Below are 45092 nucleotides of genomic sequence, written 5' to 3' on the forward strand. Positions count from 1 at the left end.
GCCCCGGGCGGGCTTGTTGGGGTTGTCCTCCCCCTTGTCGCCACTCTTGTGGGGGCGCGGCGGGGGCCCGCGCGCCACCCGGGGGGCCCACGGCGCAGCCACCGCGACCCGGCTAGGACAGCGACCGCCACGCCGCGACCAGGGCTACCCGGAGCACGCCGATCTCCTCGGCGCTCAGGTCGGCGACCATGCGCTCCTCCAGCGCGCGGGCCGGCCCGGCGTACTCGGCGAGCAGTCGCCGCCCCGGGGCGTCGAGCAGGATGAGGCGTTCGCGGCGGTTGGCGGGATTGGGCTCGCGGCGGATCAGACCCCGGCCCTCCAGCGCGCGGACCATGTCGGCCATGGTCTGGGCGGTGACGAAGGAGTCGCGGGCGAGCTGCGCGGCGGAGATGCCGTCGTGCCGCTCCAGCACCGTCAGAGCGGTGTACTGCAACGCGGTGATCCCGGCGGGCTTGAGCAGCTCCTCCAGGCGGGCGCGCACCGCCAGCTCCGTCCTCTTGAGCAGGTAGAGCAGCGAGGTGCTCACGTTCGTCCTCCCGTGGTGATCGTCCGCGCGGGGCGGGTCATGCCGCTGCCGCCGGACGGCGGCGCCTCTCACCCTAAAACATTGACAGGAATCCTGTTGATGCACAGACTGATGTTCATCAGGATTCCTGTCGATCCCGGCTTGTGCCGGCGCTTTCGGCATCCCTCTTCCCCCTTCTACGAGAGGCACCTCTCATGGATCTTCAGGGCAAGGTCGCCCTCGTCACCGGCAGTGGACGCGGTCTCGGACTGGCCTACGCGCAGGCCCTCGCCGCGGCGGGAGCCGCCGTCGTCGTCAATGACGTCGACCAGGTCGTCGTCGACGCCGCCGTCGCCTCGATCACGTCAGAGGGCGGCAGGGCGACCGGTGTCGTCGCGGCGGTGGGTGACAGCGAGTCGGCGCAGCGGCTGGTCGACGCGGCGGTCGAGGAGTTCGGCCGTCTGGACGTGCTCGTCACCAACGCCGGCATTCTGCGCGACCGCGTCCTGTGGAAGATGACCGACGAGGACTTCGACGACGTGGTCCGCGTCCACCTGCGCGGCACGTTCACCTGCGCCAGGGCCGCCGCCGTCCGCATGCGCGAGCAGGGCACCGGCGGCCGACTGATCCTCATCTCCTCCCCGGCCGGCCAGCGCGGCAACTTCGGCCAGACCAACTACGCCGCCGCCAAGGCGGGCATCGTCGCCATGGCCCGCACCTGGGCCATGGAACTGGGCCGCGCCGGCATCACCGTCAACGCCGTCGTTCCCGTCGCCGCCACCGAGATGACCAAGACCATCCCGGCGTTCGCCCCGGTCATCGAGGAGTCCGAGCGCACCGGAAAGCCGCTGCCGGACTGGCTGCGCAAGGACGAGGGCCTCGGCACCGTCGAGGACGTCGCCTCCGTGATCACCTTCCTGGCCTCGGACGACTCCGACGGAGTCACCGGTCAGGCCATCGGCATCGGCGGGGACCGGCTCGCCCTGTGGGCGCACCCGAAGGAGAAGGCGGTCGTCTTCGCCGACGGCGGCTGGAGCGCCGACGCCATCGCCGCCGGGTGGGCGGACGGCGTCGGCGCCGAGCCCGAGACCTACGGCATCCCCGCGTCCCAGGCCCCGGAGGCGTGAGCATGGGCGACCTCGCGCTCGGCCTCGACCGGCTCACCGCCATCGACGTGCACACGCACGCCGAGATCTCCAAGGACGGCCACGGGGCCCTGAGCCCGGAGCTGTTCGGCGCCTCCGAGGCGTACTTCAAGGCTCACGGCCACCGGCAGCCGACCATCGACGAGATGGCCGCGCACTACCGCGAGCGCCGCATGGCCGCGGTGGTGTTCACCGTCGACGCCGAACACGCCACCGGCCACCCGCGGATCGCCAACGAGGAGATCGCCGAGAGCTGTGCCGCCCACGCCGACGTGCTCATCCCCTTCGCCAGCGTCGACCCGCACAAGGGCCGCGCGGGCGTGCGCGAGGCACGGCGGCTGGTCGAGGAGTACGGCGTGCGCGGGTTCAAGTTCCATCCGAGCATCCAGGCCTTCTCCCCGAACGACCCGCTCGCCCGCCCGCTGTACGAGGCGATCGAGGAGCTGGGCGTGCCCGCCCTGTTCCACACCGGCCAGACCGGCATCGGCGCCGGCGTCCCGGGCGGCGGCGGCATCCGGCTGAAGTACTCGAACCCGATGCTGGTCGACGACGTGGCCGTCGACTTCCCCGAACTTCGGATCATCCTGGCCCACCCGTCCTTCCCCTGGCAGGACGAGGCCCTGGCGGTCGCCACCCACAAGCCGCACGTGTACATCGACCTGTCCGGCTGGTCCCCGAAGTACTTTCCGCCGCAGCTCGTCCGCTACGCGAACACGCTGCTCCAGGACAAGGTGCTCTTCGGCTCCGACTACCCCGTCATCACCCCCGACCGCTGGCTCGCCGACTTCGGGAAGCTCGACATCAAGCCCGAGGTCCGACCGAAGATCCTCAAGGAGAACGCCGCCCGCCTGCTCGGTCTGACCACGGGCTGAAGGAGACGTCGTGTTGAACCAAGGCATCGGTTCCTGGCCGGCGCGCCGGGCCCGCAAGACCCCCGACCGGGTGGCCGTCGTCCACGAGGACCGCGCCCTGACCTACCGCGAGCTGCACCAGCGCGTCCTGCGCCTCGCCCACGCCCTGCGCGCCCTTGGCGTGGCGCGGGGCGACCGGATCGCCTACCTCGGCCCCAACCACCCGGCTTTCCTGGAGACCCTGTTCGCCGCCGGAACGCTGGGGGCGGTCTTCGTCCCCCTCAACACCCGGCTCGCGGCACCGGAACTCGCGTACAACCTCGGCGACTCGGGCAGCACCGTCCTCGTCCACGGGCCCGAGCAGGACGGGACGGCCAGGGCCGCGGCGGCCGCGGCGGACGTACGGCACCGGATCGCGCCGGCCGGTCCCGACCAGGACGGCGTCCTCGGTTACGAGGAGCTGCTCGCCGGCGCCGGGACCGGTCCGCTGGACGAGGCCGTGGCGCCCGAGGACCCGTGCATGATCATGTACACCTCCGGAACCACGGGCCGCCCCAAGGGCGCCGTCCTCTCCCACGCCAACATCACCTGGAACAGCGTCAACGTCCTCGTCGACACCGACCTGACCGGCGACGAGGTCACCCTCGTCGTGGCCCCGCTGTTCCACACCGCCGGCCTCAACATGACCTGCCTGCCGACCCTCCTCAAGGGCGGCCGGGTGATCCTCCTCGGCACCTTCGACGCCGAGCGCGTCCTGGAGCTCATCGAGGACCTGCGGGTGACGTACATGTTCGGCGTCCCCACCATGTACGACGCCATGGCGGCCCGGCCGCGCTGGGAGACCACGGATCTGTCCAGCCTGCGCACCCTCAACTGCGGCGGCGCCCCCGTGCCCGCCCGCACCATCGCCGCGTACCTCGACCGCGGTCTGGCCTTCAGCCAGGGCTACGGCATGACAGAGGCGTCCCCGGGCGTCCTCTTCCTGGACCGGGAGCAGACCTCGGCCAGGGCGGGCTCCGCCGGCGTGCCGCACTTCTTCACCGACACCCGCGTGGTCCTGCCGGACGGCAGCGACGCCGAACCCGGCGAGCGCGGCGAGATCCTCGTCCACGGCCCCAACGTCATGGCCGGCTACTGGGGACGGCCCGAGGACACCGGGGCCGCCTTCGCCGACGGCCGTTGGCTGCGCACCGGCGACGTCGCCCGAACCGACGCCGACGGCTATACCTACATCGTCGACCGGGTGAAGGACATGTTCGTCTCGGGCGGGGAGAACGTCTACCCGGCCGAGGTGGAGGACGTGCTCCTCTCCCATCCCGCCGTCGCCGAATGCGCGGTCATCGGTGTGCCGGACCCGGTCTGGGGCGAGGTCGGCCGAGCCGTCGTCGTCCTCGGACCCGGCGCCCGGGCCGACGAGGACGACATCCTCGGCCACCTCCACGGCCGGCTCGCCAAGTACAAGGTCCCCAAGTCCCTCGTCGTGACCGAAGCGCTGCCCCGCACGGCCTCCGGGAAGGTCATCAAGCCCGCCGTGCGTGACACCTACGCGACCGGTCCCGCCGATCGTCCCCACCCGTGAGAGACGTCCGGTCAGAGTCGGTTCACGGGTCGCGCTCACCGTTGCTCACACCATCGAAAGGAACCTCCATGCCCACCACCGCCAACGGCCTCGACGGTCTCAAGGCCCTCAGCGGAGCCGACCTCGGCCGCACCGAATGGCTCGACATCACCCAGCAGCGGGTGAACACCTTCGCCGACGCCACCGACGACCACCAGTGGATTCACACCGACCCGGAGAAGGCAGAGGACGGCCCCTTCGGCGGCCCCATAGCCCACGGCTACCTGACCCTCTCCCTCATCATTCCGCTCTTCGGAGAGCTGCTCGGCATCACCGGCACCAGGATGAGCGTCAACTACGGCCTGGACAAGGTCCGTTTCCCCAGTCCCGTCCCCGTCGGCGCGAAGATCCGCCTCCATGGTGCCGTCGGCACGGTGGAGGAGGTCAAGGGCAACGGCGTTCAGATGCCGCTGACGTTCACGGTCGAGGTCGACGGCAGCGACAAGCCGGCTTGCGTCGCCCAGGCCGTCTACCGCCACTACGCCTGACCGGTCCCGTGCCGTGAGGCGAGACACCGTCACCTGCCGCACCCGGCGACACACCAGCAGTTCGTCCTCCTGGTGAGTCGGAGCGGCAGGCGACCACGCACGCTCGCGGCCGCCTCCCCGCCTGGACGGCCGGCTTTCGCCTCGCCCGGGAGTACGTCCATCACACGGCGGGATCTGTTCCCGTCAGCAGCGTGTCAATTCTGCGGACGGCGGCGTAAACACCGCGTAGCCGCGCCCTCGCCGGGTGGGCGGAGAGCTTTAGCGTCGCCTCCATGCAGCCACTCCCCTCTCCGTGTCCCCCGTCGGGGGCTCCCCACGACACCCTGTACGACGTGGGATGGCGTGACGAGGCTCGGTACGCGATCGGGTGCGCGGCCCTCCTGCCCGGAACGTCACTGATCGTCGACGCCGGCGCCCACGGTCTGCCCCTGCTCCGGACGACGGGCTGGATCATCCCGGCGTCCACCCTGCTGGTGGTTCTGCTGCCCGCGCGTGTCAGCGCCGGGCCGGGCCGGCTGTCGGTCCAGGAACTGTGGGTCACCAGGACGGTCCGGACCGATCGGCTCTCGGCGGCCGAGTGGCCTGTCGGCATCGCGCAGCGCCTGGTCCTGACGGACACGGACGGCGTACGGGCCGAGGTGGACCTGCGCGTGCTCATCACCAACCCTGCCCTGTGGCTGCGGCTCGAAGCCGACAGGCGGACCGCCCGGGAACGCGGCGTCCTCGATCACGGCGGGGCGAGTCTCGCCAAGCTGTCCTCGCGCGTCGACGCGGAGACCACCCGCTCCGTCTTCAACGTTTCGGGCCCGAGCTAGTGCCGTCCTGGAAGGGCGAGCGGCACCGCATCGGCGTTAAGAACGCGCCAGGAATCAAAGCGCGGTTACTCATGGCCGCTTTCGCGATCGAAGTGTTCCGTCGGCCGTAGCCCGCTCTGTCCCTGGGCGCCCCCCCCACGCCTCTCCACTCCTCGGGTTCGGTGAAGCCGTGAGCGTGGCCATCCCGCTGGTCGCGATCCTCCTGGTGCTGAACGCGGTCGTCATCGGTGTCGGCCTGGTCCATGTCTTCACCACCCCCGGGGCATTCTCGGCCTGGACGGACGCGCTCGTCGAAGGCGGCGCCGGCTTCGGCGACCTGATGACGCCCGCGCTCCTCGCGTTCCCGCTGCTCGTGCTGGGTCTGTCCGGCTTCGAGACCGGAGCGAGCGTGATGCCCCTGGTGGCCGCAGACGGCGCCGACGACAAGGAACGGCTGCGGTCGCGGATCCGCAACACCCGCAAGCTGCTGACCGTCGCGGCCCTCATCATGAACGTCTACCTGCTGGCCTCCAGCTTCGTCACCACCGTCCTCATTCCGCGGACGCGTTCGAGCCCGGCGGTGCGGCCAACGGGCGCGCCCTGACCTGGCTGGCCCACGAGCACGTCGGCGAGGCGTTCGGCACGGTGCGCGTGTCATCGCTCTCCGGCAGCCCTCGCATCCCGACCTGGACGACACCCAACAGACACCACTGGGCACGACGAGCGCCCTTGCCGCACCGTCGCCCTCCAGCGCCTCACCCCAACCCGGCCGGCGCTTCCGCCGGTTCGTCCTGGATGCCTTCGTGCCCGGCCTGCACCCCTGGGACGGCAACGGACGGGCGATGTGCCAGTCCCCTCGGAGATAGTCCGCGGGGACTGGCACGTCGCAGGCAGGCTGAAGGCGCGGTGCACGGTGATCGATGCGCTGCTCACCTTCCCAGACCGTCCGACCGGGACCGGATGGTCGCGGCCCCGGTTCGGCGTCAGTCGTCGATCGCCTGGTAGACCGTCGTCCAGAAGTCGTGGAAGAGCCGCGCCGGGTCCGGGACGGACGTCCCGACCTGGGTGAGGAGGATTCCGGTGACCTGATGTTCCGGGTCGGCGTAGGTCGAGGTGCCGCTTCCGCCGTCCCAGCCGAACTGGCCGATGGGCGCGTAGTCGCCGCGGTAGGTGCGTACCGCCATCCCGAAGCCCCAGCCTCCGTGCTGCCCTTGGCCGAAGGAGACATGGACGTTGTCGACGGCCATGGCATGCCGTGCGGCTTGCTGCTCGGGCGCGAGGCGGTTGGTGGTCATCAGCTCGACGGCGGCCCGGGAGAGAATCCGTTCGCTCCCGTGCCTCCCGCCGTTGAGCAGCATCTGGAAATAGGCGTGGTAGTCGTCTGCGGTGGAGGTCAGTCCGCCGCCTCCGCCCTGGAACGCCGGCGGCGTGCTGTGTCGTCCCCCCTTGGCCTCGTCCCACACGTGGAACTGGCCGGTCTGCGGGTCGGGGGCGTACAGCGGCGGCAGCCGGTCGATCTTGTCGGCGGGCACGTGGAAGCCGGTGTCCTTCATGCCGAGGGGGTCGAGGACGCGTTCACGCAGGAACGTTTCGTACGACTGGCCCGTGACCCTGGCGACGAGCACGCCGAGCAGGTCGTGGCTGATGTGGTACTGCCAGCGCTCTCCGGGCTGGTGCATCAGCGGAAGCTCGCCGAGGCGGCGCATCCACTCGTCCGCCTCGGGCATGGGCGTCGGCAGGTTGGGCGTGAGCCCCTGCTCGAAGATCGTGTTCATGATCGGGGTGCCCAGGGCCGTCATATCCATGCCGAGCCCGAACGTGGAGGTCAGCACATCTCGTACGGTGATCGGCCGCCGCGCCGGCACGGTGTCGTCCAGCGGGCCGTCGGTCCGCCTCAGCACCTGCCGGTCGGCGAGTTCGGGCAGCCAGGGATCCACGGGGTCGTCGAGGCGCAGCCTGCATTCGTCGAGCAGGATCATCGCCGCAGAGACCGCGACCGGCTTGGACGTCGAGGCCATCCGGAAGATCGTGTCCCGGCGCATCGACGGACCGCCGTCGTGACGCATCGTCCCGATCGTTTCGACGTGCGTCTCACCGCCGCGGCTGAACAGCGCCACGAGCCCGGGAATCCTCCCGGTCTCGACATGCCGTGCGAGCACGTCGCGGACTCTTCGCAGCCCTGTCCTGGAGAAGCGGTTGTGCTGGTCGGCGGGGGTGATGGTCACGGTTGTGCGCTCCTTCGGTGAACGGGCGGGTGGCTTTGAGTTGCCGGGTGCTGCGAGGCCCCGCTCCCATGACGGCCGATTCGGGTCGGGGTCGTGCTTCGGCGTCGGTCTGTCGCAGCGGCTGGGCGGGGGACGTGGTCGTCCACGTCGGCGGGTGTCGGCCAGGGCGGGACGAGTCGGCCGGGTGCGTGTGGTGAACGCCGCTCGGCGCTGTCTAGTGAGCCGGCTCGGCCGCCGCGTCGGCCGAGCCGGCCTGCCCGCCGCCGAACACCACGTCGACGAGCTTCTGCGTCGCCCGCTGGAACACCGTCGCCATGGACGGTGCGGCGTCGTCCACGTAGTTCACCGCGGCGGTCAGGGTCCTGCTGCCGTCGGGCGTGCTGTACATCAGCGCCGCGTGGCCCGCCATGCCGCCGTTGTGGGTGATGACGGTGCCGCCGCCCTCCCCGACGTCCTGCACCATCACCCCCAGGCCGTAACCGGCCTTGGGGTGCGTCGCGCGCATCTCGGCGAGCAGCGGCGCGGGCAGGAGCTTGCCGCTCACCAGGGCGGAGATGAAGGTGTGGAGGTCCTGGGTGGTCGAGATCATGTCACCACCGGTGGCGATCCAGGAGGGGTTCTGGCGGGTGACGTCGACCGTCTCCTGCCGGTCGCCGTCCTCGTACCGGTAGTAGGCGTGGGCGTGCGGTTCGGGGATCTCCGGGCTGGTGTCCGGCACCAGGGTGCCCGACAGCCCGAGCGGCCCCAGGATCAGCCGCTGCACCTCCTCGGCGAGCGGGTGACCGGTGACCTTCTCGATCAGCAGCCGGGCCAGCACGTAGTTGGTGTTGGAGTAGCTCCAGTCGCTCCCCGGCTCGAACCGCGCCGGCTTGGACAGCGCCAGGCGGACCAGCTCCTCCGGCCGGTAGGTCCTGAACCGGTTGTCCACCCACTCCCGGCCCGCGGTGGTGGCGGGGATGCCGGGCGCGAACGTCCCGTCGTCGTAGTACTCGCCGGTGAAGTTGAACACCCCGCTGGTGTGCTGGAGCAGCATCCGGACCGTGATCCGCCGGTCCGGCGCGAACTCGGGCAGGTGGTCGGCCACCGGGACGTCGAGCCCGACCTTGCCCTCGGCCACCAGTCGCAGCATCACGGCCGCGGTGAAGGTCTTGGTGACGCTGCCTATCCGGACGTGCCCGTCCGTCGGCGGCTTCGCGCTCTCGCCCAGCCTGCGCGCTCCGGCGCTGCCGACCCACTCGCCCCGCTCGTCGTTCACGCGCAACGTCACGCCGATGAACCCGGCCTCGACCATCTCCTCGATGGCCTTCCGCAGCTCCGGGCGGTCCTGCCCCGCAGCGGCCTTCGGCACGCTCGCACTGGCAGAGGTGTCCACCCTGGCCTCGTCACGGCTTTCGGTGATCCTGCCGGCCGTGTTCGTCATGGGTGTGCTCCTTCGGGGCTACGGGGTTCAGAGGCTGCGGGCGGTGATGTCGCCGTAGGAGGTGGTCGCGTGGATACGCAGGCCGGCGGCGGAACCGGCGGTGCTGTTGAGCGAGTTGTGAATCCGGCCGTAGGAGGTGCCGGCGTCCAGGGAGGCGGAGACTCCACGGGCGGCACCGACGGAGATCTCGCCGTGCTCGGTGCTCAGGGTGACCGTGCCGGTCGTGGCCTCGGTGATGCGGAGGTCGCCCTTCTGAGTGCTGATGCGGGCGGGGCCGCCCAGGCGGCCGACCGAGACGTCGCCGGACTGGACGGTCAGGTGGGCGCTCGCGGTCTCGTCGAGCTCGACGGTTGCCTGCGCGCCCTCGAAGGCGACGTCGCCGAGCCGTCCGACGCTCTGGAACTCCGCGCTCGCCGTCTTCACCTCGATGCGTGAACCGGTCGGCAGCTGGACGGTCACCGCAACGGATCCGGAGGCTCCCAAGACCTGGTTCTTCGCCTCCGGAGCCTTGATCCGCAGCACACCAGCGTCGTATGCGACGGTGGTCTGCTCCGCGGCCCGCGCGTCGCGGCCCTTGGAGGCGTCCGCGGGCAGGACCTCCACCGCGGTGTCGGCCCGGTCGGCGGCGACGAGCCGGATGCGTCCCGCGGGGATGTCCACGACGGCGGAGATGGTGCCGGGGGTGTCGAACTTCTGCATGACGCTCTCCTTGGGCTCGTTGTTTCTCGCAATGGAAAGCTACGTTGCATTTCCCACCTTCGCAACATCCCGGTTGCGCCAAATCGCTATAAACGCAGGCCAGAACCATCGAATCGTTGCAGTGACCTTGCCGCTTAATGCAATAACGGACACCTGATCGTTGCAATGACTTGAAGGTGAATGGCCGAGCCGTGGTACCGGGGAGCGTTGAGGGATCGCGATGCCAGGAGACCGGCTCACCGATCACGCGGTGCGCGGCGTCGACCCCGCCCACTGCGCCGACCCGGCTCATGTGCCACCGAACGCCGCGTCCGCCGACGGGAGCGGGTCGCGCCGGAGCACGAAAGCTGAACCTTTCGACTCATCGCGTCTCGGGGGCGCCGGCGGGCGGCACCCATTGGGTGAGCTGGACCACGACGCCATTGGGGTCGGTGAGCTCGAACAGTTGCTCACCCCACGGTTCCTGGCGGATCCGGCCGAGTACGACCGCTCCCTCTTGGCACAGCCGGTCGTACTCGGCCTCGACATCCATGACGGTCAGGGTCACGGCGAGATCGGCCAGCCCCTGACCCCGCCAGACCCGCGGCGGCAGCTCGGGGTCGCGCTCGGACAGGGCGATCTCGGCGGAGGTGTCGTCCCGGCGGAGGCAGACGTATCCCTCCGCCGACTCGACCTCCCGAAAGCCCAGATGGGTGGCGAAGAACCGGCTGGAAGCGCCCACGTCCTCCACTGTCAGCGACACCTTCGTAGCGACGACGTTCATGCACTGAGCATCCGGGTTGGACAAGATGATGATCAACGACTGATCATGCAACGCCGGTTAAGCCAGGGGTTAACGAACATGCGGGGGCGTGGGGGCGCGTGGAGCTGCGCGACATCGAGATCTTCCTGACGTTGTCGGAGGAGCTGCACTTCGGACGGACGGCGGAGCGGCTGCACGTGTCGGCGGCGCGAGTCAGTCAGGCGATCAAGAAGCAGGAACGCTCGATCGGGGCGGAGCTCTTCGAGCGGACCAGCCGCCAGGTGCGGCTCACACCGGTCGGCGAGCAGCTGCTCAGTGATCTGCGACCGGTGTTTCAGAGCCTGAAGGCGAGCGTCGAGCGGGCACGGCTCACCGCCCGAGGCAAGACAGACATCCTGCGGGTCGGCCTGATGGTCACCAACGGCCATGAACTACGGCCCTTCTGGGACGCCTTCCGTTCGCGGCATCCGGACTGGGGCCTGCGGCTGAGCCACAACGGCTACATCGACCCGTTCGCCCCGCTGCGAGCCGGCGAGATCGACCTGCTGTTGACCTGGCTTCCGGTGGAAGAACCCGATCTCACCGTGGGGCCGGTGCTCTTCACCGAACCCAGGGTCGCGCTGGTGGCCACCGACCACCGCCTGGCCGGCCGCTCGTCAGTGACCCTGGAAGCGTTCGCCGACCACGGCGTCGTGGGGCCGGACGGCCCTCAGCCCGACTACTTCGAAAACGCCTTCGTCCCGTTCTCCGCGCCCAGCGGCCGAGCCATCGAACGGAGATTCCCCGTCACCACGCTGGACCAGCTGTACACGCTCGTGGCCGCGGGCGAAGTCATCCACCTCCTGGGCGATCAGGTCACCCGCTTCTACGCCCGCCCCGACATCACCTACCTCCCCGTTCGCGACACACCTTTCTTGCGATGGGGCCTGGTATGGCGGTCGGACAACGACAGCCCGCTCGTCCGGGCCTTCGTCCGCACCGCCCACGAACTCGGCACGATGGCGCTGTGAGCTGGTCGGTCAACGACTCAGCTCGGTCATCAAGCCCACGAGTTGAAGAGCACTCCGCCCAGTGTGGTGATGCCGTAGGAGCGAATCTGGCGCCACTCGCCCCGCGTAAGCGCTGAAGTGTCCACGGCGGAGAGAGGCATGGCAAGCTGCTCGCTAATCAGCGCTGTTGACCATGTCGCTCATCTTGCTCGGTGCAAGACTGCACCTGCACGGCGCGCCCTTGCGCGGTGCCGGTGTGGCGGGCCGAGTCGGACAACGAGCCTGTTCGCGGGCATGAGGCGCATCGTCCACGGAGCCGTCCGTATCGGCCGCGAGTCCCGGACTGTGCGGCCGGGGGGTCAAGGGCGGGATCCGAGCCGACGCAGGGTGTACCCGCCCGCTGCGGGATCGAGGTGCTTGGTGGTCTCTTTGAAGAGGTATTCGGCCCGCTCGTAGGAGAGGCGGCGGCGGCCCGTGTCCGGGCACAGATCGGTCGGTGCGGGTGTCCGGGCGGGGCCGGGGCGCCGGTCGGAGAGGAACACCGGACCCCGGGTCCGGCCGGCCAGCAGCTGGGGCAGGAGCCGAGCGGTCCCGGAGCGCCAGGTCACCCAGGTGCCGCCCGTACGGGCCCTGCGCTCTTCCAGGTCCAGGTCCTCGACGTTCAGGGACAGGACGGCTTTCACTCCGGCCGCCGATTCGTGCAGGAGCCGCCACAGCGTGTGTTCACGCATCGGCAGGTGCGGGCGGCTCCAGAGCGCGTCGAGCTGTGCGGAGCTGAGCGCCGGCGTCCGGGGGCGGGTCACGGCGCGACGGTCCAGGCCGGCCGCGAGGTCGCCCAGGGACGCCCACGCACTGAAGGACCTGACGGCCGAGCGGTGCCGGTTCCACGTCGCGGCCGCGGTTTCGCCCCACGCTGTCGCGAACACCCGCGCCACCTCCTCGGCCGTCAGGGAGGCCAGCGGCAACTGGTCGCCGAGAGCCAGGCACAGGCGCCTCAGGGTCTGTCCGTAGGAGTGGATCGTGGCCGCGTCCAGATCGTCGCGGCTCAGGAAGTCGTGGGCGGCCCGCCCGAGTGTGGGTCCGGGCGGGCCGACGGCCTCGATCGCTTCCGCCCGTCGGTGCAGAAAAGCACGCTCGGCGGCGTTCCTGGTGAGGGAGGCCGCCCGGTAGAACTCCAGCCGCGCTTCCCGGTGCCGGCCCAGCCGGGCCAGTAGGTCGCCCCTGACGCTGGGCAGGAGGTGGTAGTCGCGCAAGCTGGGATCGTCGGCCAGCGCATCGGCCAGGTCGAGGCCTTCCTGTGGCCCGTACGCCATCCCGAGCGCCACCGCCCGGTTGAGATGGACGATCGGTGTCGGTACGAGCTGCGCCAACGCCCCGTACAGGGATCCGATCTGGGCCCAGTCGGTGTCCTCCGCGTCATGTGCCCGCGCATGGCACACGGCGATGGCGGCCTGCAGCAGATACGGTCCGGGCGGTCCGCCTGCTTCCCGTGCCCGCAGCATCGCGGTGAAGCCGCGCCGGATGAGCAGTTGGTCCCAGCGTCCCCGGTTCTGCTCGTGCAGCTGGACCGGCTCGCCCGACGGGCCGGTGCGCGCGGCCGAGCGGGAGGCCTGGATCTCCATCAGCGCCACCAGTGCGTGCACCTCGGCCTCCTGAGGTGCCAGCTCGGCCAGCAGCCGCCCCAGTCGCAGTGCTTCGAGACAGAGCCCGGGCCGCATCAGGTCGTCGCCGGAAGTGGCCGAGTAGCCCTCGTTGAAGATCAGGTAGATGACCTCCAGCACGGACGAGAGACGTTCGCTCAGTTCCGCGCCGTCCGGCAGGTCGAACGGCACCTGCTCCTCGGCCAGCGTCCGCTTGGCCTTTGCGATGCGCTGGGTGATCACCGTCCCGGTCACGAGGAAGGCCCGCGCGATCTCCTCGGCCGTCAGACCGCCCAGTAACCGGAGAGTCAGAGCGGCTCGGGTCTCGGTCGCCAGGACGGGGTGGCAGGAGATGAGCATCAGTCGCAGGACGTCGTCCTGTCCGGGCTCCGACTCGGCCGGTTGCTGTTCCAGCTGGTGGGCGAGTTGTTCCTGCTTGCGCGTCAGGCGCTGGGAGCGCCGGATGTGGTCGACGGCCCGCCGCTTGGCGGTGGTCGTCAGCCAGGCGCCGGGGTTGTCCGGGACGCCTGTGCTCGGCCACTGCTCGAGCGCGGCGACGAGCGCGTCCTGGGCGAGCTCCTCGGCGAGGCCGACGTCGTGCACCATTCGCGTGAGCGCTGCCACGATCATGGCCGACTCGAGCTTCCAGACCGCGGCCACCGTGCGACGGATATCCAGCACGGGCACGATGACAGCACCTGCCCCGACTCGTACGCAAGCCTGGGCAGGTGCACGTCGCCGTTCACGGTGTGTCCCGCCGAAGGCTCAGGGGCCGAAGACCTGCTGGACCACGCTCTCTCCGTCACCGACGATCCTTCGGAAGCGGCGGGCCAGCTCGACCGCCTCCTCCTTCGAGCGGACCTCGATGAGCGCGAAGCCGGCCACGGCCTCCTTGGCCTCGGTGAACGGCCCGTCCGTCACCGTGATCTCCTCGCCGGCAGACCTCACAAGGACGCCGCCCGGCTCCAGGCCCCCCGTGGCCAGCAGCACACCGGCCGCCGTCAACTCCTCGACGAACCTGCTCATCTCGGCGTACAGCTTCTCGTCGGGGGCGGTGTCGGAAGGCCTGGTCGTCATCAGGTAGCGCATGGGTTCCCTCATCTCGTCGTGCGGTTCTCGACCGCTTCTGCCCATACGACGAACAAAAGCATGTGACAGGGAACGCGTGCATTCCCTGTCACATCGCCGGATCGACGTGTCAGCACAAGCACCGCACTTCGAACCCGAGAGGCAGACATCATGACCACCCGGCCCGCCACCACCACCGCCGCCGCCGCGACCGGAACCCCCGCCCGTGCCACCACCCGCTCCCTGCTCACCTGCGTGGTCGTGGCCTCTCCGCTGTGGGCGGCCCTCTCGCTGGCCCAGGCCGCCGGCCGCGACGGCTTCGACATCACCCGCCACCCGTTGAGCGCCCTGAGCAACGGCTCGCTCGGCTGGCTCCAGATCGCCAACTTCCTCATCGCCGGAGTCCTGCTCGCCATCGGCGCGACCGGACTGCGCAGGGCCCTGCACGGCACCCCCGGCAGCACCTGGGCCCCTCGGCTGGTCCGGATCGGCGGCATCGGCATGATCGCCGCAGGACTGTTCGTGATGGACCCGGTCGACGGCTTCCCCACAGGCGCCCCCGACGCGGAGGCCGCCGCGCTCACCTGGCACAGCTACGCCCACTTCGCCGCAGGGTCGGTCACCTTCACCTCGCTGATCGCCGCCTGCTACGTACTGGGCCGTCACTTCGGCCGCATCGGTCACCGCGGCTACGCCATCGCCTCCCGCATCGCCGGCACCACCCTCCTGATCGGCAACGGCTGGGCCATGGGCGGCGGCAAGGCCGGCACCCTGACGCTGGCCGTCGGTGCCATCACCGCGATGCTCACGATCTCCGTGATCGCCGACCGGTACCGCCGCAGCCACTGAGCCGCACCCCTTCCTCCCCAGGACGGCGCCCCTGGGGCGCCTGATGTCGGCCCGGCACACCCTCGAGACCGAACCACGCGGTTGAGCCATGGCAGCAGGACCCCTCGGACAACTGCTGCAGCTCGGCGAACTCCGACCTGTCCTACGGCGAGGACGTCGATCTGACGGGTACGGACACGGCGTTGTCGGCCGGGCCCGAGGGCGCCGAACCCCACCTCGCGCTGCCGGACGGGTCCCCCCTTCCGGCTGGTGGATGCGTCCGCTCCCACGAACTCCCGCACGGCAGGGTCTTCCGGGCCAGCCCTCCGCAGCGGCTGATCAGAGCGGGAGCACGGCGAACGCTCCTGGTGCTCGGCGACAGTGCGACAGCGAGGCGCGCCCCTGACGGCGACGTGCACGCGATCCCGTTCGACGAGGTCGTCGGCGTCGAGGCCCACGGAGCGGGCCGAGTGCTCGTCGGCCGCGGCGGCTGCGTGATCCCGGTCCTTCCCGACCTCTTCTCCAAGATCACTCCCCTGGTCCGGCAGTTCGACGAGTCCATACCCGGAGGACCGCGCTACCCGGAGGACCGCGCTACCCGGAGGACCGCGCTACCCGGTGTCGGCCTACTGGACCGACGATGAATGACCTGCGGTGAGGACTCGTGTCCTCACGAGGGCGTTGTGGAGGGCATCGGCGCTGCCGCGCCGGTACTCCAGGAGGTTCTCCGTCTCCTCTTCGTCGGCGAGGTCGATCAGGGTGCGGAGCGGCCGGACGGGGCGGCCATCGACGATGGCTGCTAACCAGGCGCTCTTGGTGGTCCCGTGCAGGCCGGAGACTCCTTGCGGGGGCCGTCGGGCAGGACCAGGTAGTCGAAGGTCCGGGCGTATGGTGACCGGGCCGCGCGAAGCACGCGTCGCAGTGTCCGGGAGGTCGTGGCCGTGCGGCAGCAAGTTCGCCCGGGATCCGCACCGCGGACGGCGGGCCGGCGGCGTACTCGATGCCCAGAGTGTCGCCTGCGGTCGGAGCCGGATCGGAGACGGAGATGTCCGTGACGGCTTCGAGGCCGTCGGCGGTGGTGAAGCTGATCCCGGCCGCGGCGGGAGCAGCCAGGGCTCCAGCGGCAGTTCGCCGTACACCTGCTCGATCTACCCGGACGCCGGACTCGCGCATCCCTCCTACGGGCGGGCCCGGACGCGATCGCCGAAGTCACCAGCCTGCTCGTGCCGGTCCAGGTGAAAGATTGGTACGGCGGCCGTCACTGATTCGGAACGGCGATGCCGGCTGCGCGCAGGTTCGCCTCGATCAGCGTGTTCAACCGGGCGATGGACGGTGACTGGTCCTCCCGGTGGTGGTTGACCATTCCGTACCGGGAGGCGGCGTCGGACCGGTTCCGAAACCCGGCCGGGATCGCCAGCAGCGCGCGGTGGGAGAGCAGCTTGTCGGTCAGCGTGGACGCCAGCTCCTCGACCCGCGGGTCGTCCGGATCCCAGGTCCTCGCATCCCAACCGCGCTTGGTCAGCTCGACGGACTCGGGATCGTCAAGCGATTGTTCGAGCCGGTCAGGAAGCTGTCGAAGATCTCTGGGACCAGCGCCTGGGACAGCACCAGAGCCTCCCGTCGACCAGCCACGTAGTCGGGGCTGAAGCCGAGTTCGGCGAGTCGGCCCAAGACCGCGCAGGCCCGGTCGGGCAGCAGGGCCCGGTCGCCGTGGTCGAGACGGTGCAACCTGTCGCGGCGCGCGATCAGGTCGTCGATCCGTTCGGTGAGCCGGTGGTGGACGTTGTCCAGGGTGGCGGCGAACGTCTTGGGATCGGCGTCGAGCAGGTCACCGATCTCGGCCAGCGGCACGCCGGCCGCGGCCAGGGTCCGGACCCGGACCAGCCGGAACAGCTCGCCCGATCGGTAACGGCGGTAGCCGGAACCGTCACGATCCGGCTCGGCGACCAGGCCGAGCCGGTGATAGTGCCGCACGGTCTTGATCGTGACACCGACGAACGCCGCCGCCTGACCGATCGTGAGCCCGTCTGCCATCGACTCGGCGCACCTCCAGATCGTGGACGGCTACGGTCTCGCGAACCGCGTCGGCGACGGCCGGGAAGTCCGGACGATCACAGGAGCGAGGATAGCGCGCACCAGTTCCGGCCCCTGCCGCCAAAGGGCCGGGACACCCGCGATCGGTGCCGGTCACTCCTTGATCACTGTGGAGGGTTGACCTTGACCTTGGGGCAAGGATGCAGGCTCTCCCTACGGCCGGTCGAAGGGCCAGGCAGCCACCAGGGCGCCGTGGGAACTCACACCGCGCACAGGAGATTCATCATGGGGACACGCGACAGCGGCTTCTCCGAGGCAGGGCTGCGCCGACTGCGCGAGGTGCTGGCACGGCACGTCGAGTCCAAGAAGGTTCCCGGCCTTGTCGCCCTGGTCAGCGTCGGCGGCCAGACGCACGTCGAAGCGATGGGGACGATGCGTCATGACGGTGGCTCGCCGATGCGCCGGGACACGATCTCCACGTCAAGCTCTTCCTGATCGGCTTCTGCGCCACCTTCCCCCACCCCCTGGTCGTGGCCCGCGTACGGGCAGGGCAAGAGGTGACCGGCGCCGGGGTCGCCTCCGGTGCGCGCGGTGAAGCAGATCGGGGATCCGGAGCGGGGCACGTTCTTCCGAGCAGACGAGCAGCCCCCGAAGGCCGGTGCCTTCGGGGGCTGCTCACACAGGCTGACGTCTACCGTGCCGAGTAGCCGAAGGCCACGCCGTTGGCCGGGAGCCCGCCGGAACCGGGCCTGTACGTGGTGGCGGGAGCGACCGTGCCGCCCTGTGTCACGTTGGACATCGGCAGCGTGTAGAGCGCGCCGGTGGCCAAGGGCCCGGAGGGCATGCCCACGTACAGCTTGGTCGCCGTGAAGTGGATGCTCCTGCCCATGTACTGGTTGGCGCCGGGGGGGCCGGGAATGCCGTCGCCGTCGCCGGCCTCGATCCAGCGGTCGTTCGGACCGGCCGATCCGGCCAGCGAGAACGTGTGGACCGCGCCCGCGTTGGCCACGGTGCCGATGTCCTCACCGGGCGTTCCCACGGCGAGCCGCATGGACGCCACGGTGCTCACCGAACCGGGAGCGGTGTTGACTGCGGAGAGGTACTCGCCCATGCGGTCACTGGTCTCGGAGGTGCCGGACACATCGTCCTCCGCCGTGCCCTGCTTGAGCTCGCGCAGATAGCTCCAGGTGCCGTCGGGCTTGATGCGGATCTGCACCACCCGACCCGCGTTGGCGCGGTCCTCGGTGCCGACCGTCACGCTCTCACCGGGCGAACCGATCGCCAGGATCGACTCGGTGGCGGCTGCGGTGCCGCTGGCCCGGAACGGGGCCATGGCCACCGCGTACCCGAACTGGTCACCCGCCTCGGAGCCGCCGGAGATCGCCGCGTTGTCCTGGTCGAGTCCGGCAAGCGGCAAGGGGCGGCCGGAGGAGTCGAAGCGGTTGGCGTCGAGGATCACGACGCCGCCGGCCTTCGCCGTGGTGCCGATGGCCTCGTTGGGGGCGCCGATGGCGATGTAGTTCTGGTCGGCGGCCACGGACCAGCCGAAGAGGTCTCCCGACTCGGGGTCACCGGGAACACCGGCAGAGGACTGGTTCACCGCCAGGCTGGTGGTGCCGTACACGTAGAAGAAGCCGCCCGCCTGCGTGGCCGTGCCGATGGTTTCGCCAGGCAGGCTGATGATCAGGTACGGTCGCCCGGCGTCGTTCACCGCGGCCGCGATCCGGTGGCCCATGCGGTCGCCCGCCTCGGACGTCGAAGCCGCGATCCCGCTGGTACCGGCGCCCTGTTCGAGGTGCGTGGCCTTCAGGGTGCCGGCGCCGAGGCCGCCGGCCGCGCCGTACAGGATGTCGACGAAGCCCGCGTCGGTGGCGGTGCCGACGGTCTCGCTCGGGGTTCCGGCGACCAGGTCGGTGAAGCCGTCCTTGTTCCAGTCGACGGTGGCCAAGGTCTCGCCGAAGTAGTCGTCCGCCTCGGAACCGCCGGGCACCCAGTCCAGGTCCTGGCTGATCTCCGCGGTGCCCTTGCCGCTGCCGTACACGACGCGGATCAGGCCGGCCTTCGCGTCCGTGCCGACCGTGGCCTGGGGGTCGGAGATCGCGATGTCCTCCGCGCCGTCACCGTTGAAGTCGGTCATCCCGGCCGGCTTCGGGGTGGTGCCCCCGCCGCCGAGAGCGGTACCGAGGTCGATCCGCGGAGTGGTGGCACCGGTGTAGATGATGCCCCGGCCGCCGCTCTTCAGCAGGGCCGTCAGGTCGGCGATGCTCTTGGTGGGGAAGGCCTGCTTGAGCACCGCGTACGCACCGGCCACATGCGGCGCGGCCATCGAGGTGCCGTTCTTGGAGGCGTAGGTGCCGCCGGGCACGGCGGAGACGATGCCCGTGCCGGGGGCGAACAGGTCGAGCAGCGGGCCCCTGTTGGTGAAGGCGGACAGCTCGTCGTCGTCGGTGGTCGAGCCGACCGTGACGGCGGAGGAGATGCAGCCGGGCATGCTCACCGCGTCGGTGTGGCCGTTGTTGCCGGCCGCGATCACGGTGGCCACGCCGGCACTCAGCAGGCCGTCCACGACCGGCTTGCGCAGATCACTGTCGCAGGCGGTGGCGTAACGGCCGTTGCCGAGGCTCAGGTTGGCCGCGACGATCGGCGTACCGGCCTGCTTGAGCTTCAGCACGTGCTCAAGGCCCTTGAGCTGGGCGCTCTGGTAGCTGCCCACGCAGGGGACGGCGCCACCGCAGAACTCCTCGGTGGTGAACTGGCTGAAGACCTGGATGGCGACGATGTTGGCGCCGGGCGCCACACCGTTCTTGGGAGCGCCCGTGATGCCGGTGCCGTTGCCCGCGGCGATGCCGGCCACGTGGGTGCCGTGGTCGCAGGCGGTCATGGTCGCGCAGGCGCCGGCCGCGGTGTTGGCGGCACCGGTGCCCTCCTGCGTGTCGGCGCCGTTCGGGCACAGACTGACGATGCCGCTCTCGGCATCGCTCGGCGAGAAGCAGGCCTCGGCCACGACCCGGTTCTTCAGGAACGGGTGGCCGACCTCGACACCGGTGTCCAGGACGGCGATCGTCTGTCCCGTACCGGTCTTGCCGGCCGCGACGGCGTCGTCACCGCCGATGAGCGGGATGCTCTGGTCCAGGGTCGGCGGCTCCACCTTGTCCTCGGTGACGCTGACCACGCCCGGCTTCGCGGCGAGTCGGTCGAGGCCGGTCCGGTCCACCTTGAGGGTGACCACCGGCACGGTCTCGAATTCCTGCTTCGTCTCGCCGGCGGTCGCCGCGTCGGCGACGTCCGCGAGAGTCTCCGTGACGACGTTGACGCGGACCTTGCCGCCGCCCGCGGTCTGGTCGTAGAGCGGCGGGTCGACCGGGTCGGTCGCGGCTTCGGCCGCTGTCGCGGTGCTCGGCGGTGTGACGGCGTGGGCCGGTATCGCGGCGCCTAGGGTCACGGCCGTCATCGCGGTGACGACCGTCGCCCAGATCGTTCTCTTCACTATTGCCTCGGTGAGCAGGGGGCGCGTCATGACTAGGCCTGTGGGGAAGCAGACATGGCACAGCCCGGGGAGATGTGGGGAGCGATGGGGTGAAAGGTCCTGGCGGAACGGGCCGGGGGGCGAGAGGTCTCCGCCACCCGGCCCGTTCACGCCCGAGGAGCGTGCTCCGTCAGGAGGTCGTGCTGCGTGTCGTCAGAAGGTGCGCGGACCCGTGATCAGGTCTTGTTGGCACCGTTCTTCGGGTGGCCCTTCCAGGCCACGGCCTTGAGGTAGACGTACGCGTAGGAGTTGCACTTCCAGCGGACGAAGATGTTGTACGCCTTGCAGCTGTGCGTCTTCATCGTGGAGTAGAAGGCGTTGTCGACGTTCGACTTCTTGCTGCGGTCCAGGTAGTACTTGTAGCCCTTGTACGTGTTGCCGATCAGGCCGTAGCCGTAGTCGTGGGTGTCACACGCGGCCCGGAAGTTGAAGCCGCCCGGGCGGCTGACGTTCGGGCCGGGGGTGCTGCAGCCGTCGTAGAGGATGCCCGCCACGCGGAAGCCGGTCGGCGTGTACCGGAACTTCGGCCAGTGCCAGCCGTAGTGCGCGGCCCACGCGACGCAGCCGCGGTTGAGGTACCACATCCACTCGGTGGCGCGGTTGCAGTAGCGCGGGTAGGCCTGCGGGTCGTTGACCTCACCGGTGGTGAAGTCCCCGGCCGGAGGCGTGGTCGCGGTTCCGTCGCCGGCCGGACCCTGCAGGGGCTCGGTGGCGGACGGCAGGTCGGTGCCGACGGGCGCGGCGTTCGGGGCGGCCGAGTCGGCCGAGCCGGCCGGGAACGTCAGGTCCCACTCACCGTTGGTCGGCGAGGCGACGTCGGAGACGCGCCCCGTCGAGTCGTAGGCGTACGACGAGACCGGGGCGGTGCCCTCGACCGGGTTGGCCACGTTGCGCAGCAGACCCGAGGCGTCGTAGGAGTAGCGCGCCAGCGTCTGCGTGGTGGCACCCGACGTGAGGGTGATCTCCTTCGCGCGGCCCGTGTACTCACCGAGCGCCGTGCCGGTGGCAGTCGTGGCGGTCGAGTACTTGACCGCCAGCGACTGCGCCGGAGCGTCGGCGGTGGCGGGCTCGCTGACCGTGGCGACCCGGCCCTTGGTGTCGTAGGAGACCGTGGCGGTGGGGCCGTCGGCCAGGTTGCCCAGGCTGGTCACACGCCACTTGTCGGTGCCCGGAGCGACCTGCTTCCAGTTGTAGGTCGCCGTGAGGTTGGCGACCCCGATGGCCGCGCCGGCGTCCTCGTCGCCGGTCACGTCGGTGTCCGGGGTGCCGGTGGCCGGAGCGAGGGTCTCGACCGCGGTGGTCACCAGCGTGCCGGTCGCCTCGTTGTACGTGGTGGTCTCGGTGAGCTTGTCGCCGGTGGCGGTCTCGTACTTCTTGACGCCGCCGCCGCTCGGGTAGTCGACGCTGCTCTTCAGGGCGTACGAGACGGAGACCTTCGCGTCGAGGTCGGTGACCACGACGGAGTCGGCCTTCTGCTCCAGCTTGCGGTTGAGCTGGCCCCCCAGGAACCCGGCTTCCCAGCCGGGGCCGAAGACGCCCTGGTCCGGACGGGTCGCGGGCGCCGACTCCGGCCTGGCGACTCCGTCCGCGCCTTCGGTCACCGTGTGGGTACGGCCCATGAGGCCCTCGGCCACATCGGTCTCGTACAGCTCGAAGGACTTCTCCGCGGTGGAGTACAGGCCGGGACCGACCTGCTGGATCTCCCCGTCGGCCAGTGGCGGTTCGACAGTGGCGGCCGCGGCCTGCGGCTGCTCGATGACAGCGGCTCCGGCGGGCTGCTGCGGGAGCATCAGCGCCATGGAGAGTGCGGCCATGACAGGCAGAGCTGTCTTGCGCACGAGTTCCCCCCTCGTGTCGTAGGTGTGCTGCTTGATCGCTGCGGACGGTAGACCGACGCCGATCACGACCACAAGTGGCTTACAAAAAGGGGTAGTTGATTCCGCTTCCTTGCAGCAGTGAAGATCGCCCGGCCGCCGCCCGAGGTTGAGTACGCGTACTCATGTGGTGCGTGCGGCCCGGTCCAAGACTGGGTACATGAAGCGAACCCAAGCCCCGATCAGGGCAGTTGGCACCGAAAAGCGCCGCTGTCGGCGCACCCTCGCGGTGACGGCTCTCACCGCTCTGACCCTGGCCGCCTGCGGCTCCGAGCAGCCGGGTCCCCAGGGGGAGCGGGGCAAGTCCGCCGATGCCGTCTCGGCCAGGAACGACGCGGCCTTCATCAAGACGCTGGACGAGGTGGCACGGGAGTGCCCCCCGCCAGGCACGAAGAGGGAGTCGCCGGCCTCCCCGGAGGGCGAGGCGCCGACCGCTCCGGTGGAGGCGCCGCCCGGCACCACGGTGGAGCCGCCGCCGGGCGGTGCGATCGAGCCCGTCGCCCCCACGGCAGGCCCGGAAGTGGAGCTGGACGCCCGCGACTGGTGCGCCGGCGTCCAGCACGAACAGCGCGTGGCCGAGGCGCTCCTGCAGCTCAAGCGGCCCGATCCCGCCCAGGTCAGGAAGGCGCTGAACGACCTCGGCTACATCGACGAGCGCATCCACGGCCTGAAGCAGTCCGCCGCCGTCACGAAGTTCGCCATCGACCTCCGCGACAAAGGAGGGCGGCTGTGCCTGGACGGCACCGCCAACGGCGAACTGACGGAGGTCGAAGCTTGTGTCGCACCCGAGGACGGAGCGTTCGATATTGCAAATCTTCATCGTCGATCGTGAGTTCGATGTGAGCGAGGTCACACGTTTTACCTCATCTTGAGTGACCGGTCGACAGCATCACGTTACCCATGAATGGGAGATAGTGTCCTAAATCGGCTCTATAGCGGCGAGTTAGGGGGCGCCGGGCCATTGGGGACAGTTGTCCACGGGATGCGCTATCAAGGTTGCGTCAGCAACCAGTCATGCTCGCGGACGGCTGGGTCCACGCCGCTCGATCGCGCCCCAGGAGCTCGCCGACCGGGCGGACACGGCTCCGGTCGCGGTCCCCCTACGGGGCGACCGGGGATCGCAACGACGCCGCACCCCCGCAGACGCCCGGTAAGCGACTCGACCGCTCTCCGCGACACCTGCGAGGCGCCTGCCGAGTCGAGCGGGCCTTACCGGATCCCCGGTCGCGGTCTCTCGCTGGGGAGCGCCCGGGGAGTACGAGCGGCTCCGGGGAGCGTCCGGGGAGAATCGACCGCGTAGATCGGTGCCATCGTGAAAGCCCCGGAGCGGCCGTTCCTCCGCCTCGCCCCCTGGCCTGGCATGGCCAAACGCAAGGCGACACCGGCTGCTCCTCCGGGCGAACCCTTCACACAGCACCCGCCCGTCATGCCGGCCATAAGTCGAGGGCAGACCAATGGAACGGCCGGTCAATGAACGTCGGCTTGCGGTACTCGAGTGGGTGGCAGCCGGGTCCCCTGCCGGCCTCCGGGAGACCAGTTCCTCCAGGCCCCCCGCCAGGCACTGCAGAGCCGGGGTTTGGTTGCGGTCTCCCGGAAGGGCGGGCAGTGGAGTGTCGTCCTGACGAGCACCGGCCGACACCACCTGGCGCACCGCACGTACCCTCCCCGCGGATCGCGCCCGCGGAAGAGCCGGACGGGCGCGCCGCAGCTCCCTTCCATCGGAGCACAGGAAACTCCGGACACCGCGCGAAAGCCAAGCCCTCCTTTCGCCGCTGTGCGCAGGTCGGGAAAGACCCGGAGGCGAAGGAGCCGTACGGGGGCTTGTGTCGGGGCGGGTACGGGATCAAGCTCGTCGACGCCCCCTCCGTCGCCCCCACCAGTACCCGTCCGAGGAATGCCGCAAGGCCGGCGGGTCGCCGACGCCTTCACCGACGCCGGCCTCCAGCACGTCCACCTCGCCGAGACCCCCGACGGCAGCCGGGCCGCCTTCGGCCACCGCCCGCCCCGGACGCCCTCGCCGCCCTCACCCTGGCCCTATCCGCCCTGTGGGCCTATCCGCCCTGTGGGCCCCAAGGCCCTGCCGGGCCGGCGGTGCGGCGCCGAGGACTTCCCCCAGCAGGTGGCCGAGCTGCTGCACTTCCTCGGCGACGACTTCCCGGCCGGCCACCCCTGCGCCGACCGCGTGTACGCCGTGCCGGGGCCCGCCCAGGACCGGCTCAACGGCGTCACCCCCCCCCGGCCGCCTGCCGCCGGTGTGGCTGCTCGGCTCGTCCGGCTACTCCGCGCAGCTCGCCGCCCGGCTCGGCCTGCCGTTCGCCTTCGCCGCGCACTTCAACCCGCGCGATGTCGTGTCAGCCCTGCGCCTGTACCGCGAGCGGTTCACCCCGTCCGAGGCCCTGGCCGAGCCGTACGCGCTGGTCAGTTTCACCGTCGCGGCATCCGACGACGAGCGTGAGGCCCGCCGCCAGGCCGGCACTCTCGCGCACGCCATGCTCCGCATGTTCCAGCGCAAGTCCCACCTGATGCCGTCCCCCGAGGAAGGGGACGCCTGCACCTACGACGCCCAGGAACGCCAGGCCGTCGACAGCTGGCTCACCCACGTCCCGTACGGCACCCCCGAGCAGGTCACCGCCCACCTGGACCAGGTCCAACGCGCCTCCGGCGCCGACGAACTCATGATCGGCAGCGTCGGCCACTCCATCCAGGCCCGGCTGCGCTCCACCGAGCTGATCGCCGACGCCTACGGCATGCCCGGCAGCCCGCACTGACGCGGGACGGGCCCCCGCCCACTGCGAACGCCAGGGCATCCCCATCCTCTCCGACCGCGCGCCTACCAGGGCGCCGGCCCCTGGGGCGCCACCAGACTCGAACGCCCGCCAAGCGGCGAGCTCACCCTCACCCAGCGCACCGTCAACCGGGACCTGGCCGCGGCCGGGTCGGACAGGCCGCGGCCCGACCCTGCCCCGCGTGCACGGCCTATGCGTGTGCGTCCGCCCAGAGGTCCATCGGCACGCACCCCTGGCTGCGGCCGTCGGGGCCCATCATGCGGCCCATGCGCTTGACCCAGCGAAGGGTGACGGCCCGGTTGAGGACGCGCAGGCCCGGGACGGTCTCGGCGAGGCGGGCCTCATAGCGAGCGATGTCGTTGGTTCCGTGGGCCCACACCGCGGCGAGCAGATTGGCCTCGGTGGCCGTGGACGCGGACAGGCGGGTGTCGCGCAGGGCCGCCAGTTCCTCAGCGGCTCTGGCGAGTTCGGCGGGAGGAACACTCATCCACACGGTGAAGCTGGTGTGCCAGCCGGTGTGCGGCTGAGCGGCCTCGCAGCGCAGTACCGCCTTGCCGCTGCCCAGGACCCCGGCCAGCATGCGCCGCACCGTCGCCTCGGGCCGGCCGAGCTCGGCGGCGAGCGAGACGAGGGAGCGGCGCCCGTCGGGAGCGAGCGCGAGGATCAGACGGCGTTCCTCCGGGGTGATGGGACCGGGGTCGGGTCGAGGCCAGGCCCCGGAGCCGGGCAGGCCACGCTGCTGGTCTCGGGAGAGCGAGTCGAACCGCCACCGACTGGCCTCGCGGTACAGGTGCTGCACGAGGTGGGTGCGGGTGCCGGTCACCCCAAGGATCTTGCCGAGGGCGAGGACGTAGTCGGCCATCGCGGCCCTGTGACGGGTGGCGACGGTCAGCAGCAGGTCGCTGGAGCCGGCCACCATCTCCACGCTGAGCGCCTGTGGATGCCGGGCGCACTCGGCGGCGAGGGCCTCGCGGTCCTGCGGCAGGCAGCTGACTTCGATCAACGCCAGAGCGCCGTACGCCACCTGGGACGCGCCGGTGTAGCAGGTGACCCACGCCGTCCCGGAATCCCGCAGTCTGGCCCAGCGTCGCGAGAGGGTCGCCGCGTCCACGCCGAGAGGGCCGGCGAGCTGGGACCAGGGAGCGCGGGGCGCCACCTGAAGGGCGGTGATGAGTTCCAGGTCGAGTTCATCCAGTGTTGAACCGAGGGCGGTCGCGGTCGTCGCCCAAGGCACGCTTGTTGCGCATTCCCGCATCAGATCCACCTCCGGAGACGGATTCTTGCAATTCCGGGGTGTCGCCGGAAGGGGGCTGATCCTGTAGCCCACCTCACACCGCCTCCTCCTCCCCGGAGTCTCGTCATGCACCGTCCCCCGTTCCTGAGTGGCGCCATCGCGGTCGCCACCGCCTCGCTGTTGACCTCCGCCTGTACGACCGGATCCAGTCCCTCCGCGGAAGGCGGCAGCGCGGTCGGCGCCCAGGGCGGGGGGACCGTCAGGCTCGCTCTCACGTCGGACGTGACGACGTTCGATCCGATCAGGCAGCAGGCGGCGAGCGACTTCGTCGTGGGTCGCCTGATGTACGAGACTCTGGTCGGCCAGGACGACGGCGGTGCCATCGTGCCCCGGCTCGCCCGGACGTGGGAGCAGTCCCCGACCGGCGTGACCTTCACCCTGAAGAAGGGTGTGACCTGCTCGGACGGCAAGCCGCTGACCGCGTCGCAGGTCGCCGCCTCGCTCACCCGGTACCGGACGACCTCGGCCGGCGCCGCGATGACCTTCGGTCCGGGCAACACCGGCGAGGGGACCACGATCACCGGCGACGACAAGGCCGGCACCGTCGGCATCGAACTGGCCGTTCCGTGGGGCGAGCTCCTCCCGGGCCTGGCGAACAGCACCACTGGTGTCGTCTGCTCCCCGGGTCTCACCGCCGGGGACCGGCTCGGCACAGGTGCCGTGGCGGGTGCGGGCACCGGTCCGTACGAGCTGGTGGGGGCCGAGCGCGGATCGGCGTACGAGCTGAAGCTGCGAAAGGGTTACGACGCCTGGCCTCAGTACGCGGCGATGCCCCCGGGCAGGCCGGCGGGCACCTTGAAGGTGTCGGTCGTGAGGAACGAGTCGACGCTCGCCAACCAGCTCCAGACGGGGGCCGTCGACTTCGGGGCGTTCACCGGACCCGACGCGGCCCGCTTCGGCAAGGACGGCTTCACGATCGAGGCGGCTCCCCTCATCCGCAACTTCGTCGCCTTCAACCAGCGCGAGGGCCATCCGGGCGCTGACCCGGAGCTCCGCAGGGCGGTGGCGCAGGCGATCGACGCGAACGCGTTCAACAAGGTCTTCGGCGGCACGGGCCAGGTCATGACCTCGTACGTGGACGCCAAGGCGCCCTGTGTCTCCACCGACCCGTCCCTCCTCACGAAGACGGACCCGGCCGCCGCGAAGAAGGCCCTCAGCGGCGTGAAGATCAAGCTGGTCGGCTCCAACGCCGTCGGCCAGGGCGCCGGCAACACCTACGTCCAGGAGGCGCTGCGCGCCGCCGGTGCCGACGTGAAGCTCATGAACGCCGACAACGGCACCTGGTCCACACAGGTCACCGGCAACCAGGGCGACTGGGACCTCACGGTCTTCCCGATGATCTATGGACAGCTGGCGCGCGGCGGCGTCCACTTCATCGGCGCCGAACCGGCCGAGGGCCGCAACTTCGGTGCCGTCGACAACAAGGCGTTTCTCGCCGGGTACGGGGCGGCGACCACCACCGTCGACCAGAAGGCCAAGTGCGCCGCATGGCAGAAGGCACAGAAGGCCCTCCTTCAGGCGAACGACGTGGTGCCGCTCGCCACCGTCAACGTCCACTACGTCTTCCGCGCGGGCGTCTCTGCCGCCACCCCGGCAGGCGCCTTCGACCCCGTCACGCTGCGGATCGCCGAGTGACGGCGGCACCGGCGCACGCCCCTGCACCAGCGGCCGGAAAGGGCGCGGGGCCGCAGCGGTCCGCGCCTCGCCGTGGCCTCGCTCCCGGCCCGTGGGGCACCTTCCTGCTGCGGAGGCTGGCCGGTCTCGTCGCCGTCGCGGCCACCCTGGTCGTCGTCACGTTCCTGATCGTCCAGCTCATTCCCGGCGACCCGGCCCGCGTGCTGGCCGGCGCCGACGCCTCGCCCGCGGACATCGAGCGGCTGCGCGGCCGACTGGGACTCGATCAGACTCTGTCCACCCGGTTCGCGGACTACGCGGGCGGACTCCTCCACGGCGACCTCGGCCTGTCGTTCCAGACGCGTGAACCGGTCGCCGACATCATCGCCACCCGGTTGCCCTTCACCGCCGAACTCGCCGTCCTCGCCATCGTGGTGGTACTGCTCGTCGCCGTTCCGCTGGGCCTGGCGATCGCCGTGCGCGGAAGCCGCCGTACGGACGGCGCGTTCACGTTCGCCACCTCGCTGATGGGTGCGACCCCCGAGTACGTCATCGGCACCCTGCTGGTGCTCGTCCTCGCGGTCACCCTGGGTGCCTTTCCCGCAGCGGGCGCCGAGACGCTGACGTCCCTGGTCCTGCCCGTGGCGGCGATAGCCCTGCCCGGAAGCTGTGTGATGGCGCGTATCGTGCGCCGCGAGGCCGCCTCCGTACTCGCCCAGGACTACATGCGTACCGCGCGCGGACGCCGGCTGCCGCCGCTCACGCTGTACACCCGGCACGCCCTGCCCAATCTGCTCACCGCCACCCTGACCCTCGGCGGACTCATCCTCGCCTCCCTCCTCGGCGGCACCGTGATCGTCGAGTCCGTCTTCGCCTGGCCGGGCATGGGCCAGCGCGTCGTCGAGGCGATCCTGGCCCGCGACTACCCGGTCATCCAGGGCTGCGTGCTCGTCCTCGGGTTGCTCGCGGCCCTTCTCAACCTCGTGGTCGACGTGGTGCTCGCGCTGCTCGACCCACGCACTCTGGCCGGAAAGGGTGGTCACTGATGCGTACGGCATCCCCGAGCCCCGCGTCCCCCCGCTCCCCCCGCTCCCCGCGCTCCCCGCGCCGGAACCCGGCCCTGTGGGCCGGGGTGACCGGCCTGGCCCTGATCACCGTGCTGGGGGTGATCGGTCCCCTGGTCTGGAACGACACGGCGACCGCACTGTCCGGTGCCGCCCGTGAGGGCGTCAGCGCCGAGCACTGGCTCGGCACCGACGCCCTCGGCCGCGACGTCCTCGCCCGCACCCTCGTCGCCACCCGGCTCACCCTGCTGATGACCCTGGCCGCCACCGCGATCGCGGGCGCCGCAGGCATCCTGCTCGGCACGGTGGTGTGGGTGTCGGGGCCGCGGGTACGCGAGTTCGGGCTGCGTCTCATCGACGTGATGGTGTCCTATCCCGCGCTGATCCTGGCGTTGGTCGTCTCGGCCGTGCTCGGCGCGGGCCCGACGGCGGCCGTCGTCTCGATCGGCCTCGGCGGCTGCCCGGCCTTCGCCCGGCTCACCGCCAACATGGCCGCCTCGGTGGCCCAGCGGGACTTCGTCTCGACGGCGCGGCTGATGGGCGTACCGCCCCACCGGGTACTGGCGCGGCACCTGCTGCCGAACATCGCGGGTCCCCTGCTCGTCCTGCTGTCGGTGGCGTTCGCCCAGGTCCTGACCGCCTTGTCCGGGCTGTCGTTCCTGGGGCTCGGTGTGCAGTCACCGGAGTACGACTGGGGCGCGCTGCTGAGTACCGGACTGGAGGCGCTGTACACCAACCCGGCGGAGGCGATCGGCCCCGCCGTCGCGATCACGGTGACGGGCGTCCTCGCCTCCTTCGTGGGCGACGGGCTCGCCGCCGGGTCCGACCCCCGCGGCGGCCCGGTGGCCACGGCGGCCGCGCGGCCCGCCGAGCGCCCCGAACCGTCCGGGCGCGCGCCGGATAACGCACTGCTCACCGTGGACGGACTGAGCGTCGAACGTCCCGACGGGACCCGGCTCGTGGACGGAGTCTCCTTCCACGTCATGCCCGGCGAGATCGTCGGCCTGGTCGGCGAGTCCGGTTCCGGCAAGTCCCTCACCGCGATGACGGTGGCCCGTTTGCTGCCGGACGGACTCACCTCCCACGCCGCCCGTCTCGTCCTGGACGACCTGGACCTGGACGCGTGCCGCGTCGACGCGGCACGCCTGGCCACCGAGGTCGGCATCGTCTTCCAGGACCCGTCGGCGTCCTTCAATCCGGCCCTGCGCATCGGCGGCCAGCTCACCGAGGTGCTCCGCACCCACCAGGGAGTGAGCAGGGCACACGCGCGGGCCAAGGCGATCGAGGCGCTGGAGAAGGTGCGCATCCTGAACCCGGAGGTCGTGGCACGGCAGTACCCGCACGAACTGTCCGGCGGAATGCGGCAGCGCGCGATGATCGCCTCCGCCGTCCTGCCGGGCCCGAAGCTGATCGTGGCCGACGAGCCGACCACGGCACTCGACGTGACGGTCCAGGCCGAAGTCCTGGACCTGCTGCGCGAAACCAACCGACACCGTGGTACCGGCATGCTGTTCATCTCCCACGACATCGGCGTCGTGAGCACCCTGTGCCACCGGATCGTCGTGATGTACGCCGGCCGGGTGGTGGAAGAGCTCTCGGCACGCGACCTGCGGGCCGGGCAGGCCCGGCACCCCTACACCAAGGCCCTGTTGGCAGCCGCCCCCCGCCTCGCCGACCACGAGGACGACGCCCTGGACGAGGCAGGCCGACGCCGACCGCTCGCCACCATCGCGGGTCGGCCCCCGGCCGCGGCCGAGCGCCCGGCGGGCTGCGCGTTCGCCACCCGCTGCCCTCTCGTCCACCAGAGATGCACCCACGAACTCCCGGTGACGCGCGACGGCGTGGCCTGCCATGCCGTCGCGTCCAGCACCCTGGCCGCGAGCGCGCGGGACGACGCGTGACCGCCGTGCCCCACACACCTGGAGGTGACCCCCGCATGACGTACAAGCTCGCGGTCGAGGACCTGACCGTGGTCTTCGGACACGGCTCGCGCGCAAGGACCGTCCTCGACCGGGTGTCGGTGGGCGTCCGGGCCGGGCAAACGCTCGGCCTGGTCGGTGAGTCCGGGTCGGGGAAGTCCACCGTCGCCAAGACGATCGTCGGCATCAACCGACCCCGCACGGGCCGGATCACGCTCGACGGCCGGGACCTCGCTGGGCTCAAGGGGCGGGACCTCACGGCCGTGCGCCGCCGGATCCAGCTCGTCTCGCAGGACCCGTACGCCTCCCTCAACCCGCGCATGACGGTGGGCCAGGCGATCGCGGAGGCCGTCGACCCGGTGCGCGCCGACGCGAGGAGACACGCGGGCACCGTGGCGCGCTGGCTGGAGACGGTGGCGCTGGACGCCTCCACCGCGGACCGCTACCCGCACGAGTTCTCCGGCGGCCAGCGGCAGCGCATCGCCGTCGCCCGCGCCCTCGCCGTCGAACCCGAAGTCGTCATCGCGGACGAGATCACCTCCGCGCTCGACTGCTCGGTCCAGGCCGAAGTCCTCAACCTCCTGGCCGAGTTGAGGCGGACCCTCGATCTCACCATGGTGTTCATCTCGCACGACCTGGCCGTCGTCCGACACGTCAGCGACGAGGTGGCCGTGCTGCGGCACGGCGAACTCGTCGAGCAGGGCCCGTGCCGCGAGGTCTACCGCGCCCCGTCCCACCCGTACACACGCCGGCTGCTCACGAGCGTGCCGAGCCCGACCGACGCCGGCCAGGAGAGTGCCACATGACCGCAGCCCCCCTCACCCGCGACCTCACCGCCGGCCTCAAGGCGGCCGAACTGGAGGACTTCTACCGCGACCTGCACCGCCACCCCGAACTGTCCATGCGGGAACACCGCACCGCTGAGAGGCTCGCCGCACGGCTGCGCGCCGCGGGCTTCGAGACGACCGAGGGGGTCGGAGGGACGGGCGTCGTCGGCGTCCTGCGCAACGGCGACGGCCCCACCGTCATGCTGCGCGGCGACATGGACGCCCTACCGGTACGGGAAGCCACCGGCTTGGCGTACGCCTCCGAATACGACGGTGTCATGCACGCCTGCGGACACGATCTGCACGTCACCTGGCTCGTGGGCGCAGCCGAGACGCTCGCCGCCGGGCGCGACACCTGGGCGGGAACGCTCGTGATCGTGGGCCAGCCCGGCGAGGAGACCGGCGAAGGCGCGCGGGCCATGGTCACGGACGGACTGCACACCCGCTTCCCGCGTCCCGACGCGGTCTTCGGACAGCACGTGGCCCCCGGCCCGGCGGGCCTCTACGCGCACACCCCCGGCCTGATCATGTCCGCATGCGCCGAGGTCGACATCGTCATCCACGGCACCGGCGGCCACGGCTCACGTCCCGAGGCCACCGTCGACCCGATCGTGACGGCCGCTTACGTCGTCGCCCGACTCCAGACCGTCGTCGCCCGGGAGATCCCGGCCAAGGAGTCGGCCGTCCTGACGGTCGGCCGGATACACGCGGGCAGCAAGAACAACATCATCCCCGCCGAGGCCCGTCTCGGCCTCACCCTGCGCAGCCAGTCTCCCCGGGTGCAGGAGCAGCTGGTGGCGGGCATCCGGCGCATCGTGGCGGGCGAGTGTGCGGCGGCGGGCTGCGCGAAGCCACCGGACATCACCGTCGGCGGCGAGTTCCCGGTCACCGTCAACGACGCGGCACTCGACCGGGAGGTGGCCGCCGTCCACACCGAGCTGTTCGGCGCGGGCAGCGTCCTCGACTTCGGCCCGGCGATGGGCAGCGAGGACTTCTCCCTGCTCGCGCCCGACGGGGTTCCGTACGACTTCTGGCACGTACCGGCGACCCCGGACGGCCTCTGGGCCGACGCACCGGGAGCGGACCTCGTGGAGAAGTTCGGGAACGTCCCCGGCAACCACAGCCCGCTCTTCGCCCCCGATCCGGCCGTGATCGTCCCGGGCGTCCAGGCCATGGTGGCCGCGGCCCTCACCCGCCTCACCCACTGAACTCCGCGACCGCGGCCCGGGCACCTGACTTCCACCTCGGCCCGTCTCACCCGTCAGGCCCCACGCCCGGGCACCGGCCCCTCATCCCGGTCCGCCGATCGCCTCGGCCGGCCACCACCGGCGCACCTGCCACGTACTTCCCGCCCCGTCAGTCCCTCCGGAAGGCAGCTTCCCGTGAACACCCCTGAGACCGATCCGCTCTGGCCGGCATACGACGAGCCGGACGACCTGAAGAGGATCGAGTCCGTCCCGCTCCAGGACCGCGGCCTGCCCGGCACCACCTACCAAGTCCTGGTCCGCGCCGCCGCCCTGTGGCCGGACCGGCCCGCTCTCACCGCCCTGCCCGACGCGGAACGCTGGTCGCACGGCGAAGCCACCACCTTCGCCCAGCTGCGTGACCAGGTGCACCGCGTCGCCAACCTCTTCCACGCGTATGGCGTCCGCCGCACCACCGCGGTGGGCCTTCTCACGCCCCACACCGCTCTGCTGCCCGCCGCACTCCTGGCCGCCCAACTGACAGGTGTCGCGGCACCCGTCAACCCGGCTCTCACCACCGGGCACGTCGAACGGCTCCTGCGCCTGAGCGGGGCACGGATCCTGGTCGCGGCCGGACCGGAACTCGACCCCGCCGCATGGCGGTCGGCTCGGACCGTCGCCGCGTCGCTCCGCTGCACCGCCCTGTTCGCGCTGCGTCCCGTCGGGGCGCCCGGTGCCGCGCCCGCCCTCGAACCGGTCGACGGGGTCGAGGTCGGCTATCTACACCTCGCGGCCGCTGACCGGCCGGCCGAGCTCCATCCAGGCGTGGTGCCTCCCCGGGCCGGTGACCTGGCCGCCTACTTCCACACCGGGGGCACCACGGGCGCCCCCAAGCTGGCAGCGCACACCCACGCGAACGAGGTGACCGACGCCTGGATGATCGCGGCGAACAGCATGCTGGCCCCCGACTCCGTCGTGTTCGCCGGCCTTCCGCTGTTCCACGTCAACGCCTTGGTCGTCACCCTTCTCGCGCCCCTGCTGCGTGGCCGGCACAGTGTGTGGGCCGGGCCGCTCGGATACCGCGAGCCGGCGCTCTTCCGGCACTTCTGGAAGATCGTCGAACACTTCCACATCGCCACCCTGTCCGCGGTGCCGACCGTCTACGCAGCACTCGCCCGGATACCGGTCGACGCCGACATCAGCTCCCTCCGCTTCGCCGTCGTCGGAGCCTCCCCCCTCCCCACCACCGTGCGCGAGGCGTTCGAGCGCCACACGGGCGTGCCCCTGTGCCAGGGGTACGGACTGACCGAGGCCACCTGCGGGACCACCCGGAGCTTCCTGGGCGAACACAGCCGGCCCGAAGCGGCCGGCCAGCGCCTGCCCTACGTGCGGGTCAAGACCATCCGCGTTGACGGCGACGGCCAGTGGCACGACCTGCCGCACGGAGAGCCGGGTGTTCTCGCCGTCAGCGGACCCACCGTCTTCCCCGGCTACGTCGTCGACCGCGACGCCCGAGGCCCACATCTGGACACCCTCGGCTCCGTCCGCCTCGGCTGGCTCAACACCGGCGACCTCGCCCGGGTGGATCCCGACGGGTTCGTGTCCCTGCTCGGCCGCGCAAAGGACCTGATCATCCGTGGCGGCCACAACATCGACCCCGCCGTCATCGAGGACGCGCTCCTCGGGCACCCGGCCGTCACCGGCGCGAGCGCCGTCGGCCGCCCCGACCCGCACTCCGGAGAAGTGCCCGTCGCCTACGTCACCCTCGCCCCGGGAACCGGCGCCATCCGATCCGAGGAGCTGATCGCATTCGCCGCACAGCACGTACCCGAGCGTGCGGCGACCCCCAAGGACGTCGTCGTCCTGCCCGAACTGCCGCTGACCGACGTCGGCAAACCCTCGAAGGTCCCCCTACGCCTCGACGCCACCCGCCGCGCCGTGGCCCTCGCCCTGGCCGACCTCGGCACCGGCATCGGTCACGAGCAGATTCACTGCGTCCTCGCGGACGGTCGCACCGCGGTCACCCTTCCCCCCGTAACCGGATCACCCGGCCTGCGGAGCCGGATCTCCGCCCGACTCGCCCAGTACGGCCTGGACTCGACGTTCGCCGATCCCAGCCACTGACGAATCCCAGCCTCACCCTCGCGTTCCCTCGGACCAGGGTGACGCGTGCTTCGACAGATGGCTACGCCTCCTGGCCGCTCCGGATCACCGCTCACCTCGTCAGACACTTCGAAGCACAGGAAGCGGCATGGCGTCACGCCAACCGATTCTCGGAGTACGTGAGCGCCGTACGCATGCGAGTCGAGACCATGCCACAGAGGCAGGGCCGAACCGAAGGCGAGGCCCGGATCGACTGGATGGCAGCCACCGTCGAGCGCCTCGACCCGTTGAAGCACACCATCCCGACCACACGACATCCACGAACCACGAGCCGACGATCTCAGGCCCATTCTCGGGCGCTGGAGCCCGTACGGCCCCTGACGCAACACGCATCGGACACCCCACCGAGCGTCAGAACGTCACTGCCGAGAAGCCGATGGGGCAGGGGCGGCCAACGGCTCGGCAGCCAGCGCCCCAGCCACTTCAAGCTGCCCACCGTGACACACCTGAGGGCTCCGCCCGGCAGTCGCCAATCACACGTGACGACTCATCGGAAAACGCGCCGTTCGTGCGTCAGACGTGCGTCAGACGTGCGTCGAGATATCGCACCTAACGCACGTAACGCCCACCACGCACACTCGGAGAAACCGCAGGTCAGGCGTCCTTCTTGACCGGCTCCAGGATCGCCACGCACTCCACGTGGCGCGTCACAAGAAACAGGTCCACACAAAACAGCTCAAAGAAAACCACAGGTCAGCGACAGGCGAGACGCAAAACGGACGCAAGATCAATGGGCATCACGTGCGCGATGGGCGTTACGTGCGATCACTGACGCACGGTCGACAACACCGGCCTGCTCACCGACCTGCTCGGCCCGGCCGCCCTGAACACGCTGTGCCCGCCACCCGCTCCCCTCGGCGCGCTCCGCGGATCGAGCCCGTCACCCAGACCATCGCCCAGGCCGCTGCCGCCGCCCAGAGCCCCCTGCTCCTCCCCTTCGCAACCCTCGGCCTCGCCCTCGTCGGCGCGCCCTCGCTGCTCCCGCCCACGCCGCCGACGGCAAGGGACCCCAGACATCCCGGGCTTCATCAAGGACGGCCCACAGGCAGCAGTCGAGGGGGCTGCCCCTCCAGCTCCCCCCGCTCCCTGACGGCGGCAAGTAGCCGGACGCCCCGACCAGATGGCTTGCGCCGTTCTGTCAGCCTGTCGCCTGCCTGGTCCATTCCCCGTCGGAGCGACGGCTGTTCGGTCCGGAGAGGGCGTCCAAGCCCCCGCGGACTTTCCTCTTCGGGGCCGCCCTCCCGCCCGCTTGGCGCCCCGGCCTCGGACTGGTGGGCTCGCATGTTGCGGTGTCGCGTATTCGCGAGCCCCTCGACGTGCCGGACACGGTGAGTGATCGCTTGGGGATCGTGGCGATCGCGGGCAACTACCAGAGCCAGCGGTCGAGGAACTCGGCCCAGATGAACCCGTTATAGCCGTCGAAGGCAGGTGGATCGATCTTCTTGAGTTCATCAGCGAGCATGCTGAGCTCGGCCAGGGCTTCGTCCTCGCGGTCATCCGGATCGCTCAGGATCTCGGACTCGCTGACGTGCAGGCCGTAGTGGTGGAGGGTCCGCAGTCACAGGTCGATGGAGACGCTCCTCGTCGCGGCCGACGACTGAGTCGGCATGGCTGCTGTGGAAGACGCCTGAGAGATCAAGGACGGAGCCACAGTCGAAGTGCGGCCAGAGTCACCGTGCCGTGGAAAACGTAGGCCCTCTTGTCATATCGAGTCGCTACAGCCCTGGACCCCTTGAGCGCGTTGATGCACCGCTCGACCTCGTTTCTGCGGGTATGTCGGGCCCGGTCGAAGGCAGTAGGGTGACCGCCTCGGCTCCCGCGCCGCCAGCGGTTGGCTCGTTGGTCACGACGCTCGGGGATCGTGTGCTGGATCTGCCGTCGCCGCAGGCATTGGCGATTCCGACGCGAGCTGTACGCCTTGTCCCCACATACGTGGTCCGGTCTCGTACGCGGGCGGCCACCGGCTGGACGCGGAACTCGGATGCGATCCAAGACCGTGATCAACTACGGAGCGTCGCCCCACTGCCCTGGGGTTATCAGGACGGCCAGTGGGCGTCGGCTCCCGTCACTGGCCAGGTGAATCTTCGTCGTGAGACCACCCCGTGAACGGCCGACCGCGTCGTCAGATCGGTGCTCGGCGGGGCGGCGGCGTCGCCCTGGCACTCGGGCTGGCCTGCGACGAGCCCCGGCGGCATGCTGATGAGCTCGGCACACCGTGGAGTCCACGCTCACCACACTCCAGTCGATCCGGCCCGCGGCGTCGGCGTCGGCGTCGGCGAGGATGGCACGCAAGATCCTCTCCCACGTACCATCGGCGGACCACCTGCGATGCCGGTCATAGACCGTCCGCCACTTCCCGAAGTGAGATGGCAGGTCCCGCCAAGGTAGGCCAGTGCGCAACCGGAAGAGAATTCCATTGATCACGCGCCGGTGACAGTGCCAACGCCCGCCTCGTCCGACATGCGTCGGCAGGTGCGGTTCCAGCTGAGCCCACTCGTCATCGGAAAGATCACCCCGCCCCACATCAAGCGGAACGATCCAACCTCCGGCGAGTCACTCGACCCATCGGACACGTCCTGGGTCGGCCGGGCTTGTTCCGCATCGGCTTGTACGCCGGGATTTCCTGTACCCCAACTACTCACACCCGTTTCAGGAGGGTGAGCGGGCGGCCAGGGCTTCGTCGGCGGTGGGGTAGGTGAGGAAGAGGTCTTCCAGGCCGGTGAAGCGCAGCATGCGGCTCAGCCGGTCGGGGACGGCGGCCAGGACCACGGTCCCTTCTTCCTGCTGGGCGTAGCGCCAGATGCCGACCAGGGCGCTGAAGCCGGAGGAGTCGCAGAAGGTGACCTGGTGCATGTCCAGGATCAGGTGGTGGTGGCCTTGCCTGATCAGGGCGATGGCCTGGTCGCGTATAGCGGGCGCGGTGCCGTGGGTGAGTTCGCCGGTCACGGTGGCCACGGCGAGGTCGCCGTCGGTGTGCTGGCAGGTCAGGTGGGCGGTGGGGTTCACGGGCGGCTCTTCGGCTGCGGGTCGGCGGGGGCGATGGTGCGGGCGACGGCGCTGACACCGTCCACGGCGGTGTCGGGAGCGGGGACGGACAGGGCGAGGAGGGCGACGTCGTCGTCGGCGCCCTGGGGCAGGGTGCCGATGAGGTCGACGGTGTCCTCGATCAGGGCGGTGGCGCTGGCCGGCCGGGTCCGGCTGGTCAGGAAACGGGCCAGGCCCTCCTCGCCGATCATCGTGCCGTCGGGGGTGCGGGCTTCGATGAGCCCGTCGGTGTAGAGCAGCAGTGCCTCACCGGGGGCGAGGCGGAAGGTGTGGGAGGCGAAGCGGGCCTCGGCCAGGGCGCCGATGAGCATGCCGCCCTTGGGGTGTACGGGGTCGGCCAGGCGGCCGGTGCCGTCCGCGCGCAGGTGATAGAGCGGGGGATGGCCGCCGGTGGCCACGGTGACGGTGAAGGAGCCGTCCCGCTGGGGGTCGAGGATGCCGAATATGGCGGTGCAGTACCGGGTGCCGACCGCGGGATCCATCAGCAGCGAGTTGTTGAGCGCGTGCAGGACGGGCACGGGGTCGGAGTCCATGAGGGCGGCGGCGCGCAGGGTGTAACGGGTCAGGGAGGTCACCGCGGCGGCCTCCGGGCCCTTGCCGCACACGTCTCCCAGGAAGAATGCCCACCGACCGCCTCCGAGGGGGAAGACGTCGTAGAAGTCGCCCCCGACGTCCTGCGGGGAGGCCGCTGCGTAGTGGCAGGCCAGCTCCAGACCCGGCACCACCGGCAGGGAGGGCGGCAGCAGGGTCTTTTGCAGGGTGGCGGCGAACGTGGCGAGAGCGGCCTTGTCGCGTTCGGCCTGCTCCAGGGCCTTCTCCTGCTCCTTGCGGTGTTCCTGCTCGGTGCGCACGGCGTTCAGGGCCGAGAGCCGCATCTCCAGCTCGTCCCGGACAATCGCGGCGAGATCGGCGAGAGTGGCGGTGTCCTCGCGGGTGATCGAGCGGGGCTTGGTGTCGAGGATGTTGACGGTGCCCAGCCGGTGGCCGTCGATGGTGATGATCGGCGCGGCCGCGTAGAACCGCACGCCCATCGGGCCGGTGACCAGGCCGTTGGTGCGGGCGGCCGGGTCGGTCAGGGTGTCGGGGATGACCATGGTGTCGTCGTTGAGGATCGTCGAGCCGCACAGTCCGGGCTCGCGGCTGATCTCGCTGACGCCGTCCAGGCCGTGGGCGGCCTTGAACCAGATCCGGTCCTCGTCCACGATCGTCACACTCGCCACCGGCACCTTGAACAGCCGGGCGGCCATCGCCGCGACGCGATCGAACGCGCCGTCGGGCGGAGTGTCGAGAATGTCGTAGCGGCGCACCGCCTCCAGCCGGGCGGTCTCGTCCGCCACGCCTCGCGGTGGCCGCTGCCCAAGGAGGTCACCCCGCCTGGCCGCGTTTCGTGCCTGCGGCATACTTTGCACGCTCCCATCGGCCGGCGCGGGTGCCCGGCACCAGGATCGTAAATCGTTGCGGGATGAAAGCAGAAGGGCGCCCGTCCGTCCTGGACGAGGGTGGCCCTCGCATGCTGTTACCTGTCGAGGTAGAAGCGCACCGTCGTACCGGTCTCGCCGGTGTGCGTACGCACCAGGTCGGACACGTAATGGACCAGCATCAGACCCCGGCCGCCGAGCTGCGTGTGCTCCCGCGGGCGGCGGCCGGCCAGCGGGTCGGTCAGCCGGCCCGCATCGCGGACCTCACACACCAGCTGCCCCTGCTCGGCCCAGACGGCCAGCGTCCCGCGGCCGCCGCCGTGCACCACGCTGTTGGTCGTCAGCTCCGCGACCGCCAGCTCCGCATCCATCAGCCGCTCCCCGGCCAGGCCCAGCCGCATGGCCTCATCGACGGCGAAGAGGCGTACCGCGGGAAGCTCTTTCTCCCCGAAGGAGAAGACCGAGGCCCCCGGGGCGGGCGCCAACGCCTGGTTGTACCGGTCGACGATCGCTTCCCAGTCGTAGGCGTCACTGACCGACTCGCGGCCGTCGCCGCTGATGAGGGTCGGATGGGTCACCTTCGCGTCGGCGATCACCGTCTCGTCCAGACGCGTCTCGTCGTACGGGCACAGGATCGTCACCGCCCTGCCCTCGAACGCGGCGTTGATCAGCGCCTCGTGCTGCGCGCACGCCGGATACTCCACCTCGGACCGGCCCGCCCAGATCGGCTCGCCGATGATCCGCACCCGCCCCACCGGATGGGCGTCGGCGAACCCGCGCAGCACCTTGGGGATGATCCGCCCCGGATTGCGGCCGGCCTCGGTCATGTCCAGGAACACGATGCCCCCGGCGTCCGAGCCCAGCCCCGTCTTGATCAGCTCCAGGTTAGGGCCGGGCACCGCGACGGCCATCGGCTCGCCGTTCGCCAGGCCCTCCCGCAGGAACGCCACCGTCTGCTCGGTGTACTGCTCAAGGGTGCGGTAGAACAGGGCCGGGTGCACGAATGCCTCAGGGGTGACGGTGCTCATCGCGACGCCACCTCGATCCGGTCCAGACCCGGCCAGAACATCGCCAAGACCCGTGGCAGCTGCGGCGGGGGATGCTCGACCACGACCCTTCCGTCGGGCAGGTTCATGGCGGTGGCCGCGAGAGCCGTCACCCCGGCCACGTCGATGAACGCCACATCCCCCAGCTCCACGTACGATACGCCCGTGTGCCGCCGGGCCAGCTCCGACAGGGCCTGCTCCCAGGACGGACGGGTGAGAACACTGATCTCACCGCGGGCACGTATCCCGGGACGACCGGGCAACGGGCTCACCTCCAACGCGGCCCTCCCGGGCATCGCCGCTCCGGCCCCGCCCACCGAATGTGGGGCATCCACGCTCGGACTCCTTCACATCAAGCCGACGGCCCCGGCACAGCACGGGCGGAAAAACACTTCCCAACGACGCAGTGTAGACGGGCCGCTTGCCCGGGGCGGGCAGACGGGTCCTCTGCCCGGGGCCGGGCGCCTCACCATGGTCCCCGAACAGCTCCGGCGGGCCAAGGGAGCCGCCGCCCCCCACGCAGCCGTCGACACCGGCTTCCTCGAGCGGAGTGCAGGGCCGGCGTACGGCCTGATCCGCAGGTGGTCCAGGAACGCCGCCGCCTGATCGCAGCACCCTCCCGTGGAGCGGGACACGATCTGGAGTTCCTGCTCGCCGGGCGGGAGGGATCGGAGGTCTCGCCGGTTCCTGGCCTCTGTCCACAGGTGGTCCGCGCGAGGCTGCCGGGATGATCTCTTTCTCGTACCTTCGGGTGGGCCGGTGAGCGGCGTGGAGGCGCTGACCGCCGTGCTTCCGCGCCCTCGTAGGGAGTTCGCCGGCGGAGCATCGCGCCGTCGGCTGCGGTCGGTCCCGGCCCAGGCCGGTCCAGTCGTTCCGCTGAAGCTGGGCAACCCGCTCCAACTGTCGAAGACGATGCGGGCCCTGCTGCTCGCCGCGGTGCGTGCGCTGGTGTCGTCCCCGGCGCTGGCTGGGGCGTAGGACGGCGCGCGGCTGGCCTCGGTCGTACTGACGGCGAAGGCGGTGGAGCGGCGGACCGCCGCAATGCGCGAGCTGTCCCGCAGGGCGTTCCCCGCGACCGACGTCGTCCCTGACGGTGCGCTGTTGGCCGGGCACGTCCGGGCCATGGCGTTCGGCGCGGACACCGGCCGCCTGGACGTCGTCCCCGGCGCCCCTGCGTACGGTACGAAGCTGCGCTGGATCGCGCCGCGGCTCGTCGCCGTCGCCGTCGCCGTCGCCGTCGAGAAGGTGCCCGGCGCGAACGTGCGGTCCGTGCACGTCCTGCCCCCATGGCCGCCCCGACGAAGACACCATCGAGTACGTGCGTGTACTGGTCGGCGCGGACGCGCGAGGTCTGGACCGAGTCCTCCTCGAGAAGAGCCCCTCCGCAACCCCCGCCCACCCAAGCGCAGGAAATCCCCGCCGCCAGGCGAAAGCCGCACCCTTTCCCACAGCCGCGCGTGACGTTCTCGGAACAGCTGCTGCAAGAGCTCGCGGAGGCGGACGGCCGGATCATCAAGAACGGCAGCGGTACGGAGTGGGAGAAGTGGCCCTCCCTCGTCGCCGCGGCGCGCGGATCCGGAAGGATCCCCGCGACGAAGGAGCTGTATGGGGGTTGGTGCCGTGGCGGGTACGAGATCAAGCTCGTCGACATCCCCGCCTGGCGCCTTGCCGTCCTCGAGCCCCTCCCTGTCCCCTCGCGGCTCGCGCGGCCGCACAGCGTGCTACGGGCCACGCAGAACGAACCCCGGCCTCTGGGCCTGACCAAACCGGTCCAAGGACGCGCCCTCAGGCTTATCCAGGCGCTGATCACCGCCACCGAGAACGCAGGACACTCCAGTGGGGCAGGGCAGACCGGCTCCTCGCCCCGCCCCGTCGCCGCCGCAGGGCGTCTCCCCACTCCACCATCACCGCGCAGGGCCAGACCGTGGAGTTCCTCGTCCTCCAGGAGCAGGACCGGACCGAGCACGTCGCCACCGAGAAGGAACTCGCCGAGGCCAAGAAGAACTCCTGGATCAGGATCCCCCGCTTTGACCACACCCCCTCCGAACGCCTCCGCTTCGCCCTCAGCGGCGGCCAGCCGCACCGGACGAGCGAATGGTCCGACACCCCCGCACGCTCCCTCGAAGATCAGCTCGCCGAGATCGCGCAGGAGGTCACGCTTCGCGGTGAAGCCGCCGAACGCAGGCGTCTCGACGAGATCGAAGCAGCGCGTCAGAAACGCGTCCGCTGGGAAGCCGCCATGGCAGAAGCGCGCGTCCAGTACGCCGAGGCGTACCGCGTCAGGCACTTCGAGGCGCAGGAAGCAGCATGGCGCCACGCCACCCGACTGACCGAGTACGTGAGCGCCCTACGCTCCCGGGTCGGGGTCCTGCCCCAGGTCAGGCCAGGACCGAAGCCGAAACGTGGATCGACCGGGCGGCAACACGCGTGGAGCACCTCGACCCGCTGAACACACCGCCTCGACTGCCCGACATCCCCGAACCACGAGCCGACGATCTCAGGCCCTTTCTCGGGCACTGGAGCCCATACGGCCCCTGACTCAACATGGACCGGACCTCACCTAGCCTCACGGAATGTCACTACCGAGAAGCGGGTGGGGCTGGGGCAGCCAACAGCTCAGCGGCCAGTGCCCCAGCCACCTCAGCGTGTATCAGACCAGACAGCTGAGGGCTCCACTCGGTGGTCGCCAAGCCTGCATGACGACCCATCAGAAATCGTGCCGTCCGTGCGTCAACCGTGCGTCACGTGCGTCGAATATGCGTCAAGATATCGCACGTAACACACGTAACGCCCATAACGCACACTCGAAGAAACAGCAGGTCAGGCGTCCTTCTTCACCGGCTCCAGGATGGCGACGCACTCCACGTGGTGCGTCATCGGGAACAGGTCGAACGCCCTCAGCGTCCGTACCTTGTAGCCCCGCTCCGCGAAGTACGCCAGGTCGCGGGCCAGGGCTGCCGGGTCGCAGGCCACGTAGGCGATGCGGCGGGCGCCGAGGCCTGCGAGGTGGTGGACCGTCTGCTTGCCGGCGCCGGCGCGCGGGGGGTCCAGGACGATCAGGTCGACCTCGGTGATGCCCGTGCGCGGGAGGACCGATTCGACCTTGCCCTGTTCGATGCGGACGCGGGGGAAGCCGGCGAGGTTGTGGCGGGCGTCCTCCACCGCGCGCTTGCCGGACTCGATGCCGAGGACCGCGCCCCGGTCGCCGACGCGGTCGGCGAGGGCGCCCGCGAAGAGGCCGACGCCGCAGTAGAGGTCGAGGGCCGTGTCGCCCTTGCGGGGGGTCAGGCCCTGCATGACGGCGAGCATGAGGGTCTGGGCGGCCTTCGGGTGGACCTGCCAGAAGCCGCCGCTGCCGACGCGGTAGGTGCGCTCGTCGGCGCGCTCGCGGACGAAGGAGCGGCCGTGGACGCGGTGGACTCCGCCGTCCTTCTCGTCGACCCGCAGGACGGAGACCGGCTTGTCCAGTTCCACGAGCGGGAGCCGGGCGCCGGGGCGCGGGGTCAGGATGACCTGGCGGTCGTTCGAGCCGGAGGCGGCGATGGCCTCGACGGACGCCATGCCCTCCCAGTCGCGCTTCTCGACGCCGAGCTCCGAGACTCCCTGGGCGGCGATCATGCAGTGGTCGATGATCTCGACCTCGTGGGAGCGGTGCTTGCGCAGGCCGGCGTGGCCTTCGGCGTCGACGGCGTACTGGACGCGGGTGCGCCACTGCGGGACCTCGCCCGGCGGCAGCTTGTCGCCCTCGGCGGGCATGACGGTGCCGTCCCAGCCGGCCTCCTCGGGAGTGAGGCCGGCGAGCCGCTGGAGCTGCTCCGCGATGACCTCGCCCTTGAGGCGGCGCTGGGCGCCGGGCTTGGCGTGCTGCCAGTCGCAGCCGCCGCACTTGCCGGGTCCCGCGAAGGGGCAGGGCGCCTCGACGCGGTCCTTGGAGGGGTCGAGGATCGTGATCGCGTCGGCGCGCAGGAAGCGGGAGGTCTCCTCGCCCTCGGTGACGCGGGCGATGACCTTCTCACCGGGCAGTGCGTGGCGGACGAAGAGGACGCGGCCCTCCTCGGTGCGGGCGATGCAGTGGCCGCCGTGGGCCACCGGGCCGACCTCGACCTCGTACTCCTCCCCGATGAGCGACGACTCAGGTGCGTTCGCGTTCTGCATGACGGGGAGACTCCAGAGAATGAGAGAGGTGGGGGGGGGGGGGGCGGGGGCGCCCGCCCGCGCCGGGATAGTAAAAAAAAAAAACCCCACCGACCCTAGAGTGATGATTGTGGGGGGGGGGGGTGTGGGTC

General features: G+C 70.7%; 36 protein-coding genes and 2 pseudogenes. 21 read left to right on the forward strand and 17 right to left on the reverse strand.

Going from position 1 to position 45092, the window contains the following annotated elements; all coding sequences use genetic code 11:
- Positions 1-112 precede the first annotated feature (112 nt).
- On the reverse strand, positions 113-526 hold the full coding sequence (locus ACFWUY_RS33775) for a MarR family winged helix-turn-helix transcriptional regulator (protein ID WP_384118862.1): 414 nt from the start codon (positions 524-526) through the stop codon (positions 113-115).
- Between the two features lie 194 nt (positions 527-720).
- Here ACFWUY_RS33775 and ACFWUY_RS33780 point away from each other — a divergent pair, with 194 nt between their 5' ends.
- The 6 genes from ACFWUY_RS33780 (at position 721) to ACFWUY_RS33805 (ending at position 6005) form a co-directional block, all read left to right on the forward strand.
- Positions 721-1632 carry an SDR family oxidoreductase gene (locus ACFWUY_RS33780; RefSeq protein WP_384118864.1) on the forward strand — a complete coding sequence of 304 codons (912 nt, stop codon included), beginning with the start codon at positions 721-723 and terminating at the stop codon, positions 1630-1632.
- Positions 1633-1634: 2 nt separating this feature from the next.
- Entirely contained in the window at positions 1635-2522 is an 888-nt protein-coding gene (locus ACFWUY_RS33785) for an amidohydrolase family protein (RefSeq protein ID WP_384118867.1), read from the forward strand.
- A 10-nt stretch (positions 2523-2532) separates the two neighbouring features.
- Entirely contained in the window at positions 2533-4080 is a 1548-nt protein-coding gene (locus ACFWUY_RS33790; RefSeq protein ID WP_384118869.1) for a long-chain fatty acid--CoA ligase, read from the forward strand.
- Positions 4081-4148: 68 nt separating this feature from the next.
- Positions 4149-4607, forward strand: a complete 459-nt coding sequence (locus ACFWUY_RS33795) for a MaoC family dehydratase (protein ID WP_384118873.1) — start codon at positions 4149-4151, stop codon at positions 4605-4607.
- 332 nt (positions 4608-4939) lie between these two features.
- Positions 4940-5422, forward strand: a complete 483-nt coding sequence (locus ACFWUY_RS33800; RefSeq protein ID WP_384118876.1) for a hypothetical protein — start codon at positions 4940-4942, stop codon at positions 5420-5422.
- 169 nt (positions 5423-5591) lie between these two features.
- Complete coding sequence (locus ACFWUY_RS33805) at positions 5592-6005, forward strand: hypothetical protein (protein ID WP_384118878.1); 414 nt, start codon at positions 5592-5594, stop codon at positions 6003-6005.
- A gap of 379 nt (positions 6006-6384) precedes the next feature.
- Here the strand turns inward: ACFWUY_RS33805 and ACFWUY_RS33810 are convergent, their stop codons facing one another.
- The 4 genes from ACFWUY_RS33810 to ACFWUY_RS33825 all read right to left on the reverse strand — a co-directional run bounded on the left by ACFWUY_RS33810 (position 6385) and on the right by ACFWUY_RS33825 (position 10508).
- Positions 6385-7626 (reverse strand): serine hydrolase domain-containing protein, encoded by a 1242-nt coding sequence (locus ACFWUY_RS33810; RefSeq protein WP_384118880.1) that lies wholly within the window; start codon positions 7624-7626, stop codon positions 6385-6387.
- A 214-nt stretch (positions 7627-7840) separates the two neighbouring features.
- Positions 7841-9046 carry a serine hydrolase domain-containing protein gene (locus tag ACFWUY_RS33815; RefSeq protein WP_384118882.1) on the reverse strand — a complete coding sequence of 402 codons (1206 nt, stop codon included), beginning with the start codon at positions 9044-9046 and terminating at the stop codon, positions 7841-7843.
- Between the two features lie 27 nt (positions 9047-9073).
- Positions 9074-9745, reverse strand: a complete 672-nt coding sequence (locus ACFWUY_RS33820) for a DUF4097 family beta strand repeat-containing protein (RefSeq protein ID WP_384118884.1) — start codon at positions 9743-9745, stop codon at positions 9074-9076.
- Positions 9746-10106: 361 nt separating this feature from the next.
- Entirely contained in the window at positions 10107-10508 is a 402-nt protein-coding gene (locus ACFWUY_RS33825) for a VOC family protein (protein ID WP_384118887.1), read from the reverse strand.
- Positions 10509-10606: 98 nt separating this feature from the next.
- Here ACFWUY_RS33825 and ACFWUY_RS33830 point away from each other — a divergent pair, with 98 nt between their 5' ends.
- Positions 10607-11497, forward strand: a complete 891-nt coding sequence (locus tag ACFWUY_RS33830; protein WP_384118891.1) for a LysR family transcriptional regulator — start codon at positions 10607-10609, stop codon at positions 11495-11497.
- A gap of 338 nt (positions 11498-11835) precedes the next feature.
- On the opposite strand, the gene ACFWUY_RS33835 is transcribed toward ACFWUY_RS33830, so the two are convergent.
- Together ACFWUY_RS33835 and ACFWUY_RS33840 are read right to left on the reverse strand one after the other, a co-directional pair.
- Positions 11836-13797, reverse strand: coding sequence for a sigma-70 family RNA polymerase sigma factor (locus tag ACFWUY_RS33835; RefSeq protein WP_384118893.1), 1962 nt, complete (start codon positions 13795-13797; stop codon positions 11836-11838).
- Between the two features lie 84 nt (positions 13798-13881).
- Positions 13882-14205 carry a YciI family protein gene (locus ACFWUY_RS33840; protein WP_384118895.1) on the reverse strand — a complete coding sequence of 108 codons (324 nt, stop codon included), beginning with the start codon at positions 14203-14205 and terminating at the stop codon, positions 13882-13884.
- Positions 14206-14355: 150 nt separating this feature from the next.
- Between ACFWUY_RS33840 and ACFWUY_RS33845 the strand changes: the two genes are divergently transcribed.
- Both ACFWUY_RS33845 and ACFWUY_RS33850 read left to right on the forward strand, forming a co-directional pair.
- A complete protein-coding gene (locus tag ACFWUY_RS33845; protein ID WP_384118897.1) occupies positions 14356-15033 on the forward strand; it encodes a DUF998 domain-containing protein in 678 nt (225 codons plus the stop codon).
- A 182-nt stretch (positions 15034-15215) separates the two neighbouring features.
- Positions 15216-15656, forward strand: coding sequence for a hypothetical protein (locus ACFWUY_RS33850; RefSeq protein ID WP_384118899.1), 441 nt, complete (start codon positions 15216-15218; stop codon positions 15654-15656).
- 874 nt (positions 15657-16530) lie between these two features.
- Here the strand turns inward: ACFWUY_RS33850 and ACFWUY_RS33855 are convergent.
- Positions 16531-17046, reverse strand: coding sequence for a MerR family transcriptional regulator (locus ACFWUY_RS33855; protein ID WP_384118902.1), 516 nt, complete (start codon positions 17044-17046; stop codon positions 16531-16533).
- A 285-nt stretch (positions 17047-17331) separates the two neighbouring features.
- Between ACFWUY_RS33855 and ACFWUY_RS33860 the strand changes: the two genes are divergently transcribed.
- Positions 17332-17541, forward strand: a complete 210-nt coding sequence (locus tag ACFWUY_RS33860) for a hypothetical protein (protein ID WP_384118904.1) — start codon at positions 17332-17334, stop codon at positions 17539-17541.
- Between the two features lie 196 nt (positions 17542-17737).
- Here the strand turns inward: ACFWUY_RS33860 and ACFWUY_RS33865 are convergent, their stop codons facing one another.
- Complete coding sequence (locus ACFWUY_RS33865; RefSeq protein WP_384118906.1) at positions 17738-20563, reverse strand: S8 family serine peptidase; 2826 nt, start codon at positions 20561-20563, stop codon at positions 17738-17740.
- A 185-nt stretch (positions 20564-20748) separates the two neighbouring features.
- Positions 20749-22410 carry a phospholipase A2 gene (locus ACFWUY_RS33870; RefSeq protein WP_384118908.1) on the reverse strand — a complete coding sequence of 554 codons (1662 nt, stop codon included), beginning with the start codon at positions 22408-22410 and terminating at the stop codon, positions 20749-20751.
- 196 nt (positions 22411-22606) lie between these two features.
- Between ACFWUY_RS33870 and ACFWUY_RS33875 the strand changes: the two genes are divergently transcribed.
- From ACFWUY_RS33875 to ACFWUY_RS33885, 3 genes and pseudogenes are all read left to right on the forward strand, one after another.
- Positions 22607-23278, forward strand: coding sequence for a hypothetical protein (locus ACFWUY_RS33875; protein ID WP_384118910.1), 672 nt, complete (start codon positions 22607-22609; stop codon positions 23276-23278).
- A 1420-nt stretch (positions 23279-24698) separates the two neighbouring features.
- A complete protein-coding gene (locus tag ACFWUY_RS33880) occupies positions 24699-25214 on the forward strand; it encodes an LLM class flavin-dependent oxidoreductase (RefSeq protein WP_384118912.1) in 516 nt (171 codons plus the stop codon).
- Positions 25215-25236: 22 nt separating this feature from the next.
- A pseudogene (locus ACFWUY_RS33885) lies at positions 25237-25379 on the forward strand (IS5/IS1182 family transposase); the annotation flags it as partial.
- Between the two features lie 43 nt (positions 25380-25422).
- Here ACFWUY_RS33885 and ACFWUY_RS33890 read toward each other — a convergent pair.
- Positions 25423-26466 (reverse strand): AsnC family transcriptional regulator, encoded by a 1044-nt coding sequence (locus ACFWUY_RS33890; RefSeq protein ID WP_384118915.1) that lies wholly within the window; start codon positions 26464-26466, stop codon positions 25423-25425.
- 126 nt (positions 26467-26592) lie between these two features.
- Between ACFWUY_RS33890 and ACFWUY_RS33895 the strand changes: the two genes are divergently transcribed.
- The 6 genes from ACFWUY_RS33895 to ACFWUY_RS33920 all read left to right on the forward strand — a co-directional run bounded on the left by ACFWUY_RS33895 (position 26593) and on the right by ACFWUY_RS33920 (position 35258).
- A complete protein-coding gene (locus ACFWUY_RS33895) occupies positions 26593-28161 on the forward strand; it encodes an ABC transporter substrate-binding protein (protein WP_384118918.1) in 1569 nt (522 codons plus the stop codon).
- Positions 28158-29186 carry an ABC transporter permease gene (locus ACFWUY_RS33900; RefSeq protein WP_384118921.1) on the forward strand — a complete coding sequence of 343 codons (1029 nt, stop codon included), beginning with the start codon at positions 28158-28160 and terminating at the stop codon, positions 29184-29186. The genes ACFWUY_RS33895 and ACFWUY_RS33900 overlap by 4 nt, the downstream gene beginning before the upstream one ends.
- Complete coding sequence (locus ACFWUY_RS33905; protein WP_384118922.1) at positions 29186-31105, forward strand: dipeptide/oligopeptide/nickel ABC transporter permease/ATP-binding protein; 1920 nt, start codon at positions 29186-29188, stop codon at positions 31103-31105. The genes ACFWUY_RS33900 and ACFWUY_RS33905 overlap by 1 nt, the downstream gene beginning before the upstream one ends.
- 35 nt (positions 31106-31140) lie before the next feature.
- Positions 31141-31929, forward strand: a complete 789-nt coding sequence (locus ACFWUY_RS33910) for an ATP-binding cassette domain-containing protein (RefSeq protein ID WP_384118925.1) — start codon at positions 31141-31143, stop codon at positions 31927-31929.
- On the forward strand, positions 31926-33158 hold the full coding sequence (locus ACFWUY_RS33915) for an amidohydrolase (RefSeq protein ID WP_384118927.1): 1233 nt from the start codon (positions 31926-31928) through the stop codon (positions 33156-33158). The genes ACFWUY_RS33910 and ACFWUY_RS33915 overlap by 4 nt, the downstream gene beginning before the upstream one ends.
- A 174-nt stretch (positions 33159-33332) precedes the next feature.
- The gene (locus ACFWUY_RS33920; protein ID WP_384118929.1) at positions 33333-35258 is read left to right on the forward strand and encodes an acyl-CoA synthetase; all 1926 of its coding nucleotides are present in this window, start codon (positions 33333-33335) and stop codon (positions 35256-35258) included.
- A 1674-nt stretch (positions 35259-36932) separates the two neighbouring features.
- On the opposite strand, the pseudogene ACFWUY_RS33925 reads toward ACFWUY_RS33920, so the two are convergent.
- The 5 genes and pseudogenes from ACFWUY_RS33925 to ACFWUY_RS33945 form a co-directional block, all read right to left on the reverse strand.
- Positions 36933-37820 (reverse strand): annotated as a pseudogene (locus ACFWUY_RS33925) (IS5 family transposase).
- Positions 37821-37946: 126 nt separating this feature from the next.
- Positions 37947-38303, reverse strand: coding sequence for an STAS domain-containing protein (locus ACFWUY_RS33930; RefSeq protein ID WP_384118932.1), 357 nt, complete (start codon positions 38301-38303; stop codon positions 37947-37949).
- Positions 38300-39679 (reverse strand): PP2C family protein-serine/threonine phosphatase, encoded by a 1380-nt coding sequence (locus ACFWUY_RS33935; protein WP_384118935.1) that lies wholly within the window; start codon positions 39677-39679, stop codon positions 38300-38302. The genes ACFWUY_RS33930 and ACFWUY_RS33935 overlap by 4 nt, the downstream gene beginning before the upstream one ends.
- A gap of 179 nt (positions 39680-39858) precedes the next feature.
- Positions 39859-40788: an anti-sigma factor RsbA family regulatory protein gene (locus ACFWUY_RS33940; protein WP_384118938.1), complete on the reverse strand. Its 930-nt coding sequence runs from the start codon at positions 40786-40788 to the stop codon at positions 39859-39861.
- Positions 40785-41102, reverse strand: a complete 318-nt coding sequence (locus tag ACFWUY_RS33945; protein ID WP_384118946.1) for an STAS domain-containing protein — start codon at positions 41100-41102, stop codon at positions 40785-40787. The genes ACFWUY_RS33940 and ACFWUY_RS33945 overlap by 4 nt, the downstream gene beginning before the upstream one ends.
- A 463-nt stretch (positions 41103-41565) precedes the next feature.
- Between ACFWUY_RS33945 and ACFWUY_RS33950 the strand changes: the two genes are divergently transcribed.
- Together ACFWUY_RS33950 and ACFWUY_RS33955 are read left to right on the forward strand one after the other, a co-directional pair.
- Positions 41566-41784, forward strand: a complete 219-nt coding sequence (locus tag ACFWUY_RS33950; RefSeq protein ID WP_384118940.1) for a hypothetical protein — start codon at positions 41566-41568, stop codon at positions 41782-41784.
- A 946-nt stretch (positions 41785-42730) separates the two neighbouring features.
- Complete coding sequence (locus ACFWUY_RS33955; protein WP_384118942.1) at positions 42731-43255, forward strand: hypothetical protein; 525 nt, start codon at positions 42731-42733, stop codon at positions 43253-43255.
- A gap of 371 nt (positions 43256-43626) precedes the next feature.
- On the opposite strand, the gene ACFWUY_RS33960 is transcribed toward ACFWUY_RS33955, so the two are convergent.
- Positions 43627-44961, reverse strand: a complete 1335-nt coding sequence (locus tag ACFWUY_RS33960) for a class I SAM-dependent RNA methyltransferase (protein ID WP_384118944.1) — start codon at positions 44959-44961, stop codon at positions 43627-43629.
- Positions 44962-45092: the final 131 nt, after the last annotated feature.

Origin of the sequence: Streptomyces sp. NPDC058664 (assembly GCF_042716635.1) — a bacterium.
Lineage (GTDB): Bacteria > Actinomycetota > Actinomycetes > Streptomycetales > Streptomycetaceae > Streptomyces.

Coding starts and splice junctions, on each gene's coding strand:
- ACFWUY_RS33825 (WP_384118887.1), bottom strand. CDS start 10,508: ATGAACGTCGTCGCTACGAAGGTGTCGCTGACAGTGGAGGACGTGGGC.
- ACFWUY_RS33940 (WP_384118938.1), bottom strand. CDS start 40,788: ATGAGCACCGTCACCCCTGAGGCATTCGTGCACCCGGCCCTGTTCTAC.
- ACFWUY_RS33845 (WP_384118897.1), top strand. CDS start 14,356: ATGACCACCCGGCCCGCCACCACCACCGCCGCCGCCGCGACCGGAACC.
- ACFWUY_RS33865 (WP_384118906.1), bottom strand. CDS start 20,563: ATGACGCGCCCCCTGCTCACCGAGGCAATAGTGAAGAGAACGATCTGG.
- ACFWUY_RS33895 (WP_384118918.1), top strand. CDS start 26,593: ATGCACCGTCCCCCGTTCCTGAGTGGCGCCATCGCGGTCGCCACCGCC.
- ACFWUY_RS33860 (WP_384118904.1), top strand. CDS start 17,332: ATGGGGACACGCGACAGCGGCTTCTCCGAGGCAGGGCTGCGCCGACTG.
- ACFWUY_RS33785 (WP_384118867.1), top strand. CDS start 1,635: ATGGGCGACCTCGCGCTCGGCCTCGACCGGCTCACCGCCATCGACGTG.
- ACFWUY_RS33780 (WP_384118864.1), top strand. CDS start 721: ATGGATCTTCAGGGCAAGGTCGCCCTCGTCACCGGCAGTGGACGCGGT.
- ACFWUY_RS33875 (WP_384118910.1), top strand. CDS start 22,607: ATGAAGCGAACCCAAGCCCCGATCAGGGCAGTTGGCACCGAAAAGCGC.
- ACFWUY_RS33820 (WP_384118884.1), bottom strand. CDS start 9,745: ATGCAGAAGTTCGACACCCCCGGCACCATCTCCGCCGTCGTGGACATC.
- ACFWUY_RS33960 (WP_384118944.1), bottom strand. CDS start 44,961: ATGCAGAACGCGAACGCACCTGAGTCGTCGCTCATCGGGGAGGAGTAC.
- ACFWUY_RS33915 (WP_384118927.1), top strand. CDS start 31,926: ATGACCGCAGCCCCCCTCACCCGCGACCTCACCGCCGGCCTCAAGGCG.
- ACFWUY_RS33905 (WP_384118922.1), top strand. CDS start 29,186: ATGCGTACGGCATCCCCGAGCCCCGCGTCCCCCCGCTCCCCCCGCTCC.
- ACFWUY_RS33815 (WP_384118882.1), bottom strand. CDS start 9,046: ATGACGAACACGGCCGGCAGGATCACCGAAAGCCGTGACGAGGCCAGG.
- ACFWUY_RS33945 (WP_384118946.1), bottom strand. CDS start 41,102: ATGCCCGGGAGGGCCGCGTTGGAGGTGAGCCCGTTGCCCGGTCGTCCC.
- ACFWUY_RS33910 (WP_384118925.1), top strand. CDS start 31,141: ATGACGTACAAGCTCGCGGTCGAGGACCTGACCGTGGTCTTCGGACAC.
- ACFWUY_RS33840 (WP_384118895.1), bottom strand. CDS start 14,205: ATGCGCTACCTGATGACGACCAGGCCTTCCGACACCGCCCCCGACGAG.
- ACFWUY_RS33795 (WP_384118873.1), top strand. CDS start 4,149: ATGCCCACCACCGCCAACGGCCTCGACGGTCTCAAGGCCCTCAGCGGA.
- ACFWUY_RS33855 (WP_384118902.1), bottom strand. CDS start 17,046: ATGGCAGACGGGCTCACGATCGGTCAGGCGGCGGCGTTCGTCGGTGTC.